The sequence below is a fragment of the Pseudomonas sp. Irchel s3b6 genome, assembly GCF_900187415.1.
Lineage (GTDB): Bacteria > Pseudomonadota > Gammaproteobacteria > Pseudomonadales > Pseudomonadaceae > Aquipseudomonas.
Genome location: NZ_FYDM01000001.1, coordinates 1 through 56,367 on the forward strand (window position 1 = coordinate 1; position 56,367 = coordinate 56,367).

A 56,367-nucleotide genomic window follows, 5' to 3' on the forward strand; every position below is an offset into this window, starting at 1 on the left:
CGCAGCTTCAGCTCAAGAGCTTGGTGCGGGTGAAGAAATACCGGGCCTACAAGGGTGAGGCAGGCAAGGCGGCGCCTAATCTTTTGAAGCGTGAGTTCGAAGCTCCGTCACCCAATCAAAAGTGGGTAACCGACGTTACAGAGTTCAAAGTTGGAGGTCAGAAGCTTTATCTGTCTCCCGTTTTGGATCTGTATAACGGCGAAATCATTTCCTACGAGGTTGCCAGAAGGCCGCTGTTCGATATGGTCGGGAAGATGCTCGAAGGTGCATTCAAGCGGCTGCAGCCGCATGAAAAACCGATTTTGCACTCAGACCAGGGCTGGCAGTACCGAATGCCCATTTACCTGCGGGCTCTCAAAAAATGCTCCGTTACGCCGAGCATGTCGCGCAAGGGCAACTGCTACGACAATGCGGCCATGGAGAGTTTCTTCGGCACACTGAAGTCCGAATTTTTTTATCTGAATAAATTTAACGACCTTGATGAGCTTCACGAAGGCATCGACGAGTACATCCAGTATTACAATCACTCGCGTATCAGACTGAAGCTAAACGGCCTGAGTCCTGTTGAATACAGAACTCAGGCCGCTCAGGCATAGATAGAAAATCGTCCAACTTTGTGGGGTCAGTTCACTCTGCGTGGGAATGCCTCCCCGGACGCTCTGCGTCCGCTTCGAACAGGTGGCGCGCAGCGTCACCTGCATTCGTCTACAACACCTGCCAACCCCCGCCCAAGGCCTTGTACAGGGCAATGCTGGCCTGCACCCGCGCCAATCGCAGTTGCACGTTCAGGTCCTGGGCCGCGTACAGCGTACGCTGGGTGTCCAGCACGCTGAGCAGGTCTTCGGCGCCGGCCTGGTAGCGGCGCTGGGCGATGTTGAACGCGGTTTGCGCATGGGCCAGTTCTTCGGCTTGCCACTGCCGTTGTTCGTCGAGGCCACGGATGCCGGTGAGGGCTTTTTCGACGTCGGCAAAACCGTTGATGATCGCCCCGCGATAGGTTTCCAGCAGTCCCTGTTGGCGGGCGCTGGCGCGGTCGCGTTCGGCGCCGAGGCGGCCGTTGTTGAAGATCGGTGCGACCAGCCCGGCCGTCAGGTTGTAGAACGGGCTGCGCAGGGTGTCGCTAAAGGTGTCGGCGCCCGAACCGAGACTGGCGCTCAGGGTCACGCTGGGCAGCATCGCCGCACGGGCAACGATGACGTCGGCCTGGGCCGCAGCCAGTTGGGCTTCGGCGCGGGCAATGTCGGGGCGGCGGCTGATCAGGTCGCTGGGCAATCCGGCGTCGATGCTCGGCCAGTTCAACTGATCGAAACGTTGCTGGCTGCGCGGCAGGGCCTGCACCGGGCGGCCGAGCAAGGCGGCGAGGGTGATCCGCGCTTCTTCGGCCTGTTGGCGCACCAAGGGCAACTGTCGTTGTTGGGCGGCCACCAGGCTTTTCTGCTGGGCCAGTTCCAGGGCGGTGGCCGAGCCTGAGTCGTAGCGGGTTTGCACCAGTTGCAAGACGCTTTGGGCGTTGGCCAGATTCAGCTCGGCAATGCGGCTTTGCTCCTGCAATGACAGGCTTTGCGCATAGCTGTTGGCGACGCTGCCCAGCAGGGTCAGCTCAACGGTGGCTTGGTCGAACTCGCTGGCGCGCACACCTTGCAGGGCGCTGTCGTGGGCGGCGTGTTTGCCGCCCCAGAAATCGATTTCGTAGCTGGCGCTGAGGTTGGCGTCGAAGGAGTCCACGGCCTTGTTGCTGCTGTCGGCATCCAGTTGGCTGTAGCCGTCGCCACGCAACAGCTTTTGCCGATTGGCATTGAGCCCGGCCTTCACCTCCGGTAACAGCGGGCCGCCAGCGATCACGGCGGTGGCTTGTGCCTGACGCACCCGCGCCACCGCCGCGGCCAGGTCAAAGCTGCCGATCCGTGCCTGTTCGATCAAGCGGTCGAGTTCGGGGCTGCCAAAGCTCATCCACCATTGCCCTGAGGTGTGGCTGGCGCTCGCGGCGGTGGGCGAGTGCCAGGTGGGTGGCGGCGTGAGGCCGCTGTCCGGACGTTGCAGGGGAGTGCCACAGGCGCTGAGCAGCAGGCAGATGGAAAGCAGGGTCAAGGGCGACTTCATGGATCGATCATTCACTGGTAAGGGCCGTGACCGGGTCGAGCCGGGCAGCTTTACGGGCCGGCATGAAGCCGAAAATTACCCCGGTGACCAAGGCGCAACCGAAGGCGCCCAGCACCGCGAATACGGAGAACGCTACCGCCACGTCGCTGAGCAGCAACACTCCGCCCACCAACAGGGCCAGGGCGATCCCGGTGATGCCACCGACCACCGAGAGCATCACCGCTTCGGTCAGGAACTGGCGCAGGATGTCCCGCTGACGGGCCCCGGTGGCCATGCGGATGCCAATCTCGCGGGTACGTTCGCGCACGGTCATGAGCATGATGTTCATCACCCCGATGCCGCCCACCAGCAGCGAAATGGCGGCAATCGAGCCGAGCATCAGCGACAGGGTGTTTTGCGTGCGGGCTTCGGCCTGGATCATCGCCGCGTTATTGGTCAGCTCGTAGTCCTTCTTGCCGTTGTGCAGCTTGAGCATCAATTGGTCGATGGCTTGTTCGGCTTCCTTGACCTTGCGCGCGTCGGCGGCCGCTATGGCCACGTACTCCGGGTTGTAGGTGCCGAACAGCCGGACGCTGGCGGCGGAGTAGGGGATGGCGATACGGTCGTCGCTGTCCTGGTCGCCGGAGCTGGCGCCTTTTTCGGCGAGCACGCCCACCACCTGGAATGGCACGTTCTCGATCAGGATGTACTGGCCGATGGGGTCGATTCGATCCTTGAACAGCTTGTCACGGACCTTTTTGCCGATCACTGCCACGGCCGCCGCATTGCGCTCGTCGGCTTCGGTGAAGTAGCTGCCTTCCACCACCGGCCAGTTGAAGATCGCCGGGAAGTTAGTGTCGTTGCCGCCGACATAACTCAGGTGGTCCGCATTGCCAAAGCGCACGCCGGCTTCGGCGCCGTTGACCGGCATGATCCGCATGACTTGCGGCAGGCGGGCCAGGGCGGCCACATCGTCGAGGGTGATGATGCCGGGGGGCGTGCGCGGGTTCGGCGCCGAGCCACCGAGGTAAATGATGTTCGAGCCAAAGGCGCCCATTTGCGCCATGACCTGGCGTTTGCTGCCTTCGCCCACGGCCAGCATCACCACCACCGACGCGACGCCGATGATGATCCCGAGCAAGGTCAGGGCGGTGCGAAAGCGGTTGATCCACATCACCCGCCAGGCCGCCTGCACGGCGTCCAGTAACTCGCCTTTCCACGCCCCGGTGGCTTCGCTGCCTTCGCTCAGGCGCTGGCGCAGGTCCACCGCTTGCAGGGCGCCGGGGTTGACCGTGTGTTGTGCATGGGTGGAGTCGACGGCACTGTCGCTGATGATCAGCCCGTCACGGATTTCGATGACGCGCTTGGCCCGTGCGGCGACTTCACGGTCGTGGGTGATGAGAATCACCACGTGGCCCTGGCTCGCCAGTTCATCGAGCAGGGTCATGACCTCGGCGCCGCTGTGGCTGTCGAGGGCGCCGGTCGGTTCGTCGGCGAGGATGATGTGGCCGCCGTTCATCAGCGCCCGGGCAATCGACACCCGTTGTTGCTGGCCGCCGGAGAGCTGATGAGGGCGGTTGCCGGTGCGTTCGGCCAGCCCCAGCCGAGCCAGCAGGGCGGCGGCGCGGGCATGTCGCTCGGCCGCCGGGGTGCCGGCATAGATGGCCGGCATCTCGACGTTTTCCTGGGCCGAGCCCGAGGGAATCAGGTGGTAACCCTGGAACACAAAGCCGAAGGCTTCACGGCGCAGCCAGGCCAGTTCGTCGCTGTCCAGCCGGGCGACGTTTTCCCCGGCGAACAGGTATTCGCCCGTGCTGGGACGGTCGAGGCAGCCGAGGATGTTCATCAGCGTCGATTTGCCGGAACCGGAGGCGCCGACAATCGCCACGAACTCACCGGCGTGAATCGCCAGGTCGATGCCACGCAGCACGTGGACCTCGGGGGCGTCATCACCGCCGTAGGACTTGCGGATGTCTTTGAGGTCGATCAGCGGCGTCTGCATTCAACCCCCGTTGCCGTCGACCGGACCGATCAGCAGGTGATCGCCCTCATTCAAACCCTCGAGAATCTGCACCTGCAACCGGTCACTGATGCCGGTGCTCACCACGCGCGGCTGGATATCGCCGTTCTTTGCCACGACCCGAACGGTCTGGCTGCCGGGGCGGGGGCCGCTGTGCAGGGCCGAGATCGGGGCCGTGAGGACGTTCTTCGCCTCACTGGCGACGAAGAACACCTGGGTGGTCATTTCCGCCATCAACGCGTTGTCGGCGTTGTCGACGTCCAGTAGCACGGTGTACAGCACGACCCGGCCACTGCCGCTCTTGCCGCTGGACGGGCTGCCACTGCCACCGCCTTCTTTGCTTTGGTCCAGGGGTTTGGGCGGTACCGGCAGAATCTGTCGTACCGTGCTCTGCCAGCGCCGCGTGCCACCGGCGAGGGTGGTGAAATAGGCCTGCATGCCGGGTTTGACGTGGCCGATGTCGGCTTCCGAGACCTCGGCCCAGACGGTCATGGGAGACAGCTTGGCGATCCGCAGAATCAACGGGGTTTGCTGTTGGGCATTGAGGGTCTGGCCGGCGCGGGCGTCCAGCGCTACCACGGTCCCGGACATCGGCGCGTAAATGCGTGTGTAGCCAAGCTCAGCCTGATCACTGCGCAGACTGGCTTCGGCCTGGCGGATCTGTGCCTGGAACATCTGAATGCGGGCCTCGGTGGCGCGCAGTTCGGCGCGGGCGGTTTGTACGTCCTCTTCGCGGGTGGCGCCGCCAGCGGCGAGGTTCTGCTGGCGCTGGTATTTCTGTCGGGCCAGGTCGTGCTGTGCGCGTTGCTCCTGGAGCTGGGCTTTGAGGTTGTCGATGGAGAAGCGACCGGCATCGAGCCTGGCATTTTGCGTCGAGGGGTCGATCTCCACCAGCAACTGGCCCTGGTTGACCACGTCACCGACCTCGACGTGGATCTTCTGGATTTGCCCCGAGGCCTGGGCGCCTACGTCGACATAGCGTCGCGGTTGCAAGGTGCCCAGCGCGGTGACGCTGCTTTCGATGTCGCCCCGGCTGACGGGCACGGTCGCGAGCTTGTCCCGACCAGGCGGGATGATGTGCCAGGCGGCCACCGCGATGGCCGGGATCAGGCAAAGAGCTGCAAGCAGGGCGCGTCGGGTCTGTCGGGGGCGTTTCATGCAGGGTTCCGGCCAGTGGAAGTCGGCCCGTTGCTCGAGGTTGCGGCCTCATCCGGGCCGCGGCCGAGCGCTGCCAGAACACCGGCAGACACGGGAAGCTGTCCTGTATACGAGCCATCAAGGGGCAAATTTAAGCGTCGACACAAAGGGTTACAGCTGTAGACGAGGAATATTTCCCGCGCAAGTCATGGGGTACTTTAAATCTATATGAGAATTACTATAAATTACGCAACTGTGATTGCCATCATCGTGCCGCTATCGTTTTGAAGGCGCCGGTTGGGTTCAAGGTCAGTACCGTTGCGTAAACGGTCGGGAGTCATGTTGGAAAACTACTATCGAGAGCTGGTGTGTTTCCTTAACGCCAAGCTGGGCAACCGCCAGGTGGCCGAAGATGTGGTGCATGACGCCTATGTCCGGGTGCTGGAGCGCGCCAGCGATACGCCCATCGAGCAACCCCGCGCGTTCCTCTATCGCACCGCACTGAACCTGGTGATCGACGGCCACCGGCGTAACGTGGCGCGCCAGACCGAGCCACTGGAAGTGCTCGACAGCGAAGAGCGCTTCTATGCGCCCTCACCGCAACACCACTTCGATGACAGCCAGCGCCTGGACCTGTTGCAGCGTGCGCTGGCCGAGTTGCCGCCGTTGTGCCGCGAGAGCTTTATGCTGCGCAAGCTCGAGGGCCTGTCCCACCCGCAGATCGCCGAGCGCCTGGGGATCTCCCGCAGCCTGGTGGAGAAGCACATCGTCAATGCCATGAAGCATTGCCGTGTGCGCGTGCGCGAATGGGATGCCCATTGAGCGCTGGCCGGTAAATTTTTTTTCATGGTCCTCGTTCCTACTCAACAGACGATCTGCTGTCCTGCCTAGGGCCGGTCAGGTCATTGCGGCTTACATCTCCCCGCTGTTGAGGGGCTTATCCAGAGGACCCTGGAAATGACAAAGGCAATTGCATCGCCCATCGTTCACGACCTGATCGGCGTTGGCTTCGGCCCGTCGAACCTGGCATTGGCCATTGCGCTGCAGGAGCGCGGACAGGCCCACGGCGAGCTTGATGTGCTGTTTCTCGACAAGCAGGCCGACTACCGCTGGCACGGCAACACCCTGGTGACCCAGAGCGAATTGCAGATCTCCTTCCTCAAGGACCTGGTGACGCTGCGCAACCCGACCAGCCCTTACTCGTTCGTCAACTACCTCAAGGCCCATGGCCGTCTGGTGGACTTCATCAACCTGGGCACGTTCTACCCGTGCCGCATGGAGTACAACGATTACCTGCGCTGGGTGGCGGGACAATTTGCGCAGCAGAGCCGTTATGGAGAAGAAGTGCTGGCCATCGAGCCGGTGCTGCGGGACCAGCAGGTTGAAGCGCTGCGAGTGATCTCCCGTGATCGCGACGGCCAGGAGTGTGTGCGCGCCACCCGTTCGGTGGTGGTCAGCGCTGGCGGTACCCCGCGTATTCCCGAGGCGTTCAAGCCGTTCAAGGACGATGGCCGGGTGTTCCACCACTCCCGGTATCTGGAACGCATGGCCCGGCAACCTTGCGTCAACGGCCAACCGATGAATATTGCGATCATTGGCGGCGGGCAGAGTGCGGCAGAGGCCTTCATCGACCTGAACGACAGTTTCCCTTCGGTGCAGGTCGACATGATCCTGCGCGGCTCGGCCCTGAAGCCGGCGGATGACAGCCCGTTCGTCAACGAAGTGTTCTCGCCCCAGTTCACCGACCTGGTGTTCCAGCAGGCGAGCAGTGAGCGCGAGCGGCTGGTCAACGAGTATCACAACACCAATTATTCGGTGGTCGATATCGACCTGATCGAGCGCATCTACGGCATCTTCTATCGCCAGAAGGTCTCCGGGATTGCGCGTCACGCATTCCGTACCCTGACCACCGTGGAGCAAGCCCGGGCCACCGAGCGCGGCATCGAGCTGGCGCTGCGCAACACGGCCACGGGTGAGCTGACCGTTCGGCACTACGACGCGGTGGTGCTGGCCACCGGTTACGAGCGTCAGATGCACCGCCAATTGTTGGCACCGCTGGAGGCGTACCTGGGCGACTTCGAGGTCGATCGCAACTACCGGGTCATCACCGACGAGCGCTGCAAGGCCGGTATCTACATGCAGGGCTTCTGCCAGGCCAGCCACGGTCTGAGCGACACCTTGTTGTCGGTGTTGCCGATCCGCGCCGATGAGATTGCCGGCTCCCTGTACGCCCATGGCAAGCCGCAGGGCAACAGCCATTCGGTACGGGACCTGATGTTGGCGGCGGCCAGTTGAGGGGCGTATTGCAGAACTGTTAGTCGGTCTTCGCGGGTGAGCCCGCAGTTGTAGGAGCAGCCGGTCGACGCTCGAGTGCTCGCGATGAACCCGAGAGCGTCGCGTTTATTCTGAAAGCACGCATTATCGTTAACGTCCATCGCGAGCGTGCTCGCTCCTACAGATTCACGTGCGTCTGCAAGAGCAGGGAGGCGCCCAGTCCTTGGCCGCTGTTACAACCATCCCGAGCGCTTGAAGCTGGCCCATAATCCGACACAGCCGACGGTGATGAACGCCAGCACCCCGAAGTAGCCGTAGTGCAGTTTCAGCTCCGGCATGTTCTCGAAGTTCATCCCATAGATCCCGGCCACGGCGGTCGGGAAGGCGAGGATCGCAGCCCAGGCGGCGAACTTGCGTTGCACCACGCTTTGCCGCGCGGCCTCCAGCAGTACACCGATTTCGATGGTCTGGCTGGCGATGTCGCGCAGGGTGGTGAGGTCTTCCATCTGCCGTGTGACGTGGATCTGCACGTCACGAAAGTACGGCCGCATGTTCTTGTCGATGAACGGGAAACTCAGCTTCTGCAGTTCTTCGCTGATCTCCACCATCGGTGCCGCGTAACGACGCAAGCGCAACACGTCACGGCGCAGGCCATGCAGGTTCAGGATGTCGACTTCGCTCATGGCGCTGCACAGGACATTGCGCTCCAGGTCGTCGATCTCGCCGTGAATCGCTTCGCCCACGGGCTGGTAGTTCTCGATCACAAAGTCGAGCAGGGCATAGAGCACGAAATCCTCGCCGTGCTCCAGCAGCAATGGGCGCGCCTCGCAGCGCTGGCGTACGTGGGCGTAGGAGGCCGACTGACCATTGCGGCAGGTAATGATGTAGCCCTTGCCGGCAAAAATGTGGGTCTCGATAAACTCCAGTTTGCCGTTCTCGCGCACCGGCGAGTAGGTGACGATGAACAGTGCATCGCCGAAGGTTTCCAGCTTCGGTCGGCTGTGTTTTTCCAGGGCGTCTTCAATGGCCAGTTCATGCAGGTTGAACTGGCGCTGCAGGTTGGCCAGCTCCTGGGCGTTCGGCTCTTCGAGGCCGATCCAGACAAAGTGGCCAGGTTTGGCGGCCCAGGCGGCGCCTTCATCGAGGGTGATATTGGTGACTCTCTTACCGGCGCTGTAGACCGCAGCCGCAACGACTCTACCCATGGTTCCGTTTCACTTCTTCTTGAGCAATGGCAGTGACAAGCAGATGCAGCTTAGCTTGCCCTGAAGCTTGAGAGTCAGTGAAATCGAAGAGGTTCCTGGGTTGTTGCAGGTGTGTGCCTGCTCAGGCGGCTTGCAGTTGTCGGTCCAGCGAGTCGATGCACTCGCGCATTTGCTCGCGGCACTGGTCCATCAGCGCGGGCATGTCGTCGAGCGTCAGCCCGGCCGTGGGAATCGGCGGCAGCGAACGGATCAGGATCCGGCCACTGTTCCAGCGATCCAGGCGCATGTGGTTGATGTAGTTGCTGACGCACACCTGCACGATGGGGACGCCGGCCGCGATGGCCATCTGGAACGCGCCTTTCTTGAATGGCAGCAGTTCCTTGCCCAGGTTGCGCGTGCCTTCCGGGAACACCCAGATCGAAGTGTCCTTGTGCTGCAAGGTGTCGGTGGTGGTGAGCATCGCCTTGCGCGCCTTGTGGGCATTGCCACGGTCGATCAGCACGTTGCCGGCCAGCCAGAACAGTTGCCCGAACAGGGGCACCCATTTAAGGCTCTTCTTGCCGATGCACACGGTGCGGTGCGGCACGACGTTGCCCAGTACGAACAGATCGTAGTTGGACTGGTGGTTGGCGATCACCACGCAGCTTTGCTTTTTGTGGGTCAGCGATTCGACGTCGGTCTTGACCCGTAGACGCAGGATGCACATGGCAGGCCAGGCGTAGAGGCGGGCACACAGGCGGCTGTTGTCCGGATTGAACGGTCGGCACAGGCCCAGGATCACACCCAGCCCACCGGCGATCATAAAATGCAGGCCCATCAACAACATACGAATCAGATACAGCATCTACAGGCCCACCGGAGCAAAAGGTGGCGCAGTGTACGGATGTGCACTGTTTTCGGCAATTGCCGCTCTATAAGTAGGAGATAGGCGATGTTTAAGCGCATGTTTCCGACATCTGTTATCAGAGGCGGGCTAGAGCGCTTGCCGGCTTTCGTGCCCCTTGAGCAAGAAAAAGCCCGACGCGACGGTCGGGCTTTTCAGCATTGCACCTTCAGCACTTAACCCAGGTGTTGCTGATCCTGGATGATGGCGCTGTCCAGTGCCTCGAGCAGGGCCTTACGCACTTTGAGCTTGGTGTTCTTGTGGGCGGTCATGTTGATCTTCTTCAACTGACGCGCGGCAGCCAGCGCTGCGCCTTGCAGTTCTTCGGCGGCGACCACCTTGTCGAGGAAACCGGCATCCACCGCGCCTTGCGGATCGAACATCTCGCCGTTGATCACCGAACGGTGGAACGCCGACTTACGCAGACGGTCACGGGCCAGTTCGATACCGGCGTGGTGCATGGTCATGCCGATCTGTACTTCGTTCAGGCCAATGCTGAACGGGCCGTCGACACCAATACGGTAGTCGGCCGACAGCAGAATGAACGCACCCTTGGCCACCGCATGCCCAGGGCACGCGACGATGACCGGGAAGGGGTGGGACAGCAGGCGACGGGCCAGGGTGGAGCCGGCGGTCACCAGGTTCACCGCTTCCTTGGGGCCGGATGTCATCACCTTCAAGTCATAACCGCCCGACAGAATGCCCGGCTGACCGGTGATGATCACCACCGCGCGATCCGTCACCGCCTGGTCCAGTGCAGCATTAAAAGCGGCAATCACGTCCGGCGAGATGGCATTGACCTTGCCATTGCTCAAGGTCAGGGTCGCGATACCGTCTTCGAGGTGGTAGGAAATCAACTCACTCATGACGCTATTCCTTGTATTGAAGTGGGGCAGACGTTACCCATGGCCGCAGGCCAGGTAAAGCGCCGTGACTGACCGGCCAGTCAGCCAATCCGCCCCCGCCCAGCATCGCGGGCCACGCCCACCTCGCGTTGCCTTCTATATAGAAGCGTTCCCTTGGCCGAAGAATGGCAGCTTTGCCATACCCGCCAACCCGCCCGAATCGACAAATCGCTTAACCGCATGAAAATTCTGAAAAAAATGTTTGCCATCGGAAAAGCTTTCGACTACATTAGCGCGCCTCGACAGACAGAACTTGTTTGAAGAGATACGGTGAAGTGTCCGAGTGGCTTAAGGAGCACGCCTGGAAAGTGTGTATACAGGAAACTGTATCGAGAGTTCGAATCTCTCCTTCACCGCCACATTTAAACGTTAGAGCCCTGATTATTCGGGGCTTTTTCGTTTCTGCGGTTCTGAAAAAACACAGCCCATACTTTGGCCCATACCCTGGACGGCTCAGTGCTTTGCGACCAAAGGCTGATTTTTCGACAGTTTCTAAGCGGTGTACATCATTCGACGCGCTGTATTTCAGTGATGACCCCCGCATCGCGAAAGCCGAAGGCATAGCCCTCTGCACGACTGGCTGATTCCAACACCTGGTGCATGAGGCTGCCTTCGATGATCTTGAGAGTGGAGTATTAGGCGGATCACCGGTAGCGATCCGCGAGAATGCTTACTCTGGCATTGTCCAGGATTGTAGCTTGTAGCCCTCCTGGCTCAACTCGGCGCGCACCTCTTCCAGCAGGCTTTCCAGCTGCGCCGGGTCGGAATAGGTACTGGTTGGAATCTGTTTGCGACAAATACGAGTGTGGGCCCGGTCGATGATGGTCAGGCTCAGTTCGCCATTACCGTCTTGCGGAGCCCAGGCGACGCATTGAAAAGGTTCGAATGCGTGGCCGGCAATCAAAAGTGCTTCGTTGATGCGAAACGGAGTGCTCATGGGTCGTCTCTCCTTGTACCCAAACAGATGATGTGCCGTCGGTTGGGCTTACCGGTCGGCTGTTTATTAGTAGGGGGGGCGGGTCACAAGTAGTAATAAGTATGTTTAAACTTTATTTCATTCACGGAAATTAACCCGCGATTGTGAAAGTTGAATGGACGGTAGTAATTCATTAGGGAAGCTCTGAAAAAGACTTCCAGATTTGGTGAAATTGTTGGCGCTAATTGAAAACTCACACACCCTGCCGATTGAAATTTTACCCAGGGCGGATTGCTGATTTCGCAGCAGCAATTTTGGATAAACTTAGCAGCGTGCCGATCACATGAGTCGCGGAAGACCTGCTACATGCAGTCATGCAGCAGGGCATTTCCACAACAACAGTCAAAATTGCTGGTCTTCCTCCCTACCAACCTCGTCCTTGAGCTTACGTTCGCGTGATTTGATCTTCGTCTGTGCAATCAAACTGCTGTGTTGCAGGCGGTACGACTCGTTGCCAGTTCCCGATCAATCATACTTCGGCACAACCCACAATATCTCGACGCTGCCGTCATCCAGGAAGTTGAGCGTCACGTACCAGAAAGTGTCGCGCTCTGGCCTGCAGCAGTCTTTCATTGCTTTACATAACTGCCTGGCGCCGGCTCCAGAGGCGGGAATTTGTTATTTCCTATGTGCGGAACCGCTGGTTGGCGCTCGCCGGAGTGTCCCACCAGCCAGTTGAACCAATCATTCCACCAGCTACCGGGTTGCTGCTCAGCATTCTTGAACCAGGTCTCCGGGTTTTTCGTGACCCGATTATTGGTCCAGTAATGGCGCTTCTGCTTGGCCGGTGGATTGATGACGCCGGCAATATGCCCTGAAGCTCCTAATACAAAACGCTTGGCCCCGGAGAGCAGGTTGGTGCTGGCGTAGGCGCTTTTCCAGGGCACGATGTGATCGTCATGGGTGGCGAGGATGTAAGCGGGAGCGTCAATTGCACGCAAATCAAGCTTGACCCCACAGCACTCCAGCTCGCCTGATTTCAAATCGTTCTGCAGATAGGTGTGGCGCAGATACCAGCAGTACATCGGCCCCGGAAGGTTGGTGCTATCGTTGTTCCAGAACAGCAGATCAAGCGGGATCGGCTTCTGCCCCTTGAGGTATTTGTCGACGTTGTAGTTCCACCACAGCTCGTTGGGGCGCAGTAGGGAAAAGGTATTGCCCATGTCCTCACCACGAAACAGACCGATGGGACCATTCATGCCGCCGATAGTGCGCTCTCGATAGGCCACCAGTTCTTCGTCGACGAATATGTCGATGGGACCGGTATCCAGGTAGTCAAGGAACGTGGTGAACAGGCTCACGCTGGCGATCTCCCTGTCGCCGCGTGCAGCAAGTACTGCCAGCGCCGTGCTCAGCAGGGTGCCGCCGATGCAGAAGCCCACGCAATTGAGTCGCTGCTCGCCACTGATATCGCGGGTCACCTGCAAGGCGTCGATTACCCCGTGCTCAATCAGGTCATCCCAGGTGGTGCCAGCGTGTTCCTCGTCAAAGTTGCGCCAGGACATCAGGAATACGGGATGTCCCTGTTCCAGCAGGTGGCGGACCATCGAGTTGTCCGGGCGCAGATCAAGGATGTAGTACTTGTTGATCGACGGAGGTACGACGAATACCGGGTGTCGGTACTGGGATTCGCTTTGCGGGTAGTACTGAATTAGCTGGAATAGGTGATTCTCAAAGACGATTTCGCCGGGGGTGTTAGCCAGATCGACGCCAACCTTGAAGGCGCCGCTATCACACTGGCGCATTTTGCCTTCGTTCATGTCGCTGGCCAGATGCTGCATACCTGTGAGCAGGCTGGCACCTTGAGTCTCAACCACACGCTGGAGCGCATCAGGGTTACTGACCAGGAAATTGCTTGGCGCACTGGCGGCAATGGCTTGCTCCACCAGATAGCGCAGGCGTTGGCGCGGTTTTTTTTCGTCGATCGGCAGTTTGTCGAGCAGTTTCAGGAGAAAGCTGGAGTTGAGCAGGTAAAACGCAGCGAGGGAGCCGAACAGTGGCTCGCTCCAGTTGCCGCTGGAGAAGCGTCGATCATCGAAGCTGAAGGGTTGGCCGGTCAGCAGTTTTTGGCCGAGTTGGCACCATTGAACCTGGTAGTCCGTTTGTAGACTGTCCAGGGTTTCGCGAGGCAACTCGAACCAGGCGCCGTGCTCATGCCCGGAAAACCACGGATTAGTGCTGACCCATAGGCGTAATTGTTGCACTGCAAAGGAAGCGATGAACGGAGCCTGGCCTGACCAATAGGTTTTGAATGTATGCGCGTTGTTGTCCATAAAGTTCCTTGCCCATACAGATGAGCCGGGCAGAAAAAAAGCCGCGCTTTGCCGGACTCCGGCGTAGCGACGGCAGGAATGCGGGCAGCGTTGTCTGACGCCAATCTGATGCGTGGAACAAGGGTCCCAAGTCCGCGCATGGGCTACTCAGATGCCGTTGGTTAGCGCTCGATAGCCAGGCCGACGCCTTGTCCGCCACCGATGCACAAAGTGGCCAGTCCCTTCTTGCCGTCGCGACGGATCAGCTCGTGCACCAGCGACACCAAAATCCGTGCCCCTGACGCGCCGATCGGATGGCCAAGGGCGATCGCGCCGCCGTTGACGTTGACTTTTCTGGTGTCCCAACCCAACTCTTTGCCAACCGCCAGCGCCTGGGCGGCGAAGGCTTCGTTGGCTTCGATCAGGTCCAGGTCCTCGACGCTCCAGCCGGCCTTTTGCAGGGTCAGGCGTGTAGCCGGGACAGGGCCGATGCCCATGATCGACGGGTCTACACCGGCGCTGGCATAGGCTTTGATCCGTGCCAGAACCGGGAGGCCCAGCGCTTGTGCTTTTGCAGCGCTGGCCAGCAACAGTACGGCAGCACCATCGTTGAGGGTCGAAGCGTTGCCGGCGGTCACGCTGCCGTCTTTCTGGAATGCCGGTTTGAGTTTCGCCAAGGTTTGGGCAGTACTGTCGGCACGCGGCTGTTCGTCGGTGTCGAAGACCAGCGGTTCGCCCTTGCGCTGAGGAATCAGGATCGGGGTGATTTCGCTCTGGAAGCGTCCGCCCTCAATGGCTGCTGCGGCTTTCTGTTGCGAGGCGATAGCGAAGGTATCCTGTGCTTCACGAGAGATCTCGTACTTCTGCGCCAGATTCTCAGCGGTGATACCCATGTGGTAGTCGTTGAAGGCGTCCCACAGGCCATCCTGGATCATGCTGTCTTGCAGTTGCGCATGGCCCATACGCAAGCCGGTGCGTGCCTTGGGCAGAACATAGGGGGCCAGACTCATATTTTCCTGACCGCCAGCGATTACCAGTTCCGCGTCGCCGCAACGGATTGCCTGGACGGCAAGATGGACCGCCTTGAGACCAGAGCCGCAGACCTTGTTCAAGGTCAGGGCAGGGGTGGTGTGTGGCAAGCCAGCCTTGATCGCTGTCTGGCGTGCCGGGTTCTGCCCAGCGCCGGCAGTGAGTACCTGGCCGAGTATCACTTCATCAATTTGAGTAGCATCGATACCCGTCTGCTCCAGCAAGCGGCGAATCACTGCGGCACCCAGTTCGGTCGCGGGAATTGCAGACAAAGCACCCTGGAAACTGCCAATGGCGGTACGAGTTGCGGCAACGATTACGACTTCGTTCATGCGTGACCTCATGGAAAAGACAAAATTCGGCGAACAAACCAGGGCATTTATGCCTTGGTTGGGGGTTATTGCATGTTCATGCCGCCGTTTACCGAGAAGTCGGCACCGGTGCTGTAGGCGGACTCATCGGAGGCCAGCCAGGCCACGATTGAGGCAATCTCTTCGGGTTGGCCAAGGCGGCCGACCGGTGTTGCCGCGATCATGCCTTCGAGAATGTCCGGGCGTATTGCTGCGGTCATGGATGTCTGGATGTAACCTGGGGATACGGTATTGACGGTCACGCCCTTGCCGGAGACTTCCCGGGCCAGTGCCATGGTGAAACCATGGATGCCAGCCTTGGCGGCGGAGTAGTTGGTCTGGCCGAACTGGCCACGCTGACCGTTGATGGAGGAGATATTGATGATCCGCCCCCAGCCTTTGGACAACATGCCTTCAATGACCTGCTTGGTGGTGTTGAACAGGCCCGTCAGGTTGGTCCCGATCACGCTGTTCCAGTCTTCCGGGGTGAGCTTGCGAAAAGACGCGTCGCGGGTGATGCCGGCGTTGTTGACCAGCACATCGATCGGGCCGAATTGTTCACGAGCCATCTCGAAAGCCTTGCGGGTTGACTCCCAATCGGTGACGTCACCATAGATGAACTCGAACTCATAACCCGCCTCCAGTTGACTGGCACGCCAGTCGTTCTTGCGGCTTGAATCAGAGCTGCAGCCGACGATTACCTTGAATCCTTCCTTGTATAGACGTTGGCTGATTGCCGTACCGATACCGCCCATACCACCCGTTACCAAAGCAATGCGACTACGCGATTCCATACATCTACTCCATTTTTTTTGCGCTGCAGGAGAGAAGATTGTTCGACATCGACGGGCCGTGCGGAAGTGTTTGTAGGTGACGTTTTCGTGTCCATCGGTGCCACCCGGGCGTTTTGGCCCGCTGGCAAAAAATGAGGAGTACCTATACTGGGATCAATACCTGAAACTCCACAGGCAGTTAATATTTGTGCAACAAAATTGAAATATGTTCAGCGTAGGTCAATATTGGCTCCGGACAGGATGTTCGGTTCCACAGGTTATTGAGGGAGCTATGTATAGAATGAGTTCAGGTTATGCCGGCGTGCTGGCGAAGACGCTTTTGGCTCAAGGACTGGATTTTGCCAGTCTGTGCGAGGAGGCTGGACTTGATGTCACGCTCGTGAATAAACCGGGAGTATTCTGCGAGCGAAGCGTTATCTATCGTTTATGGGACCTGGCCGCTCAGGCCTCGGATGATCCGAACATCGGTTTGAAAGCCTACGGAAATTTCCATCCCAGCGTTTTTCAGATCGTGGGCTACACGATGATGTCCAGTTCGAATTTGAAAAGGGCGCTCGAACGTCTGGTTCGTTTCAGCCCGTTGATTAGTACTGGATTCAGCCTTTTCTTTATCCGGGAGCAGCAGAATTACCGTCTTGCCGCGCTCGATCATCAGCAACATGGCTCGGTCAGACCCCGGCAACATACGGATGCAGGGCTGGCTTCGCTGCTGGGTTTCTGCCGTTGGCTGGCGGGTGGCAAGTTGCCGCAACCGTTGAGTGTGGAGTTCGCTTATCCCGAACCTGAAGACACGTCGGAGCATCAGCGGCTTTTTGGCTGTCCACTGCGTTTTGGGGCTGCTTATGACAGCATCGTGTTCGATGGCCAGGAGCTTCTGAGTCCTTTGAGTATGGCCAACGAGGCGTTGGCCACGCTCCATGACAGTTTTGCCGAGGCTCAGCTGGACCTGTTGTCCGGCAACTCTATTGTTGCCAGGATTCGCGCGCTGATTACCGAGCGCCTGAGTCAGGGGCAAGGGCAATGTGATATGGAATCGATTGCTGCGGCACTGAGCATCAGCAAGCGAACGCTTCAACGAGGCCTTGAGAAGGATGGCGCGCAATTCAAGGATGTCCTGAACGATGTGCGCCGGCAGTTGGCCGACTTCTATTTGCGCCATTCTCATTTCAGCATGAAGCATGTGACGTATCTGCTCGGTTTTCATGATCACAGCAGCTTCCATAAGGCTTGCACCCGTTGGTTCGGTATGACCCCCGGTCAATATCGGGTCGACGAGTCGTTGTTTGCGGTCGAGGAAGCCGTGCCGATGCCTGTCCGAGTCATGAACCCCGCCGGTCTGCGCAGAGATCAAAAGATCGGAGGCTTCGCCAACTCTTACGCCGAACGGATACACCGGTAATTCCTTGTGAAGGCTCATTGAGGCGTTCATTGAGGCTTTGGACCTTTTGTCCTTTTGCTCGCTTTGCGTTTTGGGGCTTTAGCTACGATGACGGGGGCGGGCGCCGGTGTGATCTCCGACGGCAGCACTGCCACAAACGGGGATGGCTCCAGAGGGGGCGCCAGCTGAATGACATCTGTTTCACTGGGCGGTTGGGTCAGGCTAAAACTTGGCAAGGGGACTTCGAGTAGCGCGTGCAGTTCACGCCAGAATTCGCCTTCAGCTCCAGTAATTGTCAGCAGTTCGGGCATCAATTGCCCAACGGCTGCGAGGACCTGTTGGCGTGCCTTGGTGTCCGGGAGTAGCAAGGGCAGGCTGCGTAAGCTTTCTTGTGGGTGGGCAAAAACCAGCAGGTTCTGCAACCGGATGGCTTCGCGCAGGGCAGCAGGCTCATTGCTGTAGTCCTGGACCAGCAGATGCACCTGCTGGATCAGTTTTTCAATGCTTTCCTTGCCCGCCTTATCGCTGTCGCGGCCCAGCAAAAGCAGAATCCGCACCAACGCTTCCAGCGGGCCGCCATGGGGCAGTGCATCCTGCAGGCGTTCGATCAGGGCTTGGTCTTGCTGATCAGCATGTGCCTGGAGATTTCGCACAGGCTTGTTGCTGGTGAGGACACTCAGTGCGCCGTAAATGCCATAGAAACACAGCTCCTGGGTGGCATCGCGGATATCGCGATAAGCATTCAGGGCGTCTTGCGTCTGGTTGGAGAACAGCTCCTGCCAGGCCAGCAACGGGTTATCTTTGCGTGCAGGACGACGATCACTTCTCACTTGGGAGGCGGTCCCGGCCAACCACCATAGCGCCGGATTCAGGCTGCTCCATAGCACTTGCTGCTGATGGAAGGGATGCGTCCTGCGCATCAGTTCGGCAACGGGCTCGTTGACTATCTGACGTAGCCACGGGCGTATGAACCCGTCGTAAAACGTGCTGTTGATTTCAGACGCACGCTCCACCAGAGAGAATTCGCGATCGTCATCACGAGTCGGCTCGACGTCATCATGGATATCGGCGATTCGCCTTGATTCGAAACGCACTCGGTATTGCACGTCACCGCTGCCTGAGGCAGCCGGCAGATCGTCGATCAGCATTTCGTATAGCCCTGCCGGCAGCGCATTGATGGCTTCGACCGCACCGAGCAACCCACGGTGTTCACGTTGCGCCACCTTGCCGGAAACAAAAATGCCCAAATGGCCGATGCTAGCGTGCCGCAGGTAGACGATGGTACGTCCTGCGTCATGCAAAGCGAGATCGCTGGGATAGACATCGGTGATCCAGTTCAATGCCTGCTGTGGAGGGGTGATGTTGTCTCCGTAGGAGCAGAATACCACCACCGGTACTTCGATCCGTTTCAGGTCAATGCCGGAGCTCTTGCGGCCGAGACCGCCGGACAACTGGTTGCCGATGAAAAGGTCATCGACAATCATCTCGATTTCTTCGCCATTGAGCAGGGTCGGGCTGCCCCACCAGCGTTCGAAGTCGAGAAAGCGCGCAGCCTCGCTGTCGACCTGGCTGAACAGCTGGTAGTACTTGCCCCAATAGGTGTTGGCCGGGTCCAGGTTTTCGAAATTGCTGACCAGCCAGGTACCGTCGAAACGGTCATTGCCCAAGTCGCTGCCCAGGCGAGCCATCCAGCCGCCACCCAGCAGGCCACCGGTATAGCGCATCGGATTGCGTCCATTGACACCGGCCCAGTACGACAAGGGGGCACCATTGATAATGATCAACCCTGGCAGTTCCGGCCGTGTTGCCGCCAGTCCCATCAAGGCCCAGCCGGCCTGGCAGTTACCGATGATGATCGGCTTGCTGTTGGCCGGGTGAAGGGCACTGACGACTTCGATGAACCGGGCCTTGGCTTCGACGATATCGGCCAGGGTTTGCCCGGGCTGTGGCGAGTGACTGAAAGAGATGAAATAGGTGGGGTGGCCGGCTCTGAGGCTTTCACCTAATACCGAATCCTGTTTGAAGCCGCCGATTCCCGAGCCGTGGCCGCCGCGTGGGTCAATGATGATCACCGGCTGGCTATTGCTGTCGATTCTTTGCTCTGGTCCGGGGAGGATTCGCAACAGTGAATAGTTGACCGGGCGTGGGAGATCGGAGCCTGCGACCAGGGTTTCATGATCGAACTTGAGCAGCAGAGGATACCCGGCGCGTTCATGGGCCAGCGTATTGTCGCCACGCTGGCGCAGTGTGTCCCAGAACAGCAGGCTGCGTTGGCCGAGGTCGGTGAAGTATTCCTGCCAGTCAGTGGGCGTGGGTTGTTTGAGTTGACCCCGCTTAAGAGGCGCGAGGGTTTTTTCCTGGCGCTGGCGCAAAGCATCAAGGACGTTCAGGGTATTGAGGTGCTGCAGATGACTCAGGTGTTCGAACAGGCTGCGTTGAGAGGAGAGTCTGTCATATTGCGATGCAATAATATCTTCCTGGCCCATGGTGATCTCCTGGCTTCATGCATGAGAAGCAGCTCGCCTGCATCTCATCATTAAAAAGAGCTTGGCTGGCCGTTCGCCTTTCAGGAGTCTATAGCGAATAACGGTGGGAGGTGAAGGATTGTTGTGCGGCGCACAAAAAAACATTGCCAAACGAATTTGTGCACTGCAATATCAAGGCTAACGCGATGCTCGGCAGGATCGCTATCGCGTCCTCAGGCTCATGTCGGCCTTTCAGAATCAGGAGATTCAAGCATGACTTTTTTTAACTCGGAAAAATTGCAAGACGCTCAGAAAGCCAATCTAGACCTCCTGCAGCAAATCAGCGGCAAAATCTTCGCCAGCGTTGAACAGCTCACCCAATTGCAGATCAAGACTCTGCAGGCCTCCACCGAGGAGCAGTTCGACGGTTTCCGCAAACTGCTGGCAGTCCGTGATCCACAAGGGTTCGCTGAGCTCCAGGCTTCTTTCACCCAGCCAAATGTGCAAGCCGAACGCCTTGCTGAGTTCAATCGTCAAGTACACGCGCTGATTGTTGGCACCCAGTCGGAAATCGCCCAACTGACCACGCGTCAGGTCGAGGCGGGCACCAAGCAGGTGCAAGAGTTCGTTGAAGTGATCAGCAAGAATGCACCGGCTGGCTCCGAGCCTGTTGTGGCAGCGTTCAAGTCGTCGCTGGCCAATGCTGGCACCGTTTTTGAAAGCGCACAGAAAGCCGTAAAACAGGCTACTGACGTTGCCCAGAGCGGTTTCGAAGCAGCGACTGCAGCGACTGCCGCAGCCGGGAAAACCGCGCCAGAGACTGGCAAGGCAACAAGCGGTAACAAGTAAGTCACGTTAAAACGGTTACACCGATGGCGATGGGTTTATTCCCCATCGCCATTTTTTTTCGACCCGCCACCCGCGCCTGGCTTGCCTGACGGTGTGCCGCCGAACAGGCCAAAGAGGTTCTGAGTGTTCAGGTAGAGGGCTTTTGACTGGTCGACGTACTGGCGCATCAAATCCTGCATGACCGGTGCTTGTTGATGCATGAACTCACCCCAGGCTTCAGAGGACTGAGCGCCGGTCTGGGACTGGATGTCGATGACCGTCTGGATGCTTTTGTCCAGGTAGCTGCCGAGGACGCCCTGGTAAGGACCGTAGAACTGGATAATCCCCACGAGCATCTCAATGGAGAAGATCGGCTCACCACCACTTTCGGCTTCCAGAATGACCTGCAGCAAAATACTTCGGGTCAGATCCTCGCCAGTCTTGGCGTCGACCACCTCGAAGGGGATTTTATCGATGACCAATTGACGAATATCCGCAAGGGTCAAATGACTGCTGGTGTGCGTGTCATACAGACGGCGATTCGGGTACTTCTTGATCAGACGGGTGGTGTTCCGACTGTTATCTGTCATGCGGGGCTACTCACAGCAAGCCTGATTTACAGGCATCTTATCCTACTCTGACCACTGCCACTCCAATGCGTTGCCTCGCGCGGCACCCGCGGGGTGGTCAGCATAAGAACTTTCTTCATCTTTTGAGTGCTGAGTTTGCGAGGTTGGCCACTTCGAGGCAGGGTCGTTCAATCCCTCAAAACCCGCCTCCGGATAGCGCTTTCGCCATTTGAACACCACAGATTCTGAGATCTGGGCTGATTGCAAGCCTCGCGTTTGAATTCAGCGGAAAAGCAACGACTTTGCTTGGCCATCAGACACCTCGAACTAGTGAGTATTCCCGCCTAAATGGGTGTCCGGTCTCATCAGGCCACTACACTAACGCTTTGGAGACGAAAAAACTTGTCCTTCGGCTAACTACTTAATTCAGGCCTACCGGCCAGGTCACCTTCCGAACTCCAGCACTAAGGGCGAGTGCTGCCGCTATTCTTCAGCGTTTTAACAGGCCCCACGAGCTGAAAATTGCTAAGACGTTTGAGCAATATCCTCTTCCAGCTCACGTACCGCCTTACTGATCTTGATGGCAAACCGCCGCTCAACCTCAGTATCGCTTAAAAGCTTGGCGTCAGCGCCAAGCCAAATCTCAAGCACCTGGCGCTTCTTCACACTTGAAATGCCCCCGTTACCCGAAAGGATGAGTGTCATGCAGGCGCAGACCATGAAGCAGGCCAAGCTGGAAAAGATTCACGTGGAAATCGTCAAGCGGATGGCCGAGCAGATCAAGCTGAACGCCGAGGCCGGGAAGGTGACCTGTGAAACTTCCTGGTATCCAGTTGCTGTTGCCACGGGGTTGATCGGCACGGTGGCCGCTGTCACAGCGGTATTGGTCAAGCTTCTTTAATGCCTCCCGGCAGTGGAGTGCCATTACTCACGACAAAACCCCTGACGTGCTCGGCGCACGCCAGGGGTTTTGTGTTGTTCGGTGGCGGGTGAGCCGGGCCCGTTGCCTGGGGCCCTGTACGCTCTATCGATTGAATCGCTCGACCAGGGAGTACTGGGTGGACGCTGTCTGGGTCAGTTCCTTGCTCAGGTCCGCGGAGTGGCGGGCCTGTTCCGAGGTTTGGTCGGCCAGGTGGGCGATGGTGGTGATGTTGCGGCTGATCTCCTCGGCGACGGCGGTCTGCTCTTCGGTGGCGGCGGCGATCTGGGTGGTCATGTCGGTGATGTTGGCCACCGCCTCGCTGATGCCCACCAGGGCCTTGTCGGCCTCAAGCACCCAGGCCACGCCTTCCTCGGCCTGGCGGTGGCCGCTTTCCATGGTCTGTACGGCGTTGTGGGATGAGGTCTGGAGTTTGCTGATCAGGTCATGGATCTGGGTCGTGGACTGGGAGGTGCGCTGCGCCAGCTGGCGAACCTCGTCGGCCACCACCGCGAAGCCCCGGCCCATGTCGCCGGCGCGTGCGGCTTCGATGGCGGCATTGAGGGCCAGCAGGTTGGTCTGATCGGCGATGCCTTTGATGACGTCGACGACGGTGCCGATTTCATTGCTGTCCCTGGCCAGTTGCGCGACGGTTTGCCCGGTCTCCCCGACGACGGTGGAAAGACGCTCGATGGCCGCGCGGGTGTCCCGGGCCACGTCGCGTCCGCGTGCGGTCAGCAGGTTGGCTTCCTGGGTGGCGTCCGCCGTGCGCTGGACATGGCTGGCGACTTCCTGGGTGGTCGCGGCCATCTGGTTGACGGCGGCGGACACTTGCTCGGTTTCGACGCGTTGGCGATCGAGGCCTCTTGAGCTGTCGGCAGCCAGCACGTCGGATTGTCCGGCCAGCCCGCTCAGTTGCTCGGCGGTGTCCTGCAAGCGCGTGAGGCATGTTTTCAGGCGCGCCGCCTGGCTGACGAAGGCGGCTTCCAGGCGGCCCTGAGGTCCGCGTTCATCGCTGTACATCTGCGCGACCAGTGCATCGGAGGTGGAAGGCTCGGCCATTTGCAGCAGGCGCAGGGTGCCTTGTTTCTGCCAGCGCGAGGTGAGCAAGCCGAGCGGTACGGCGACGCCGGCGGTCACGGCAATCGCCACGGGCGCGCTGAGGAACAACCCGCTCACGGTACCCGCCAGCCCCATGGTCAGGTACGGCAGGCAGTCCAGCAGGGCCGGTAGCCAGGTGTCCTGGCGGGGGATGGCCGGTTTGTCCTGGGTGATGCGTTTATAGAGGGACTCGGCCCGGCGGATCTGATCGGCTGTCGGCTTGACCCTGACCGATTCAAAGCCCACCACCCGGCTGCCTTCGAATATTGGCGTGACGTAAGCGTTGACCCAGTAGTGATCGCCGTTTCGGGAGCGGTTCTTGACGATCCCCATCCACGGACGCCCTTGCTTGAGTGCGCCCCACATATGGGCAAACACGGCCGGGGGCACGTCGGGGTGGCGGACGATGTTTTGTGGCGCGCCAATCAGATCCGCTCTGTCAAAACCACTGATGTCGACGAAGGCGTCATTACAGTAGGTAATGACACCGCGAGCGTCGGTCGTGGAGATGAGCTTCTGTTGCGGGGCCAGCGCAATTTCGCGTTGGGTGACGGGCTGGTTGTTTCTCATTCCTGATGCTCCCTGGGTCCGGTAGAAGGCCATCGGCATGCATCGGGAAAATATGAGCGAATGTTTCAAAAAATCATTAGATAACAATGAGTTGTATTTACTGTTTGTCCGTGACCTGGCTCCTGGCAGGAATATTTCCCATGCTATTGAATGGCATGGATAACGGTTTTGGAAGGGGGGGGCGTTCTATCCCTTAGTACCCGCCACCCCCACCGCCGCTGGAGGGCTCCCGTGCTTTTTGCTGTGCATGACTCCATTCGGCGCAGGTCATGAATCCCGTGTGATCGACCTTGCCGTAACTGTCAAAACTGACGCTATAGGTGTGTTTGTGTTCTGCCTGGGTCAGCAGGTAGTCATAGCAGCTGCCAAGCTCGACGGTGCGTTCGCTGATGGACAGGGGCTTGCCGCCGATCTGCTGGACCTGATCCTTGCTCATACCGTTTTCGACGTTGGCGAACAGTGGTTGGTCCTGATAGATCTGAGCGTAGGAGGTGCATCCCGCCACTGTCGAAAATCCGACGAGCAGTGCGAGTAGGAGTATGTTCATGGTCGGGCTCCCGGAGTGAGTGCCGCGAAGAGACACCTGGGTGCATCAGTTCAAGTAAAGTCGAGTTCGGTGGGGTTCGCCAAATCGTCTCGGGGCTCCGAGGGGCGGGAAGGGCAGGCAACAAAAAGCCCGCGCAATGGCGGGCTGTCTGTTTGGGGGGCTGGTTCCATCAGCGGGGCAGAGTGTGCTCCGTGGACCCTGCTCAAGCAACGGTCAGGCGACGAAATGCCAAGGTAGACGGCAAGGTCGATGAGTGGCGCCCGGGCGGTATTCACCCACGCCTGGCGGGTACGGCCTCAAGCTTTCGCAGAGGCTGGATGTCTAACCGATGTGGAGCTACATTTCTCCTTTTGACGACAAGGAATCATCATGCGGATATGGGCAGTGGCGCTTGCAGGCGCGGTGTTGGCCGGATGTTCATTGCCGGCGTCCCTGGTGCCGGGCGAGCCCAATGTCAGCAAGGTGTCGGCCAAGCCACCCAAGGAATACGCCGCTTGTGTGCTGCCGCTCTGGCAGCGGGAGATTCCGAAGACCACCCAGGTCTCGATCTCCAACGGATTCAGGATCAACGCCCCCAGTATCATCACCGCCGATGAAATCCTGGACATCGTCAAGTACAAGGACGGTAGCCGGGTATCGCTCTATCAAGGGCCGCCATGGGCCAAGACCGATGCGCTGCGAAAGGCGGTGCGCGACTGCCTGTAGCTCGCAGGCCTTGCCCGGCGGCAAGGTGAAGGACGTTTGCTGCCGGTCAAGGGTTCTCTTGCGTTTCACAGACGAAGTAATTGCTCTTACGGTTCTTGGCGGTGAGGTCTTTTGTCAGCTTTTTGGCTGCCGCGACACACTGAGCATAGCCATCGGGCTGGGCCCAATGCTCAAGGGGGATCACCTGGCAATCTGTGCGCGATGCGTCCGTGCACAGGTACAGCAGTAAAAACACCGTCATACAGACCCCTGCACGCTCGATATCGCAATCGGTGGCGCAATTCGTGCCTCAAGTCTCCAGTATGTACGTCTCCATGACTTCGGCCAGTTCGCGGCCGATTTCCAGCCCATCAAGGACAGTTCATGATTATCACCACGACCCACTCCATCGAAGGCCGGCAGATTGCGGCGTACCTGGACATCGTCAGCGCGGAGTCCGTGCAGGGCATCAACGTCGTACGGGATATATTCGCCGGGATGCGCGACTTTTTCGGTGGGCGTTCGCAGACGCTGGAACGCGCGTTGAAGGATGCGCGGGCCCAGGCAACGGAAGAACTCAAGGAGCGCGCGCGGAGCGTGCAGGCCGATGCCGTAGTCGGGGTGCACTACGAGATCAGCATTCCTTCCGGCAAGGGCAGTATGTTGATGGTCTTTGTGACGGGGACGGCGGTCAGTCTCAAGTAGACGGGCTGACCGTTCGTCGGGTGTTAAGCTTTTGAAACAGTAGTCTAGTAATGACCGGCTAGTCTCAGAATGCTTGAGGGTCAGTGCTTTTTTAGGCAATCCGTTGCTTGCCGGTATTGACCTGTCTGGAGGAGCAGGGAAATGAGCAATCCTTACATCGAAGATGATGGCGCGGAGTATCCGGTCAATAATTGCGTGCGCTGCGGGCAGACGGATTACGTTTCGGGTTTTGCTGAAACACCGGCAGGATCGGGCAATGCCCGCTCGACAGTGACCAGGAACACGGCAAAGCCGTTTATGCCCAAGGTGGCGGCCCCTGTGCGCAAGCCAGTCGCTAAAGTGTAAGCAGGCCCAGCCAAAGAACGGTTTTCCGTGGGTGGAGGTCGTTGTGTCAAGCGTGTGCCACACTTTGTATCAGGTTTGTCGGACGAGGTTTTTTTTCACGTTTCTTTCACAAGCGCATCCGTAGGCTCAGGTCATCCGTTAAAAGCAATCTTCTCAGCCCGTTCCCCAGCGGGCTTTTTTTTGCCTGCGATAAAACTCTTGGCGTAAATGCTGTCAAACTTGGGCGCTCAGGAAGGAGGGCCGGGTTCCGGAGTGAACAACCCTCTTTCCAGGCATCCCGTTTTTTACTGTTCAGTACACTGTTTGAGGTTTATGTCATGCGTTTAACTCTGCCTGCTCTGGTTATGGGGCTTTTGGTCGCTCAAGGTGCAATGGCCAGTGACGGCACCGCAGCACTGGGTGGCGGTCTTGGCGGCGCGCTGGGTAACGCAGTGGGTCACAAACTGGGCGGTAGCACCGGTGCTGCGATCGGCGCAGGTGTTGCGGGCGCGGCCGGTGGTGCTGCTGGCGCAAGCAAAGGCAGCCGTACCGAAGCCGCCATTGGCGGTGGTATCGGTGCTGCCGGTGGTTCGGTGATCGGCAACAAGCTGGGCGGCAAGTCCGGCTCCACCATCGGTGCAGGCATCGGCGGTGCGGCGGGTAGCGCAGTGGGTAGCAAAATGGCCAAGTAAGGATCACTGATCCTGGCGGCTCGATGTACGAAAACCCGGGCGAATGCCGGGTTTTTTTATGACGTCCTACAAGGCATCCCGCACGCCATGGCAGTGATCACCGCTCGTGACTTGCTGGACCACGATCTGAAGGGCGGGGGCGGTAAACAGTTGCTGGATGTAAATCAGGCTCGCTATGCTGCTGAACCCTTTAATCGATGGTGACAAGGGGAATCATGACCATGGCCGTACCTGAGCCGTTCCCGGAATGTTGTGTTGATAACGGATCAGATGCGATGAATGCACCGCTGGATGTGGGCCCGATCAAGGCCGTGATATTCGATATGGATGGTCTGTTGCTCGACACCGAGGGCATTTACACCGAGGTCACGCAGATCATTGCGCAACGCTACGGCCGCACGTTCGACTGGAGCGTCAAGCAAAACATCATCGGCCGTGGCGCGGCGGACCTGGCGCGCTATGTGGTGCAGGCGCTGGAGCTGCCGATCAGCGCCGAAGAGTTTCTAGTGATCCGCGAGCCCTTGATGCGTGAGCGTTTTCCACGTGCGCCAGCGATGCCGGGGGCACGGGAGTTGGTGGAGCACCTGAAGGCGAACAACATTCCAATCGCCGTGGGCACCAGTTCTTCGAGCCAGTCCTTCGCGCAGAAAACCACGCAGCACCGTGACTGGTTTGCGCTGTTCGACACCATCGTGACCGCTGACGATCCCGAGGTGGGCGCGGCCAAGCCGGCGCCGGATATTTTCCTGACGGCAGCCCGACGCCTGGGCGTGGCGCCTGAAGACTGCCTGGTCTTCGAGGACTCACCCTTTGGTGTCACCGCAGCGAAAGCCGCAGGGATGACGGCGGTCGCAGTACCCGACGCGGCCATGGCGGACGAAAAATATGCCCATGCCGATCGCATCCTGCGTTCGTTGAAGGCCTTTGAGCCGCAGGCGTATGGCCTGCCGGTACAAGAGCCAGCGTGACGGGCAAAGCCTCGACAGCAAAACGCCGGGTGACCTGATAAAGGTGACCCGGCGTTTTTCTTTTGGGGGAGCTAGGAGCGTGGGTCAGGCGCCAAACCCACCGTCGATGGTCAGGCTGGCGCCGGTGATGTATCCGGCTTCGGGGCCAACAAGGTAGGCGACAAAACTGGCGATCTCGGCGGCGGTGCCGTAGCGCCCGACGGCCATCAGCGGGATCAGGCTATCGGCAAACTCACCATGGGCCGGGTTCATGTCGGTGTCGACCGGGCCGGGCTGCACATTGTTGATGGTGATCCCCCGTGGGCCCAGGTCGCGGGCCAGGCCTTTGGTCAGGCCGACCAGTGCGGCCTTGCTCATGGCGTAGGGGCCGCCACCGGCGAAGGGCATGCGGTCGGCGTTGGTGCTGCCGATATTGATGATGCGACCCCCTTCGGTCATGTGCCTGGCGGCTTCCTGGGTGGCGATGAACACGCTGCGCACGTTGATGGCCAGGGTCTGGTCGAAGTCTTCGAGCTTGAACTCTTGCAGTGGGGCAATCGCCAGCACACCGGCGTTATTGACCAGGATGTCCAGTCGGCCAAAGGTTTCGGCCGTGGTGTTGACAGCATGGCGGATGGCGTCGGCATCGGCACTGTCGGCCTTGATGGCCAGTGCTTTGCCGCCGCTGGCGGTGATGCTGTCCTGCAGTTCCTGGGCCTTGGCGCTGGAGCTGACGTAGGTGAAGGCGACGGCGGCGCCTTCAGCGGCCAGGCGCTTGACGATAGCGGCACCGATGCCGCGGGAGCCGCCCTGGATCAGAGCAACTTTACCGCTGAGGTGTTGAGTGGTCATGTCGATCTCCAATGTCCCGGGGCGAGTTGCCTCGGTTGATGGCGCCCAGTATCGAGGGTCGATTACCTGCTGTGTAGGCGGTAATTGCGATAGTCTGTGTAAACCAAAAGTTTATAGTGGCGCCCATGGAAACCTTTAGCAGCATTGAGTGCTTCGTGCGCAGCGCCGAGGTCGGCAGCTTTGCCGAGGCCGCGCGGCGCTTGAGCCTGACCCCGGCGGCGGTCGGCAAGAGTGTCGCCAAGCTGGAAGCGCGCCTGGGCGTCCGGCTGTTTCAGCGCAGCACCCGCAGCCTGACACTGACGGAGGCCGGTCAGTTGTTTCTCGGCGAGGTCAGCGCGAGTCTACAGACGATCCAGAATGCGGTGGCCAATCTGGCCAGTGCCGAAGGGCAGCCGGTCGGGACCCTTAAAGTCAGCATGGGCACGGTCTTCGGGCGCCTGTACATCGTGCCGTTGCTGGGTGAGTTCTTGCGGCGTTTCCCGGCGATCAACCCGGATTGGCATTTCGATAATCGCCAGGTCGATTTGATTGGGCAGGGGTTCGACGCCGCGATAGGCGGTGGCTTTGAGCTGCCCCAAGGGGTGGTGGCGCGCAAGCTGACCCCGGCCCATCGCGTGCTGGTGGCCTCTAGGGAGTACCTGGCGCGCCATCCCGAGGTGATCGAACCAGACGATCTCAAGCACCACGACGGCATCCTGATTCGCTCGCCGCAAACCGGTCGCGTGCGCTCCTGGCAACTGACCCATCAAGGCCAGCAGCACAGCCCGTTGGTGCTCAAGGCGCGGATGACCATGAGTGACTCGGAAGCGGCCTGCGCCACGGCGACACAGGGCTTGGGCATCGCCCTGGTGAGCATGCCGTTCGCGGTGGGGTATCTGGAGGCGGGAACCTTGCAGCGGGTGTTGCCGGACTGGTACGTCGATGACGGCAACATCTCGATCTATTACGCCGAACACAAGCTGCTGCCGGGCAAGACCCGTGCCTTTGTGGATTTCATTATCGAGCAATTTGCCGGGCAGCAGCTGGCGCAGCGCTTCAGTGCGGTGTGAACCGGGCTCGAAATCGAGGTGAGGCGTTCGCGAGCAGGCTCATACCCCCAGGGGGAGAGCCTGCTTCTGCAGGAGGAGAGGGGGGTCAGGCTTTTTTGATGATGTTGCCGGCGTGCAGGCCGCACTCTTTCTGGGTGGCTTCTTCCCACCACCAGCGGCCTTCGCGTTCGTGCTGGTTCGGCAGTACTGGGCGGGTGCAGGGCTCGCAGCCAATGCTGATGAAGCCGCGCTCATGCAGGCTGTTGTACGGCAGCTCCAGCATGCGGATGTAACCCCAGACTTCTTCGCTGGTCATTTGCGCCAGCGGGTTGAACTTGTACAGGGTGCGTTCCGGTGTCGAGAACGCGCTGTCGATTTCCAGCACCGCCACCTGACTGCGGGTGCCCGGGCTCTGGTCGCGACGCTGGCCCGTGGCCCAGGCGCGAACGGTGGACAGCTTGCGGCGCAGCGGTTCGATCTTGCGGATGCCGCAGCATTCGCCGTGACCGTCCTTGTAGAAACTGAACAGGCCTTTTTCCTTGACGAAAGGTTCCAGCCTGGTGTGGTCCGGCGAGACCAGTTCGATCTGGATGTTGTAGTGCTCGCGCACCTGGTCGATGAAGCGATAGGTTTCCGGGTGCAGGCGTCCGGTGTCGAGGCTGAAGACCTTGACGTTCTTGTTGAGCTTCCAGGCCATGTCCACCAGCACCACGTCTTCGGCGCCGCTGAAGGAGATCCACAGGTCGTCCCCGAACTCGGCAAAGGCCAGTTTGAGAATGTCCTGGGGCGATCGGGTGGCATAGGTCGCGGCGAGTTCAGCGACGTCGAACGATGGGCTCATCAAGGCGGTTTCCTACAGGTCGGTGGCGCTAAGCGCTCTCTATAATGGCGATGGTAGCAAAAACCCGGGTCAACGGGTGCGCTCGTCTGCGTTGCGCCCGTCGGTTCGACTCGCTAGAGTTCGGCAGTCCTTTTGCTCGCTCAACTCAATAATCAGTACAAATGGGAGTGTGTTGTGGAAATTGCCTGTCTCGACCTGGAAGGTGTGTTGGTCCCGGAAATCTGGATCGCGTTTGCCGAAAAAACCGGGATTGAATCCCTCAGGGCAACCACCCGGGATATTCCCGATTACGATGTCCTGATGAAGCAGCGGCTACGTATTCTCGACGAGCATGGCCTGAAGCTGTCCGACATCCAGGAAGTGATCGGCACCCTCAAGCCGCTGGACGGCGCCATCGAGTTCGTCAACTGGCTGCGTGAGCGCTTCCAGGTGGTGATTCTGTCCGACACCTTCTACGAGTTTTCCCAACCGCTGATGCGCCAGTTAGGTTTCCCGACCTTGTTGTGCCACCGCCTGGTGACCGATGAAACCGGTCGAGTGACCGGCTACCAACTGCGCCAGAAAGACCCCAAGCGTCAGTCGGTGCTGGCGTTCAAGAGCCTTTACTACCGGGTGATCGCGGCCGGCGACTCGTACAACGACACGACCATGCTGGGTGAGGCGGATGCCGGGATCCTGTTCCATGCCCCCGACAACGTGATTCGAGAATTCCCGCAGTTCCCGGCGGTGCACAGCTTTGCCGAGCTCAAGCAGGAGTTTCTCAAGGCGTCGAACCGCGAGTTGAGCGTGTAAACCCGCTTCTGTGGCGAGGGGGGCAAGTGCCCTCGTCACAAAAATTCCGGCCTACAGGCCCTGCAAGGTATCGAGCAACACCTTCACCTTAGTGATGGATTCCTGATACTCGGCCTGCCAGTCCGAGTCCGCGACGATACCGCCTCCGCCCCAGCAGCACACCTGACCGTCCTTGACCAACAGGCTGCGGATGGCGATCGAGCTGTCCATTTCCCCGCGAACGTCCAGATACAGCAACGAGCCGCAGTACAGGCCGCGACGGGTCGGTTCCAGCTCGTCGATGATCTGCATGGCGCGGATTTTCGGTGCGCCGGTGATCGAGCCGCCGGGGAAGCTGCCGGCGATCAGGTCCAGGGCGTCTTTGTGGTCGGCCAGTTCGCCGGTGACGCTGCTCACCAGGTGATGGACATTGGGGTAGCTTTCCAGGCTGAACAGTTCCGGGACGCGTACCGAGCCGATGCGGCAGGTACGACCGAGGTCGTTGCGCAGCAGGTCGACAATCATCAGGTTTTCCGCGCGATCCTTGGGGCTGGCCAGCAGCTCGGCAGCGTTGGCCGCGTCTTGTGTGGCGTCCTGCCCGCGTGGGCGGGTGCCTTTGATGGGGCGGGTTTCCACATGCCCGGCGCTGACTTTGACGAAGCGCTCGGGCGACAGGCTCAGCACGGCCCCGCCGTCGGGCAGGCTTTGAAAGCCTGAGAACGGCGTCGGACAGGCTGCCCGCAGGGCGCAATATGCCGCCCAGGCATCGCCTTGGCAGGGGGCGCGGAAACGCTGGGCAAAGTTGACCTGATAGCAGTCTCCGGCCTGGATGTAGTGCTGGATGCGCTCGAACGCTTGCCGATAGTCGTCGGCGCTCAGGTCGGGCTGCATGGCGCCGTCCAGGTTGAACGCGGCGTCGGTCGCTTCAGTGTCCTGGCTGAACAGCTCGATCAGGCGCTGGCGCTCGGTTTCGCTCTGGTCGGGATGACACACCAGCTGGCTGGTGCCGTGCAGGTGGTCGCTGATCAGGGCCCAGTCATACAGGCCGAAGCGTGCATCGGGTAACTGAAGGTCATCCAGGGCGCGGGAGGGCAGGGCTTCGAGGTGACGACCGAAATCGTAGCTCAGGTAACCGATCAGCCCGCCAGCGAATGGCAGTTCGAAGGGGGCCGGCAGGCTGGCTTCACCCAGTCGGGTCAGGGTGTCGCGCAGGCGTTGCAGGAACGCACTGCCGCTTTCGTCCGGTGCCACTGCCAGCGTTGCCAGTGGCCAGGCACTGAGCAGGTCATAACGGCCGCGCTCGGCACTTGGCCGACCGCTGTCGAGCAGCACACTGCCCGGGGCATGGCGGATCGCCGCAAAATAGTGGGCGGGGTTGGCGTGATAGGGCAGCGGGTATACGGAGCAGGTCGACATGGGCGGGGTAGATCAGCCATCGAGGCGGGGTGGCGATTGTAGTCCTCTGCAGGAAATGCCTCTAGAGGATAATCAAGATCGTTCCCACGGGACGCAGTACCTCACGCGAGCATGCCCGCGCAGAGTGTGGGGAACGATCACATCGCGAGCAAGCTCCCGGTCTCGGCTCAACCCTCGACCGGAGGAATATGCCCGAACATCTCCTGGACAAAGCGCACGCGTTCTTCCACGGTTTCGCTGATGCCCTTGGCCTTGAGTTCTTCCAGGCGTGCCTCGACCGCATGGGTGCGCAGTGTCAGCCCGCAGTCGTTGGCAATCTGAATGTTCAGCCCCGGTCGCGCGTTGAGCTCGAGAATCAGCGGGCCTTTCTCCTGGTCCAGCACCATGTCGACACCGATGTAGCCCAGGCCGCACAGTTCATGGCAGCCGGCGGCCAGCTTCATGAAACCGTCCCAGTAGGGCAGTTGCACGCCATCGACCGCGTTGGTGGTGTCCGGGTGCTTGGTGATGATGTTGTTCAGCCAGGTGCCGCGCAGCGTCAGGCCAGTGGCCAGGTCGACACCGACGCCGATGGCGCCCTGGTGCAGGTTGGCCTTGCCGCCGGACTGGCGAGTCGGCAAACGCAGCATGGCCATGACCGGGTAGCCCATCAGCACGATGATGCGAATGTCCGGCACGCCTTCATAGCTGATGCTTTTGAAGATCTGATCGGGAATCACCCGGTACTCGATCAGCGCGCGGTCGCGGTGACCGCCCAGGGAATACAGGCCGGTCAGGATGCTGGAAATCTGATGCTCGATTTCCTCATGGCTGATGATCTTCCCCGACACGGTGCGATAGCGCCCCTCGAAGCGATCGGCGATCACCAGGATGCCGTCACCGCCGGCACCTTGTGCCGGCTTGATCACGAAATCGCTGCGCTCGCCGATGATCTCGTCGAGCTTTTCGATTTCCTTTTCGGTGGAGATCACGCCGTACAGTTCGGGCACGTGAATGCCGGCCTGGATCGCCCGTTCCTTGGTGATGATCTTGTCATCGACGATCGGGTACAGGCTGCGCTTGTTGTACTTGAGCACGTAGTCGGCGTTACGCCGGTTGATGCCCATGATGCCCCGCGCTTCCAGGGCCTTCCAGGTCTTCCAGAAACCGAACATTACGAATCAGCCTTGAGGAAGGCTTTGAAGCGCACGAGCTCGGTCAGGCGATAGCCGCGATAACGACCCATGGCCAGCATGAAACCCACCAGGATCAGCAGGATCGCCGGGAACGTGAACACGAAGTACACCAGTTCCGGCACGCTCATGATCAGATGCGCCAAGGAGGCGGCGAACAGGGTACCGATCGCGACTTTCATGGCATGGCCACCACCGCGCTCTTCCCAGGTGATCGACAGGCGTTCGATGGTCATGGTCAGAATCACCATCGGGAACAAGGCCACCGACAGCCCGCGCTCCAGGCCCAGCTTGTGGCTGAACAGGCTGATGGCTGCAATCAGCACTACCACGAAGGTCAGCACCACCGACAAGCGCGGCAGCATTTGCAGCTTCAGGTGTTCAAGGTAGGAGCGCAGTGACAGGCCAAGGGCGGTGATCACCGTGAACAGCACGATGCCGAAGCCCAGCTGGGTTTCGCGGAAGGCCAGGGCAATCAGCACCGGGGTAAAGGTGCCAAGGGTCTGCAAGCCGATCAGGTTGCGCAGCACCAGGATCACCAGCACGCCGATCGGGATCATCACCATGATCATGAAGGTCTGCTGGGTTTCCAGGGGCAGGCCGTACAGCGAGTACTCGAGGAAGTTGGCGTCGGTGTTTTCGTCGGTCAGCTTGGCCAGGCGAATGGCGTTCATTTCGCTGTTGTTCAGGCTGAAGGTGACGGTGGCTTTCTTGCCGCCATCGACGGTTATCAGGTTGTCATCGCCGGTCCACCACAGCAGGCGGTCGGTCGGCAGGCCCTGTTCGCCGGTTTCCGGGTTGAAGTACAGCCAGTCGGTGCCGTTGAAGCTACGCAGCCACAGTTCCGGTGTTTGCGGCTGGTCGGCCACCAGGCGAATGGTGTGGACCTTTTCCACCGGGACGTGGGCGATGGACAGCAGCAGCTCGACGATCTTCGCCTTGTGCGCCGCTGACGGGTCGCCGGCCCAGAGCATCTTGGCGTTGTCGTCGTTGCTGTTGTTGACCCGCTTGATTGCTTCGCTGATGAAGGTCTCGACGTCGGCCGAGTGCTGGCGAATCGGCGCGAGCAGGGCTTCGGCGGCGACTTTTTCCGGGCCTTCGATGGCGATGCTGTCGCGGAAGGTCGGGCCTTTGATCTTGGGCTTTTCAGCGGTGTAGCGCTTGGTCAGCACCAGCCGGTAATAAAGGGTCTGGTTGCCCTTGGCGCGGCGAGCCGACCAGGTGACCTTGCGGTTGCCGTCGACACGGTTGACCGCCACGCCGTAGTTGTTGGAGATGAAGCTTTCATTGAGGCTGACGTAGTCGCGGCTCAGGGGCGGCACGAACATCTGGATCTTGACCGGGTCCTTGGCGCTGGCGACGAACTCGACCTTGGCGTCGATGTTCCACAGGTCGTCGGTGGCGTCTTCGGTCACCGGGATGCCCAGCACGAAAATCTGATAGGCCGTAACTGAAATGCCCAGCACCACCAGGATGGCGATCAGCATTTTCAGATGAAGGGTAAGAGCGCGCATGGGTATTACTCTGCGGTGTGAACGTCGGTGGCGCAGGCGGGTTTGCCAGCAGCGTATTTAAGGCTAGGGTCGACCAGTGCATCAAAGCGTTTCAGTGCTTCGGAGCCGATCAAGAGCGGGTATTGGAATGCACTTCGGTCGGTCAAGTTCACTTCTATGCTGCGCAAAGCCGATCCCATGCAGATATCCAGCTCGATCACCGGGCGCGCCGTGTACTTTTTTCCCTCCTCGGGATCGTAGTCGCCAGCGCGGCGCTTGATCTTGCTGACCCGCGCCAGCGGGCGTTCGATCGGGTGCGAGTGGGCGGCGTCGATGGCCAGGTAGAAGCGTACCCAGGATTCGCCGTTGCGTTTGAAGCGCTTGATGTCGCGGGCACTGAGGGAGGCGGTCTTGGCCCCGGTGTCGAGTTTGGCCGCGACTTCCAGGTCGATGCCTGATAACTGCGCGTACTCGTTCAGGCCGTACACAGTCTTTTCTCCGGCGTGGCCGAGGCCCGGTAGGCAGAACAGACAGAACAAAATAGGGAGGTGCTTGAGTCTCATAAATCCTGGCGCGTTGCTGTCCATTCTTCAGTTCAAGGTGACTGGCATTACTGCGCAAGCGCCCTCGGGTGTCTGTCATAAGAAGATGACAGGCAAATGCGGGCGGCATTCTAGCACGGTGTTTTTCTGGTGCCAGCGCCGGGGACGTCCTTTACTTTAGTTTTACCAACGGCCTTTATTAGACGATTGTCGACAATCGCCCGAATTACTTTGACGAGTGGCGGGATATTGGTTAGTTTTTGTCGCACTGACTTACAAGGTGTCGACAATATGCTGGATCAACTCGATCCCCCGGTGATTGCCCCGGACGATTCGGAAACCCTTTCCGAGAACGTCTTCCGGCGTATCCAGGCGGCCATTGTCAAAGGCGAGATCGCACCGGGCAGCAAAATCTCCGAGCCTGAGCTGGCGCGTACCTATGGCATCAGCCGCGGACCGCTGCGTGAGGCGATCCACCGCCTGGAAGGCCAGCGCTTGCTGGTTCGCGTCCCCCATGTCGGCGCCAGGGTGGTATCGCTGAGCCATGCCGAACTTCTGGAACTCTACGAAATCCGCGAATCCCTCGAAGGCATGGCCTGTCGCCTGGCGGCCGAGCGCATGAGTCGCGAAGAAATCGACGAGCTGCGCCAGGTGCTGGAAACCCACGAGCGCGACGCTGCGTTTCAGGCAGGCGTCGGCTACTACCAGCAGGAAGGCGATTTCGACTTCCACTATCGAATCATTCAGGGCAGTGGCAACCGCACGCTGACGCAGATGCTGTGCGGCGAGCTGTATCAACTGGTGCGCATGTACCGCATCCAGTTTTCCGCCACCCCCAATCGGCCACGCCAGGCGTTTGCCGAGCACCACCGGATTCTCGATGCCATCGCCGACCGTGACGGCGAACTGGCCGAGTTGTTGATGCGTCGACACATCGGCGCTTCAAAACGCAACATCGCCCGTCACTATCAGGACGGCGCCCATCAGACAGTCACTCCACGAGGTGAGTCATGAGTTCCAACAAGAGCACACCAGGCCAGCGTTTCCGTGATGCGGTTGCCAGCGAGCAACCGTTGCAAGTGGTCGGCGCGATCAACGCCAACCACGCGCTGCTGGCCAAGCGCGCCGGTTTCAAGGCCATTTACCTGTCCGGTGGCGGCGTCGCCGCCGGTTCCCTCGGTGTACCGGACCTGGGCATTACCGGCCTGGACGACGTACTGACCGACGTGCGCCGTATCACCGACGTCTGCGACCTGCCGCTGTTGGTCGACGTGGACACCGGTTTCGGTTCCTCGGCCTTCAATGTGGCACGTACCGTGAAGTCGATGATCAAGTTCGGCGCTGCGGCAATTCACATCGAGGACCAGGTGGGTGCCAAGCGCTGCGGTCACCGCCCGAACAAGGAAATCGTGACCCTGCAGGAAATGGTCGACCGCATCAAGGCGGCTGTCGATGCGCGTACCGATGACAGCTTCGTGATCATGGCCCGTACCGACGCCCTGGCGGTGGAAGGCCTGGAGTCGGCGCTGGACCGCGCCGCCGCGTGCATCGAGGCCGGTGCCGACATGGTGTTCCCGGAAGCGATCACCGAGCTTGAGATGTACAAGCTGTTCGCCAGCCGCGTGAAAGCGCCGATCCTGGCCAACATCACCGAATTCGGTGCCACGCCGCTGTACACCACCGAACAGCTCAAGGCCGCCGACGTGTCCCTGGTGCTGTACCCGCTGTCGGCCTTCCGCGCCATGAACAAGGCCGCGGAAAACGTTTACACCGCGATCCGCCGCGACGGTACGCAACAGAATGTCATCGACACCATGCAGACGCGCATGGAGCTTTACGATCGCATCGACTACCACACCTTCGAGCAGAAGCTCGATGCGTTGTTTTCCCAGAAGAAGAGCTGAGTCAAGCCCTGTAGGAGCGAGCTTGCTCGCGATGGACGTCAACGATAACGCGGGGCCCCTGATACACCGAGGTGTGCCGTCCACCATCGCGAGCAAGCTCGCTCCTGCAGGGTCGGGTAATCCCGACCAATGTATTTGCCGATTCCCTAACAAATTCAAGATTGGAGAGAGCAATGGCCGAAGCAAAAGTATTGAGTGGCGCCGGGCTACGTGGCCAGGTTGCCGGGCAAACCGCCTTGTCCACCGTGGGCCAGGAAGGTGCAGGCCTGACCTATCGTGGCTATGACGTGCGCGAACTGGCGGCTGAGGCACGCTTCGAAGAAGTGGCCTACCTGCTGCTGTACGGCGATCTGCCGACCGAAGCCCAGCTGGCGGCCTACGTCAGCAAGCTGAGCAAGCTGCGCGACCTGCCGCAAGCGCTGAAAGAAGTGCTCGAGCGGATTCCGGCCGACGCCCACCCGATGGACGTGATGCGCACCGGTTGCTCGTTCCTGGGTAACCTGGAACCCGAGCACAGCTTCAGCGAACAACACGACAAGACCGACCGCCTGCTGGCGGCGTTCCCGGCGATCATGTGCTACTGGTATCGCTTCAGCCACGATGGCAAGCGCATCAACTGCGTGACCGACGAAGCGTCCATCGGCGGCCATTTCCTGCACTTGCTGCATAACAAGAAGCCGAGCGAGTTGCACGTCAAGGTGATGAACGTGTCGCTGATCCTCTACGCGGAGCACGAGTTCAACGCCTCGACCTTCACCGCCCGCGTCTGCGCCTCGACCCTGTCCGACCTGTTTTCCTGCATCACCGCGGCCATCGGTTCGCTGCGCGGCCCGCTGCACGGCGGTGCCAACGAGGCTGCGATGGAAATGATCGAGCGTTTCTCGTCGCCGGAGGAGGCCATCAAGGGCACCCTCGGCATGCTGGAGCGCAAGGACAAGATCATGGGCTTCGGTCACGCGATCTACAAAGACAACGACCCGCGCAATGAAGTGATCAAGGGCTGGTCGAAAAAGCTGGCTGACGAAGTGGGCGACACGGTGTTGTTCCCGGTCTCCGAAGCCATCGACAAGACCATGTGGGAGCAGAAGAAGCTGTTCCCGAACGCTGACTTCTACCATGCCTCGGCGTACCACTTCATGGGCATCCCGACCAAGTTGTTCACGCCGATCTTCGTCTGCTCGCGCCTGACCGGCTGGGCGGCGCATGTGTTCGAACAGCGTGCCAACAACCGCATCATCCGTCCGAGCGCCGAGTACACCGGCGTTGAACAGCGCAAGTTCGTGCCAATCGAACAACGCTGAATGGTGGAGGCTTGACGCGGGGATCTGAGTTCAACGCAGATCCCTGTAGGAGCGAGCAAGCTCGCTCCTACAGGGATGGTGTGAACTTCAAGTCTGGCGCCAGGCCCCACCCTTTGAAACTACCGTGACCCGAGTCCTGACCGATGAACACAGAATTCCGTAAAACGCTGCCCGGCAGCCACCTGGATTACTACGACGTCCGCGCGGCGGTCGAGGCCATCCAGCCCGGCGCCTACGACACCCTGCCGTACACCTCCCGCGTGCTGGCGGAAAACCTGGTACGCCGTTGCGACCCGGCCACGCTCACCGAATCCCTGAAGCAATTCATCGAGCGCAAGCGCGACCTCGACTTCCCCTGGTTCCCGGCCCGCGTGGTGTGCCACGACATCCTCGGCCAGACCGCGCTGGTCGACCTCGCCGGTCTGCGCGATGCCATTGCCCTGCAAGGTGGCGACCCGGCCCAAGTGAACCCTGTGGTACCGACTCAGTTGATCGTCGACCACTCCCTGGCCGTCGAGCGCGGTGGCTTCGACCCGGAGGCGTTCGAGAAGAACCGCGCCATCGAAGACCGTCGCAACGAAGACCGTTTCCACTTCATCAACTGGACCAAGAAGGCGTTCAAGAACGTCGACGTGATCCCGCCGGGCAACGGCATCATGCACCAGATCAACCTGGAGAAAATGTCTCCGGTGATCCAGGTGCGTGACGGCGTGGCATTCCCTGACACCTGCGTCGGCACCGACAGCCACACCCCGCACGTCGATGCCCTGGGTGTGATCGCCATCGGTGTCGGTGGCCTGGAAGCCGAGAGCGTGATGCTCGGTCGCGCATCGTGGATGCGTCTGCCGGAAAGCGTCGGTGTCGAACTGACCGGTAAGCTGCAGCCGGGCATCACCGCCACCGACATGGTGCTGGCGCTGACCGAGTTCCTGCGCAAGCAAAAAGTGGTTGGCGCATGGCTGGAGTTCTTCGGTGAAGGCGCCTCCGCGCTGACCCTCGGCGACCGCGCGACCATCTCCAACATGGCCCCGGAATACGGCGCTACGGCGGCGATGTTCTACATCGACCAGCAGACCATCGACTACCTCAAGCTCACCGGCCGTGAAGACGAGCAGGTGCAACTTGTCGAGCAATACGCCAAGCAGGTCGGCCTGTGGGCTGACAGCCTGAAGGGCGCGCAATACGAGCGCGGCCTGACTTTTGACTTGTCCTCGGTTGTGCGCAACATGGCCGGCCCGAGCAACCCGCACGCCCGTGTCGCGGTTTCGGATCTGGCGGCCAAAGGCATCTCCGGCCAATGGGACGATGTGCCGGGTCAAATGCCGGACGGCGCGGTGATCATTGCCGCCATCACCAGCTGCACCAACACCAGCAACCCGCGCAACGTGATCGCCGCCGGCCTGCTGGCGCGCAACGCCAACAAGCTCGGCCTGACCCGCAAGCCATGGGTCAAGTCGTCCCTGGCTCCAGGCTCGAAAACCGTGGCGCTGTACCTCGATGAGGCCGGTTTGACCGATGAGCTGGAGCAGCTCGGTTTCGGCGTCGTGGCCTTCGCCTGCACCACCTGCAACGGCATGTCCGGCGCACTGGACCCGGTGATCCAGCAAGAAATCATCGACCGCGATCTGTACGCCACTGCCGTGTTGTCCGGCAACCGTAACTTCGACGGCCGGATTCACCCTTACGCCAAGCAAGCGTTCCTTGCTTCGCCGCCACTGGTGGTCGCCTACGCCATCGCCGGGACCATCCGTTTCGACATCGAAAAAGACGTGCTGGGCGTGGTTGACGGCAAGGAAATCCGCCTGAAGGACATCTGGCCGAGCGACGAAGAAATCGACGCAGTGGTGAAAGCTTCGGTCAAGCCGGAGCAGTTCCGCCAGGTGTACATTCCGATGTTCGCCATCCACGAAGACACCGGCCCGAAAGTCGCGCCGCTGTACGACTGGCGCGAAATGAGCACCTACATCCGTCGTCCGCCGTATTGGGAAGGCGCGCTGGCCGGGGCACGTCCGCTCAAGGGCATGCGCCCTCTGGCAGTACTGCCGGACAACATCACCACCGATCACTTGTCGCCTTCCAACGCCATCATGCTCGACAGCGCCGCCGGCGAGTACCTGGCGAAAATGGGCCTGCCGGAAGAGGACTTCAACTCCTACGCCACCCACCGCGGTGACCACCTGACCGCGCAGCGCGCGACCTTCGCCAACCCGAAACTGTTCAACGAAATGGTTCAGGAAAACGGCAAGGTCAAGCAGGGCTCGCTGGCCCGTGTCGAGCCGGAAGGCCAGGTCATGCGCATGTGGGAAGCGATCGAGACCTACATGGATCGCAAGCAGCCGCTGATCATCATCGCTGGCGCCGACTATGGCCAGGGTTCGTCCCGTGACTGGGCAGCGAAAGGCGTGCGCCTGGCGGGTGTGGAAGCGATTGCCGCCGAAGGTTTCGAACGCATTCACCGCACCAACCTGGTGGGCATGGGCGTGTTGCCGCTGGAGTTCAAGCCGGGCACCGACCGCAAGACCCTGGGCATCGACGGCACTGAAACCTACGACGTCATCGGCGAGCGCACGCCGCGCGCCACCCTGACGCTGGTCATCACTCGCAAGAATGGTGAGCAGGTCCAGGTACCGGTGACCTGCCGTCTCGACACCGCTGAAGAAGTCTCGATCTACGAAGCCGGCGGCGTGTTGCAGCGCTTCGCACAGGACTTCCTCGAATCGGCTGTTGCCGTCTAACGCGACCTGCGGGGGCAGGGCGCCGACGCCCTGTCCCGGCACACAAGGAATACTATGGCTCACGTACCTCAGATAAAGATTCCCGCGACCTACATGCGTGGCGGTACCAGTAAAGGCGTGTTCTTCAGCCTGCAGGATTTGCCTGAATCGGCGCAGGTGCCGGGCGCGTCCCGCGATGCCTTGCTGCTGCGCGTGATTGGCAGCCCCGACCCTTACGAAAAACAGATCGACGGCATGGGCGCGGCGACCTCCAGCACCAGCAAGACGGTGATCGTGTCCAAGAGCCTCAAGGCCGATCACGACGTCGATTACCTGTTTGGTCAGGTGTCCATCGACAAGCCTTTTGTCGACTGGAGTGGCAACTGCGGCAACCTCTCGGCGGCCGTCGGTTCATTCGCCATCAGCAGCGGCCTGGTCGATGCCAGTCGCGTGCCGCACAACGGCGTGGCCGTGGTGCGAATCTGGCAGGCCAACATTGGCAAGACCATCATCGCCCATGTACCCGTCACCGACGGTGCGGTGCAGGAGACCGGTGATTTCGAGCTCGATGGCGTGACCTTTCCCGCCGCTGAAGTGCAACTGGAGTTCATCAGTCCAGCGGCCGAGGAAGAGGGCGCGGGCGGTTCGATGTTCCCGACCGGCAACCTGGTGGATGACCTGGAAGTGCCTGGCGTCGGTACCTTCAAGGCCACCATGATCAATGCCGGTATCCCGACCATCTTCGTCAATGCGCAGGATATCGGTTACACCGGCGCCGAGTTGCAGGGCGACATCAACAGCGACCCGAAAGCGCTGGCCATGTTCGAAACCATTCGTGCCTACGGCGCATTGCGCATGGGCCTGATCTCGAACCTGGACGAAGCGGCCAAGCGTCAACACACCCCCAAGGTGGCGTTCGTTGCGCCGGCTGCCGGCTACGTTTCTTCCAGTGGCAAGGCGGTCGCGGCACAGGACATCGACCTGTTGGTGCGTGCGCTGTCCATGGGCAAGTTGCACCACGCGATGATGGGCACCGCAGCCGTGGCCATCGGTACGGCCGCGGCCATCAACGGCACGCTGGTAAACCTGGCGGCCGGTGGTGTTGATCGCAATGCCGTGCGTTTCGGGCACCCGTCGGGCACCTTGCGCGTCGGCGCCGAAGCCCGTCAGGTTGACGGCGAATGGACCGTGACCAAGGCCATCATGAGCCGCAGCGCGCGGGTGTTGATGGAAGGGTTTGTACGGGTGCCGGGCGACTCTTTCTGAACCAGGCAACAAACCCCTGTGGGAGCGTAATGCTGTTCAGTTAAGCGAACGCCGACCTTTTGTAGGAGCGAGCGGGCTCGCGATGGACGTTAACGATAACGCGTGTTTTCTGATTAAACGCGCTGCTCTTGAGTTCATCGCGAGCCTGCTCGCTCCTACACTTGGATCACATTCCAAAATAAGAACGTAGTTGCCGACTGAGATTTATCTGAACCGAGGTCCCATCAACGAACCACTTGCCGAGTGAATCGAACATGAGCGCCAACGTTGACCTGAACACCCGCCCTGACTACGACAAGGTCCTGCAGGACATTGCCGACTATGTACTGGGTTTCCAGATCGAGTCCCAAGAGGCTTTGGACACGGCTCGCAATTGTCTGATGGACACCTTGGGCTGCGGCCTGTTGGCCCTGCGCTTTCCCGAATGCACCAAGCACCTGGGCCCTGTCGTCGAAGGCACCGTCGTGCCCTGTGGCGCGCGTGTTCCCGGTACGAGTTACCGCCTGGATCCAGTCAAGGCTGCCTGGGACATCGGCTGCATCGTACGCTGGCTCGACTACAACGACACCTGGCTGGCCGCTGAGTGGGGCCATCCCTCGGACAATCTGGGGGCGATTCTGGCGATCAGCGATCACCTGTCGCAAAAACGCGTCGCCAATGGCGAGGCGCCGTTGACCATGCGGGCGGTGCTGGACGCAATGATCATGGCCCATGAGATTCAAGGCGTGATTGCACTGGAGAACTCCTTCAATCGGGTCGGTCTCGATCATGTGCTGCTGGTCAAAGTCGCGTCTACCGCCGTGGCGGCCAAACTCATGGGCGCTAACCGCGAGCAACTGTTGTCAGCGTTGTCCCACGCCTTTGTCGATGGCCAGGCGTTGCGCACTTACCGTCATGCGCCGAATGCCGGCTCGCGCAAGTCCTGGGCGGCGGGCGATGCGTCCAGTCGAGGCGTGCGCCTGGCGGATATCGCACTGCGTGGCGAAATGGGCATCCCGGGTGTGCTGACCGCACCGCAGTGGGGTTTCTACGATGTGCTGTTCAGCCACACCAACAAGGACCTGGCGCTCAAGTCCGAAGACAAGCGGGCCTTGAGCTTCTCGCAGCCGTACGGCATCTACGTCATGGAAAACGTGCTGTTCAAGATCAGTTTTCCGGCCGAATTCCACGCGCAAACCGCCTGCGAGGCCGCGGTGACGTTGCATCCGCAGGTGCGCAATCGTCTGCATGAAATCGACAAGATCGTCATCACCACTCACGAGTCGGCGATCCGCATCATTTCCAAGGTTGGTCCGCTGGCCAATGCCGCTGACCGTGACCACTGCATCCAATACATGACCGCCGTCCCTCTGGCCTTCGGCAACCTGGTGGCGGAGCAGTACGAAGACGCCTTTCATGCAGCGCACCCGATCATCGATGTGTTGCGCGAGAAGATGGAGATTATCGAAGAGCCGCGCTACACCCGCGAGTACCTGGAGGCCGACAAGCGTTCCATCGCCAATGCACTACAGGTGTTCTTCAAGGACGGTTCAAGCACGGAGCAGGTGGTGGTCGAGTACCCGATCGGACATCGTCGCCGTCGTGCCGAGGGTATTCCGCTGCTGGAAGACAAATTCAAGGCCAACCTGGCCACCCGGTTCACCGCCCAGCGTTCGGCGCAGATTCTTGCCCTGTGCAAGGATCAGGCTGCACTCGAAGCGACACCGGTCAACCGTTTCATGGACTTGTTCGTGATTTAAATGCAGCGTCAAGCTTAAAGCTGCAAGTCAAGGCCGGAGCGCCATAGAGCTTGCCGCTTGAAGCTTGTGGCTTGCAGCAGCCCCTATTATTTGAAGCGCCGCTCCACGCCTCTTTCCACCAGGATCTTCGCGGAAATCTCTTCCACGGAGAAGTGGGTGGAGTTGATGTGCGGGATGTTCTCGCGACGGAACAGGTTTTCCACCTCGCGCACCTCGAACTCGCACTGGGCGTAGCTCGAATAGCGGCTGTTGGGCTTGCGCTCGTTGCGGATCGCGGTGAGGCGGTCCGGGTCGATGGTCAAGCCGAACAGCTTGTGCTGGTGGGCGCGCAGGGCATTGGGCAGTTGCAGGCGCTCCATGTCGTCTTCGGTCAGCGGGTAGTTGGCCGCGCGGATACCGAATTGCATGGCCATATACAGGCAGGTGGGGGTTTTGCCGCAGCGCGACACGCCCACCAGGATCAGGTCGGCTTTGTCGTAGTAGTGGGTACGGGCACCGTCGTCGTTGTCCAGGGCGAAGTTCACCGCCTCGATACGCTCCATGTAATTGGAGTTGTGGCCAATGGAATGGGACTTGCCGACCGAGTACGAGGAGTGCTCGCTCAATTCCTGCTCCAGCGGGGCGAGGAAGGTGGAAAAAATGTCGATCATGAAACCATTGGAGGTGGCGAGAATCTCACGTATGTCCTGATTGACGATTGTGTCGAAGATGATCGGGCGAAAGCCGTCCTTTTCGGCGGCTGCGTTGATTTGTTGTACCATGGCCCGCGCTTTGTCGGCGTTGTCGATGTACGGACGAATGACTTTGCTGAAGGTTATGTTTTCGAACTGCGCCAACAGGCTTTGACCCAGAGTTTCGGACGTAATGCCCGTGCCATCGGAGATAAAGAAAGCAGATCGTTTCATTTGCGCCTTGGGCCTTAAGCTGGTGACGAATCTTGGATATGATAGGCGCGATTTGTCGGCCTGGATTGGCTGGCATTCTCACTTATTTTCCAGGTCCAGGCCATATTGCTGGCAAATGCTCATGAAGAGCGGCCAGTGCCCTGAGCTTTTCCAACACAGTTAGTGGAGAGATCACCTTGGTAGAGTACGTAGTTTCCCTCGATAAGCTCGGCGTCCATGATGTGGAGCATGTGGGGGGCAAGAACGCATCCCTGGGCGAGATGATCAGTAACCTTGCAGGTGCCGGTGTATCGGTCCCGGGTGGCTTCGCCACGACAGCTCAGGCTTATCGTGATTTTCTCGAATTAAGTGGTTTGAACGACCAGATCCACGCCGCGCTCGATGCGCTGGACGTCGATGACGTCAACGCCCTGGCCAAGACCGGCGCGCAAATCCGTCAGTGGATCATGGAAGCCGAGTTCCCGGAGCGTCTCAACGCCGAGATTCGCACCGCGTTCGCCAGCCTGTCGGCCGGTAACCCGGACATGGCGGTCGCCGTGCGTTCTTCGGCCACCGCCGAAGACTTGCCGGACGCGTCCTTCGCCGGTCAGCAGGAAACCTTCCTGAACATCCGCGGTGTCGAGAACGTCATCCGCGCCGCCAAGGAAGTGTTCGCCTCCTTGTTCAACGACCGCGCCATTTCCTACCGCGTGCACCAGGGCTTCGACCACAAGCTGGTGGCCTTGTCTGCCGGTGTGCAGCGCATGGTGCGCTCGGAAACCGGCACTGCCGGCGTGATGTTCACCCTCGACACCGAATCGGGTTTCCGCGACGTGGTGTTCATCACCGGCGCCTACGGCCTGGGCGAAACCGTCGTACAAGGCGCGGTGAACCCGGACGAATTCTACGTTCACAAGCACACGCTGGCAGCCGGTCGCCCGGCCATTTTGCGCCGCAATCTGGGCAGCAAAGCCATCAAAATGATCTACGGCGAAGTGGCCACGGCCGGCAAGTCGGTCAAGACCATCGATGTCGACAAGGCCGATCGTGCACGTTTCTGCCTCAGCGACGCCGAAGTCAGCGAGCTGGCCAAGCAGGCGATGATCATCGAGCAGCACTACAAGTGCCCGATGGACATCGAATGGGCCAAGGACGGTGACGACGGTAAGCTGTACATCGTTCAGGCCCGCCCTGAAACCGTGAAGAGCCGCAGCCAGGCCAACGTCATGGAACGTTACTTGTTGAAGGAAACCGGCACCGTGCTGGTGGAAGGTCGCGCTATCGGCCAGCGTATCGGCGCCGGCAAGGTCCGCATCATCAAGGACGTTTCCGAGATGGACAAAGTCCAGCCGGGCGACGTGCTGGTGTCCGACATGACCGACCCGGACTGGGAACCGGTGATGAAGCGTGCCAGTGCCATCGTGACCAACCGCGGCGGCCGTACCTGCCATGCGGCGATCATTGCCCGTGAGCTGGGTATTCCGGCCGTAGTCGGTTGCGGTAACGCCACCCAGCTGTTGAAAGACGGTCAGGGCGTGACCGTTTCCTGCGCCGAAGGCGACACCGGTTTCATCTTCGAAGGCGAACTGGGCTTCGATGTGAAGAAAAACTCCGTCGACGCCATGCCGGACCTGCCGTTCAAGATCATGATGAACGTCGGCAACCCGGATCGCGCATTCGACTTCGCGCAGCTGCCGAACGCCGGCGTGGGCCTGGCTCGCCTGGAGTTCATCATCAACCGCATGATCGGCGTGCACCCCAAGGCGTTGCTGAACTACGACGGCCTGCCGTCAGAGATCAAGGACAGCGTCGACAAGCGCATCGCCGGCTACGATGATCCAGTCGGTTTCTACGTCGAGAAGCTGGTCGAGGGCATCAGCACCCTGGCCGCTGCGTTCTGGCCGAAGAAGGTCATCGTGCGTCTGTCGGACTTCAAGTCCAACGAATACGCCAACCTGATCGGCGGCAAGCTGTACGAGCCGGAAGAAGAGAACCCGATGCTGGGCTTCCGTGGCGCTTCGCGTTACATCAGCGAATCATTCCGCGACTGCTTCGAGCTCGAATGCCGTGCCCTCAAGCGCGTGCGCAACGAGATGGGCTTGACCAACGTCGAAATCATGGTGCCGTTCGTGCGGACCTTGGGCGAAGCCAGCCAGGTGGTTGACCTGTTGGCTGAAAACGGCCTGGCACGCGGCGACAACGGTCTGCGCGTCATCATGATGTGCGAACTGCCGTCCAACGCGATCCTGGCTGAAGAGTTTCTCGAGTTCTTCGACGGTTTCTCCATCGGTTCCAACGACCTGACCCAGCTGACCCTGGGCCTGGACCGTGACTCCGGCATCATCGCGCACCTGTTCGACGAGCGTAATCCTGCGGTCAAGAAGCTGTTGGCCAATGCGATTGCCGCCTGCAACAAGGCCGGCAAATACATCGGTATTTGCGGTCAGGGCCCTTCCGACCACCCTGATCTGGCCAAGTGGCTGATGGAGCAGGGCATCGAAAGCGTTTCGTTGAACCCCGATTCCGTTCTGGAAACCTGGTTCTTCCTGGCCGAAGGCCAAGCTTCGGCTTGATGGTGTGAACAGGTCGCTCACTGTAGGAGCGAGCTTGCTCGCGATGGTCGTTAACGATAACGCGCGTTTGCTGGATAAACGCGTTGTTCCGGCTTCCATCGCGAGCAAGCTCGCTCCTACATAAGCGGCCTGTTTTGAGATTCAAGTAGGGCGGGCTCCTCCGGATGCCGCCCTTTTTTGTGCAAGAACATTATGCAAAGCAGCAGCAACCTGTTTCCTGTCGCCTTGATCAGCGCCGAGCGTCGCGGCGATCTGAGCGAGGACGTCTATCGCCTGAAGCCGGGCAACAGCCCGGACGGCACCGTTGAGCTGGCCGTTACCCGCCTGGGCATGGCCGATGAACCCGCCGTGCGCGGTGTTCCGGTCATCTTGCTGCACGGCAGCTTTTCCAACCGGCGTTTCTGGTTTTCACCCAAGGGCCTTGGGTTGGGAGCCTATCTGGCGCGCGCCGGTTTTGATGTGTGGATCCCGGAAATGCGCGGCCACGGCTTGTCGCAGCGCAATCAGCAGTACCGCAAGAACCGGGTGGCCGACTATGCCCGTTACGACCTGCCGGCGATTGCCGCGTTCGTCCGCGAGCAGAGCGGGCAGGTGCCGCACTGGATCGGCCATTCTCTGGGGGGCATCACGCTGGCAGCCGCCTTGGGCGGTCAGTACCTGGGCGAGCCTGCGGTTGCCTCCGCGGCCTTTTTCGGTACCCAGGTCAGCCGTACCTACTGGCCGTTGAAAATACCGCCGGTGGAGTGGAGTGGGCGCTTCATTCTCAAGCGTTTCGCCCAACTGTCGGGTTCTCGTCTCAGGCGTGGGCCGGAGGACGAGCCGATTGGCCTGGCCCTGGAGGGCATGCGCTGGTACGGCCTGTTCGGGCGCTTTGGTGACGCTGATAAAGACTGGTGGGCAGGGTTGTCCGAGGTTCAGGTGCCGGTGCTGGCCGTCAGTGCCAGCAGCGATCATCAGGATCCGGACTGGGCTTGTCGCAAGTTGTTCGAGCAGATGGGCTCGCCGCACAAGCAGTTCATCTGCCTGGGGCGGGAGCAGGGCTTTGCGGACAATTTCGGGCATGTCGAGATGCTGGTCAGCAAGGCCGCGCAGGCCGAGGTCTGGCCGCTGGTACGGCGCTGGCTGACGGATCAGCAGGCGCCCTTGCTGGCACAAGGACCGGATCTGGCCGCGGCGATCTGAAGCAGGCGCTCTAACAAGGGCGTTTCGTTCTTATTCGCGAACGGCTAAGATATGACGAATTGAGCTGTTCTGGTCACAAACGGTTGCTGAGACAAGCTTATGTTCGTGCCACTTGAGCGTCTGATTAATCTCAATGAGGGGTATCGGCGCACATTTCAGGTTGATGGGCGTAGCCTGCTGTTGCTGGTCGTGGATAATCAGCCATTGTTGCTGGTGGACAGCTGCCCGCACAAAGGCGCGCCATTGAACACCGCAACGCTGGCGGGTAATGTCTTGCGCTGTCAGCGGCATGGTGTCGAGTTTCAGTTGCCCGATGGATTGCCCCTGCAGGCCTCATGCCCCGGCTTGAGCATGCTGAAGGTGGCGTACGAGGGAGATCGTATCGGCATCGATGTATAAACATCCCGTGCCGATGCTCGTTTCAAGTACGGTAACCTTGGGGTTTTCGACAGCCCACAATCGTGTTCTTTCTCTTGCAGGAGTTTCTCGATGGACCATTACCTCACTCCCGACCTGTGCGATGCCTACCCGGAACTGGTGCAGGTGCTGGAGCCGATGTTCAGCAACTTTGGCGGCCGTGATTCCTTCGGTGGTGAAATCGTCACCATCAAATGCTTCGAGGACAACTCGCGGGTCAAGGAGCAGGTTGAGCTCAAAGGCAACGGCAAGGTGCTGGTGGTCGATGGCGGTGGTTCACTGCGCCGTGCGTTGCTGGGCGACATGCTGGCCGAGAAAGCGGCGAAGAACGGTTGGGAAGGGCTGGTGATCTACGGCTGCATTCGCGACGTCGACGTCCTCGCACAAACCGATCTGGGCGTGCAGGCGCTGGCCAGCCACCCGATGAAGACCGACAGGCGCGGCGTTGGCGACCTCAACGTGGCGGTCACGTTCGCTGGGGTGACCTTTCATCCCGGGCACTACATTTATGCGGACAACAATGGCGTGATCATCTCGCCAAGTCCGTTGAAAATGCCAGAATAAGCGCCGAAAAAAACGCCAGGGGTGAGGATGTTCGAGGAAGATAACGCGCAATGGGGGCTGGTGCATGCCCTTGTACTCGATGGAAAAGGCGGTGCGCGTTCGATTGCCCGGACTGAACTGGATGACCTGCAGCTGCAACCCCATGAAAGCCTTTGGCTGCACTGGGATCGCAGTCACCCGCAAACCCGCACCTGGTTGCGCCAATCCAGTGGCCTGAGCGAGTTCAGCTGCGACTTGCTGCTCGAGGAAAACACCCGGCCGCGCCTGCTGGCGCTGCCGGACTCGGAGCTGTTGCTGTTCTTGCGCGGGGTCAACCTAAACCCCGGAGCCGTGCCGGAAGACATGGTCTCGGTACGGATTTTTGCCTCTGCCCAGCGTGTCATCTCCCTGCGTTTACGCCCCCTGCGAGCCACCGAGGAGTTACTGGCACGGCTGGAGGAGGGCAAGGGGCCGAAGACCGCTTCCGAACTGATCCTCTATCTGGCCCAGTACCTTACCAACAAGGTGCAGGATCTGGTGGGCGATCTCTCGGAAGTCGTCGATACCGAAGAAGAAAAACTGGATGCCGACGAACGGTATGCTCCCGAGCATGACTCGATCTTGCAGATTCGTCGGCGAGCGGCTGGGTTGAAGCGATTCCTGGCGCCCCAGCGAGATATTTTCGGCCAGCTGACGCGGATCAAGCTGCCGTGGTTCGTCGAGGACGACGGCGATTACTGGAACGAATTGAACAACAGCCTGACGCGCTACCTCGAGGAGCTGGAATTGACCCGCGAGCGCGTGGGCCTGGTGCTGGAGGCCGAAGACCGGCGTCTGAGCATCAAGATGAGCCGCACGATGTACCGCTTCGGCATCATCACCGGGATCTTTTTGCCGATGAGTTTTCTGACGGGGTTGCTGGGCATCAACGTCGGGGGTATTCCCTTCGCCGAAAGCGCCTATGGCTTTTTGATTGCCTGCCTGACCATGGTGTTGGTGGCGCTGGGTCAATGGTGGCTGTTTCGACGTTTGCGCTGGGTGTGAAGGAAGTTCATGTGACCCGAAGAATCTCGATCGCGTCTTTCACAGATATCACGAGAGGTGCGTATGCACGATCCGTTTGAACAGTCTTTGCGTGACATGCTCAAGGCTTCACCGTCCACTCGCGACGATGACGCATGCCTTGGCCGTGTGCTGAAAACCGCCAACCGCCAGGTCGGTGCCGGTGATCTGTTCAGCTTGCTGGGCCGCTGGCTGCCGGCGCTGATGATCGCCCTGAATAACGGATCGGCCCATGTCTCGCCGGTTTCCCGTCGTAAACCTACCGTTCGCACTGCTGATAAGGCTGATTGAATATGGAACTTGATCTCTGGACTCAGAGCCTCGTCACGGCAATGACTGCGTTGTGGACCAAGGTAGCGAACTTCATTCCGAACCTGTTTGGCGCACTGGTCGTGCTGCTGCTGGGGTTTGTCGTGGCCAAGCTGCTCGACACCCTGCTCTCGAAATTGCTCGCGAAACTGGGCCTGGATCGCCTGATGGGCGGTACCGGCTTGACCAAGCTGTTGTCCCGCGCAGGGCTTCAGGTACCGATCTCGACCCTGATCGGAAAGATTGTCTATTGGTTCGTTTTACTTATTTTTCTGGTTTCTGCAGCAGAATCCCTTGGCTTGGAGAGAGTTTCGGCTACGCTCGATATGCTGGCGCTTTATTTACCGAAAGTGTTCGGTGCCGCGCTGGTGTTGCTGGTGGGTGTATTGCTGGCGCAACTGGCCAACGGGCTGGTGCGCGGCGCCGCTGAAGGAGTGGGTCTGGATTATGCGTCGGGTCTGGGGCGGATCGCCCAAGGCCTGGTGATCATCATCAGTATTTCGGTTGCGATCAGCCAGTTGGAGGTCAAAACCGACCTGCTGAACCACGTGATTGTGATCGTTTTGATAACCGTTGGTCTGGCTGTTGCCTTGGCCATGGGGTTGGGAAGCCGGGAAATTGCCGGTCAGATTCTTGCGGGAATCTATGTGCGTGAGCTGTATCAGGTTGGGCAACAAGTGCGTGTTGGAGAGGTCGAAGGCCAGATCGAGGAGATCGGCACGGTTAAAACTACATTGCTGACCGACGAGGGTGAGCTAGTCTCTCTCTCCAATCGGATTCTCCTGGAGCAGCATGTTAGTAGCCGCTAACCCGGCAAACCCTGCTAATGTATCCCGCCGCAAAATGCCCGAGACCTTGGGCAGCGGTGGACATTGACCTGACTGTCGGCCCGACTTGTTTTGAATAAAGCCCAAACGCTATCCACGCGCTACGACCCCCGCGAGCTCTCTGATGAGGAGTTGGTCGCGCGCTCGCACACCGAGCTGTTTCACGTAACGCGCGCCTACGAAGAGCTGATGCGGCGTTACCAGAGAACATTATTTAACGTCTGTGCACGATATCTTGGGAACGATCGCGATGCAGATGATGTCTGTCAGGAGGTGATGCTCAAGGTGCTGTATGGTTTGAAGAACTTCGAGGGCAAATCGAAGTTCAAGACATGGCTATATAGCATCACGTACAACGAGTGCATCACGCAGTATCGTAAGGAACGGCGAAAGCGTCGCTTGATGGATGCTTTGAGTCTGGACCCCCTCGAGGAAGCGTCGGAAGAAAAGGCGCCGAAACCTGAGGAAAAGGGTGGACTTGATCGCTGGCTGGTGTATGTAAATCCGATCGACCGGGAAATTCTGGTGCTACGATTTGTCGCAGAGCTGGAGTTTCAGGAGATCGCAGATATCATGCACATGGGTTTGAGCGCGACGAAAATGCGGTACAAGCGTGCTCTTGATAAATTGCGTGAGAAATTTGCAGGCATTGCCGAAACATAGGTTCGGCGCAAATATCTCTTACGTGTAGGCAAGTTCTGATAGACTTGTCGCCGAGTTGTCCCCCGGTTTGCGGGACTGCTTTACAATCACCAGATGGGGATTTAACGGATGAAACTGAAAAACACCTTGGGCTTGGCCATTGGTACTCTTATTGCCGCTACTTCTTTCGGCGTTCTGGCACAAGGCCAAGGCGCAGTTGAAGGCGAGCTGTTCTACAAGAAGCAGTACAACGATAGCGTCAAGAACATCGAAGACGGCTACAACCCAGGCGCTCGCATTGGTTACTTCCTGACCGACGATGTGTCGATCGATCTGAACTACGATCAAACTCACCACACCCGTTCGAACGGCGATACTGGCAACCAGAAGATCAAAGGTGACACCGGTTCCCTGCTGGGTACCTACCACTTCGGTCAGGCTGGCGTTGATTCGCTGCGTCCATACGTTTCCGGCGGTTTCGGCCACCAGAGCCGTACCAGCGTAAAAGCTGACGGCCACAGCGGTCGCGATCAGTCGACCCTGGCTATCGTTGGTACCGGTGTTAAGTACTACTTCACCGACAATCTGTTCGCTCGTGCCGGCGTTGAAGCTGACTACGCAATGGACAACGGCAAGTGGGACTACTCCGCCCTGGTTGGTCTGGGTGTGAACTTCGGCGGCAACGCTGGCGCCGCTCCAGTCGTAGCTCCAGTTGTAGCTCCAGAACCAGAGCCAGAAGCTCCGGTTGCTGAAACCGTACGTGTTGAGCTGGACGTCAAGTTCGACTTCGACAAAGCTACTGTTAAACCAGGCAGCCTGACCGACGTCGCCAACCTGGCTGACTTCATGAAGCAGTACCCACAGACCACCACCGTGGTTGAAGGTCACACTGACTCCGTAGGTCCAGACGCTTACAACCAGAAGCTGTCCCAGCGTCGTGCTGACGCTGTTAAGCAAGTTCTGGTTCAAGACGGCGTTGAAGCTAGCCGTGTTAGCTCCGTTGGTTACGGCGAATCCCGCCCAGTTGCTGACAACGGCACTGCAGAAGGCCGCGCTGTTAACCGTCGTGTAGAAGCACAGGTTGAAGCTCAAGCTAAGTAATTAGCTTCGCAGCCTCGAAAAGCCCGGCTTAGGCCGGGCTTTTCTTTGCCTGCGATTTGCTGGATGTCGACGATTACCGCGCTGCGCTCGACGGCCAGTCTGAAGGCAGTTCGCGTTCTAGTGCCGCGCATGCTGCCACTGCGCCGATAACCAGGATAGCCGGGCTTTTCAGTTGGAAGCTGTAGGCGTCTTCCTGCATTTGTGTGAGATTGCTACGGCACTCTCGCTGGTGTGGCAGTGAAGCGTTTTCAATCATTGCCACCGGAGTGTCCGCACTCATGCCGCCTGCCAGCAATTGCTCGCGAATGTCGCCGAGCTTTGCCACGCCCATGTAGATCACCAGCGTTGTGCCGCCCTGGGCCAGCGCACGCCAGTTGAGCTCACTGTCGTCCTGTGTATGGGCTGTCACCAGCGTGACCCCGCGTGCGACCCCTCGCAGGGTCAGCGAAATATCGCATTGCGTGGCGCCGGCCAGGCCCGCCGTAATGCCGTTGACCAGTTCCACGTCCACCTCGTGCTCGCGCAGCCACTGGGCTTCCTCACCGCCGCGACCGAAAATGCAGGGATCACCACCCTTCAGGCGCACCACGCATTGGCCTTGTCGGGCGTAGCGCAGCATCAGGCGATGAATGAATGCCTGCGGGGTAGAGCGGCAGCCGCCGCGTTTGCCGACGGCAATGATTCGCGCCTTGGGGCAGTGCACCAGTACCGCTTCGTTGACCAGGTCATCGATCAGTACCACATCGGCTTCGCTCAGTGCCCGCACGGCTTTGAGGGTCAGCAATTCCGGGTCGCCGGGACCGGCGCCTACCAACCAGACTTTTGCGCTCATGTTCTGTTCCTCACGAGGTGATTGCGACGGGCTGCACAGTGGCCGCCAACAGACGCTTGATTTCCGGGACACACGAGCCGCATTGCGTGCCGCAACCCAGTTGTTGTTTCAGGCCCTGGAGATCCAGGCCGCGACGAATGCCGGCGCACACGGCGCCCTGGCTGACGTTTTTGCAGTTGCACAGGGTTTTATGCGTGCCCGATTCAGCGTTCGCGACACCGGGTGGAGTGCTTAACGGTGCCAGCAGCCAGCGTCGCAGGTGCTCGTCGATACGCCCCTCCAGCCAGAGGTTGTGCAGCCAATGCCGGGCCAGGGTTTCTCCGGCCAGGCGGATGGCGGTAATACGGCCTTGTTCGATGCGCACCCGTTTGCCAATGGAGCGGCTGGGGTCGTCGTACATCAGGACCGGGCCGTTGATCAGGCCCAGCCGTTGATCGAGCTTGTCCAGCCATTGCGGATCCGGTGCCTGGGCATGGGCGACACGTATCAGCAGCGCTGGGCGCTCACGCCCGGTGAGGCTCAGGCTGACGTAGGCAAAATCCTCACAGAGCGGTCGCAGGTCCTCGAAATGCTGCTGAACATCACCCTCAATCAGTGCGAACAGGCTCCATGGCAAGTGCACGGGTTCGATACGCACGCCGCTGTGCTTGAGTTCGGGTTGCTTGGACAGCGGGTCGAATGCCGATTGGGTGAGGCTGTTGACGCCGCCCTTGAGAAAGCGGTCGCCCCAATGCATGGGTAAAAAGGCCTGGCCGGGGCGTACGCTGTCATCGCCGACGACCGATACGATCACATTGCCGCGACGGCTCTTGAGGTTGACCAGATCGCCACTGTCGAGCCGATGCCGACGCAGTTCATCGGGGTGCAGGCTCAACAGGGCTTCGTTGACATGGCCGAACAGTTGCGCCGCCGTGCCGGTGCGGCTCATGCCATGCCATTGGTCGCGCAGGCGTCCGGTGATCAGGGTCAGCGGAAAACCTGCATCGGGTTGCTCTTTGGCAGCCTGGTAAGGCTCGGCGACAAACTGCGCACGACGGTTTGGGGTGGGGAACAGCCCGTCGACGTAAAGCCTCGGTGTACCGCTTGATGCTCCTTCCGGGAAGGGCCATTGCTGCGGGCCGAGGGTGTCGAGCAGGGCGTAACTGATCCCGGACAGGTCCAGGTCCCGCCCGCGGGTCAGTTGCTTGAACTCGTCAAACACCTGTTCAGGACGTTCGAAGGCGAACAGAGGGGGTTGCCCCGGGCGCAGGTGCTTCTCCAGGCGTTGTGCGAAGTCCACCGTGATTGCCCAGTCCGGACGCGCTTCACCGGGTGCGGCGATGG

53 protein-coding genes, 1 tRNA gene and 2 pseudogenes (1 of these 56 only partly in view) are annotated in these 56,367 nt (G+C 59.9%); 29 read left to right on the plus strand and 27 right to left on the minus strand.

Annotated elements, in window-relative coordinates; translation table 11 throughout:
• A partial coding sequence (locus tag CKW07_RS00005) for an IS3 family transposase (RefSeq protein WP_141234407.1) occupies positions 1-596 on the plus strand: 596 nt, incomplete at its 5' end.
• A 109-nt stretch (positions 597-705) separates the two neighbouring features.
• On the opposite strand, the gene CKW07_RS00010 is transcribed toward CKW07_RS00005, so the two are convergent.
• Genes CKW07_RS00010 through CKW07_RS00020 form a run of 3 tightly spaced genes read right to left on the minus strand, consistent with a single transcriptional unit; the run spans position 706 to position 5,257 of the window.
• On the minus strand, positions 706-2,100 hold the full coding sequence (locus CKW07_RS00010) for an efflux transporter outer membrane subunit (RefSeq protein ID WP_095143033.1): 1,395 nt from the start codon (positions 2,098-2,100) through the stop codon (positions 706-708).
• Between the two features lie 7 nt (positions 2,101-2,107).
• Positions 2,108-4,081: a MacB family efflux pump subunit gene (locus CKW07_RS00015; protein WP_095143034.1), complete on the minus strand. Its 1,974-nt coding sequence runs from the start codon at positions 4,079-4,081 to the stop codon at positions 2,108-2,110.
• Positions 4,082-5,257: an efflux RND transporter periplasmic adaptor subunit gene (locus CKW07_RS00020; protein ID WP_095143035.1), complete on the minus strand. Its 1,176-nt coding sequence runs from the start codon at positions 5,255-5,257 to the stop codon at positions 4,082-4,084.
• Between the two features lie 318 nt (positions 5,258-5,575).
• On the opposite strand from CKW07_RS00020, the gene CKW07_RS00025 reads away from it, so the two are divergent.
• Together CKW07_RS00025 and CKW07_RS00030 are read left to right on the plus strand one after the other, a co-directional pair.
• The gene (locus tag CKW07_RS00025) at positions 5,576-6,058 is read left to right on the plus strand and encodes a sigma-70 family RNA polymerase sigma factor (RefSeq protein WP_095143036.1); all 483 of its coding nucleotides are present in this window, start codon (positions 5,576-5,578) and stop codon (positions 6,056-6,058) included.
• Between the two features lie 135 nt (positions 6,059-6,193).
• Complete coding sequence (locus tag CKW07_RS00030; RefSeq protein ID WP_095143037.1) at positions 6,194-7,531, plus strand: lysine N(6)-hydroxylase/L-ornithine N(5)-oxygenase family protein; 1,338 nt, start codon at positions 6,194-6,196, stop codon at positions 7,529-7,531.
• A gap of 212 nt (positions 7,532-7,743) precedes the next feature.
• Here the strand turns inward: CKW07_RS00030 and CKW07_RS00035 are convergent, their stop codons facing one another.
• The 3 genes from CKW07_RS00035 to CKW07_RS00045 form a co-directional block, all read right to left on the minus strand.
• On the minus strand, positions 7,744-8,715 hold the full coding sequence (locus CKW07_RS00035) for a magnesium and cobalt transport protein CorA (protein WP_095082590.1): 972 nt from the start codon (positions 8,713-8,715) through the stop codon (positions 7,744-7,746).
• Between the two features lie 121 nt (positions 8,716-8,836).
• Positions 8,837-9,559 carry a 1-acyl-sn-glycerol-3-phosphate acyltransferase gene (locus CKW07_RS00040; RefSeq protein ID WP_095143038.1) on the minus strand — a complete coding sequence of 241 codons (723 nt, stop codon included), beginning with the start codon at positions 9,557-9,559 and terminating at the stop codon, positions 8,837-8,839.
• 215 nt (positions 9,560-9,774) lie between these two features.
• Positions 9,775-10,464: a crotonase/enoyl-CoA hydratase family protein gene (locus CKW07_RS00045; RefSeq protein ID WP_095143039.1), complete on the minus strand. Its 690-nt coding sequence runs from the start codon at positions 10,462-10,464 to the stop codon at positions 9,775-9,777.
• Positions 10,465-10,772: 308 nt separating this feature from the next.
• Between CKW07_RS00045 and CKW07_RS00050 the strand changes: the two genes are divergently transcribed.
• A tRNA-Ser gene (locus CKW07_RS00050) sits at positions 10,773-10,862 on the plus strand.
• A gap of 311 nt (positions 10,863-11,173) precedes the next feature.
• On the opposite strand, the gene CKW07_RS00055 is transcribed toward CKW07_RS00050, so the two are convergent.
• From CKW07_RS00055 to phbB, 5 genes and pseudogenes are all read right to left on the minus strand, one after another.
• Entirely contained in the window at positions 11,174-11,440 is a 267-nt protein-coding gene (locus tag CKW07_RS00055; RefSeq protein ID WP_095143040.1) for a hypothetical protein, read from the minus strand.
• A 381-nt stretch (positions 11,441-11,821) separates the two neighbouring features.
• Positions 11,822-11,938: pseudogene (locus tag CKW07_RS00060) on the minus strand (AAA family ATPase); the annotation flags it as partial.
• A 110-nt stretch (positions 11,939-12,048) separates the two neighbouring features.
• Positions 12,049-13,752 carry a class I poly(R)-hydroxyalkanoic acid synthase gene (gene phaC, locus CKW07_RS00065; RefSeq protein ID WP_095143041.1) on the minus strand — a complete coding sequence of 568 codons (1,704 nt, stop codon included), beginning with the start codon at positions 13,750-13,752 and terminating at the stop codon, positions 12,049-12,051.
• Positions 13,753-13,913: 161 nt separating this feature from the next.
• Positions 13,914-15,092 carry an acetyl-CoA C-acetyltransferase gene (locus tag CKW07_RS00070; RefSeq protein WP_095143042.1) on the minus strand — a complete coding sequence of 393 codons (1,179 nt, stop codon included), beginning with the start codon at positions 15,090-15,092 and terminating at the stop codon, positions 13,914-13,916.
• 65 nt (positions 15,093-15,157) lie between these two features.
• Positions 15,158-15,904 (minus strand): acetoacetyl-CoA reductase, encoded by a 747-nt coding sequence (gene phbB, locus CKW07_RS00075; protein ID WP_007988010.1) that lies wholly within the window; start codon positions 15,902-15,904, stop codon positions 15,158-15,160.
• A 271-nt stretch (positions 15,905-16,175) separates the two neighbouring features.
• Between phbB and CKW07_RS00080 the strand changes: the two genes are divergently transcribed.
• Positions 16,176-17,303 (plus strand): AraC family transcriptional regulator, encoded by a 1,128-nt coding sequence (locus CKW07_RS00080; RefSeq protein ID WP_095143043.1) that lies wholly within the window; start codon positions 16,176-16,178, stop codon positions 17,301-17,303.
• A gap of 26 nt (positions 17,304-17,329) precedes the next feature.
• Here the strand turns inward: CKW07_RS00080 and CKW07_RS00085 are convergent, their stop codons facing one another.
• Positions 17,330-19,768: a DUF3141 domain-containing protein gene (locus CKW07_RS00085; RefSeq protein WP_095143044.1), complete on the minus strand. Its 2,439-nt coding sequence runs from the start codon at positions 19,766-19,768 to the stop codon at positions 17,330-17,332.
• Positions 19,769-20,020: 252 nt separating this feature from the next.
• Here CKW07_RS00085 and phaP point away from each other — a divergent pair, with 252 nt between their 5' ends.
• Positions 20,021-20,596: a TIGR01841 family phasin gene (gene phaP / locus CKW07_RS00090; protein ID WP_095143045.1), complete on the plus strand. Its 576-nt coding sequence runs from the start codon at positions 20,021-20,023 to the stop codon at positions 20,594-20,596.
• Positions 20,597-20,631: 35 nt separating this feature from the next.
• Here the strand turns inward: phaP and phaR are convergent, their stop codons facing one another.
• The 3 genes and pseudogenes from phaR to CKW07_RS00105 form a co-directional block, all read right to left on the minus strand.
• Complete coding sequence (phaR, locus tag CKW07_RS00095) at positions 20,632-21,165, minus strand: polyhydroxyalkanoate synthesis repressor PhaR (RefSeq protein WP_095143046.1); 534 nt, start codon at positions 21,163-21,165, stop codon at positions 20,632-20,634.
• Positions 21,166-21,224: 59 nt separating this feature from the next.
• A pseudogene (locus tag CKW07_RS00100) lies at positions 21,225-21,399 on the minus strand (helix-turn-helix domain-containing protein); the annotation flags it as partial.
• Between the two features lie 270 nt (positions 21,400-21,669).
• Entirely contained in the window at positions 21,670-21,849 is a 180-nt protein-coding gene (locus CKW07_RS00105) for a hypothetical protein (RefSeq protein ID WP_256576993.1), read from the minus strand.
• A gap of 13 nt (positions 21,850-21,862) precedes the next feature.
• Between CKW07_RS00105 and CKW07_RS00110 the strand changes: the two genes are divergently transcribed.
• Complete coding sequence (locus CKW07_RS00110; protein ID WP_095143582.1) at positions 21,863-22,045, plus strand: hypothetical protein; 183 nt, start codon at positions 21,863-21,865, stop codon at positions 22,043-22,045.
• A 123-nt stretch (positions 22,046-22,168) separates the two neighbouring features.
• Here the strand turns inward: CKW07_RS00110 and CKW07_RS00115 are convergent, their stop codons facing one another.
• Positions 22,169-23,674: a methyl-accepting chemotaxis protein gene (locus tag CKW07_RS00115; RefSeq protein ID WP_371850634.1), complete on the minus strand. Its 1,506-nt coding sequence runs from the start codon at positions 23,672-23,674 to the stop codon at positions 22,169-22,171.
• Positions 23,675-23,927: 253 nt separating this feature from the next.
• Positions 23,928-24,281, minus strand: coding sequence for an osmotically-inducible lipoprotein OsmE (gene osmE, locus CKW07_RS00120; protein ID WP_095143048.1), 354 nt, complete (start codon positions 24,279-24,281; stop codon positions 23,928-23,930).
• A 369-nt stretch (positions 24,282-24,650) separates the two neighbouring features.
• Here osmE and CKW07_RS00125 point away from each other — a divergent pair, with 369 nt between their 5' ends.
• Positions 24,651-24,986, plus strand: a complete 336-nt coding sequence (locus CKW07_RS00125) for a hypothetical protein (protein ID WP_095143049.1) — start codon at positions 24,651-24,653, stop codon at positions 24,984-24,986.
• Between the two features lie 46 nt (positions 24,987-25,032).
• Here CKW07_RS00125 and CKW07_RS00130 read toward each other — a convergent pair whose 3' ends face one another.
• On the minus strand, positions 25,033-25,227 hold the full coding sequence (locus tag CKW07_RS00130; RefSeq protein ID WP_095143050.1) for a hypothetical protein: 195 nt from the start codon (positions 25,225-25,227) through the stop codon (positions 25,033-25,035).
• A gap of 122 nt (positions 25,228-25,349) precedes the next feature.
• On the opposite strand from CKW07_RS00130, the gene CKW07_RS00135 reads away from it, so the two are divergent.
• From CKW07_RS00135 to CKW07_RS00150, 4 genes are all read left to right on the plus strand, one after another.
• The gene (locus tag CKW07_RS00135; RefSeq protein ID WP_095143051.1) at positions 25,350-25,670 is read left to right on the plus strand and encodes a YbjQ family protein; all 321 of its coding nucleotides are present in this window, start codon (positions 25,350-25,352) and stop codon (positions 25,668-25,670) included.
• 141 nt (positions 25,671-25,811) lie between these two features.
• The gene (locus CKW07_RS00140; RefSeq protein ID WP_095143052.1) at positions 25,812-26,015 is read left to right on the plus strand and encodes a hypothetical protein; all 204 of its coding nucleotides are present in this window, start codon (positions 25,812-25,814) and stop codon (positions 26,013-26,015) included.
• 317 nt (positions 26,016-26,332) lie between these two features.
• Positions 26,333-26,686, plus strand: a complete 354-nt coding sequence (locus CKW07_RS00145; protein WP_095143053.1) for a glycine zipper 2TM domain-containing protein — start codon at positions 26,333-26,335, stop codon at positions 26,684-26,686.
• Between the two features lie 275 nt (positions 26,687-26,961).
• Positions 26,962-27,654 (plus strand): HAD-IA family hydrolase, encoded by a 693-nt coding sequence (locus tag CKW07_RS00150; RefSeq protein ID WP_095143054.1) that lies wholly within the window; start codon positions 26,962-26,964, stop codon positions 27,652-27,654.
• Between the two features lie 84 nt (positions 27,655-27,738).
• Here the strand turns inward: CKW07_RS00150 and CKW07_RS00155 are convergent, their stop codons facing one another.
• Positions 27,739-28,485 (minus strand): 3-oxoacyl-ACP reductase family protein, encoded by a 747-nt coding sequence (locus tag CKW07_RS00155; protein WP_095143055.1) that lies wholly within the window; start codon positions 28,483-28,485, stop codon positions 27,739-27,741.
• A 125-nt stretch (positions 28,486-28,610) separates the two neighbouring features.
• On the opposite strand from CKW07_RS00155, the gene CKW07_RS00160 reads away from it, so the two are divergent.
• Positions 28,611-29,534 carry a LysR family transcriptional regulator gene (locus CKW07_RS00160; protein WP_095143056.1) on the plus strand — a complete coding sequence of 308 codons (924 nt, stop codon included), beginning with the start codon at positions 28,611-28,613 and terminating at the stop codon, positions 29,532-29,534.
• An 85-nt stretch (positions 29,535-29,619) separates the two neighbouring features.
• Here the strand turns inward: CKW07_RS00160 and CKW07_RS00165 are convergent, their stop codons facing one another.
• Positions 29,620-30,354, minus strand: coding sequence for a phosphoadenylyl-sulfate reductase (locus CKW07_RS00165; RefSeq protein ID WP_095143057.1), 735 nt, complete (start codon positions 30,352-30,354; stop codon positions 29,620-29,622).
• A gap of 174 nt (positions 30,355-30,528) precedes the next feature.
• Here CKW07_RS00165 and thrH point away from each other — a divergent pair, with 174 nt between their 5' ends.
• Positions 30,529-31,146: a bifunctional phosphoserine phosphatase/homoserine phosphotransferase ThrH gene (gene thrH, locus CKW07_RS00170; protein ID WP_095143058.1), complete on the plus strand. Its 618-nt coding sequence runs from the start codon at positions 30,529-30,531 to the stop codon at positions 31,144-31,146.
• 51 nt (positions 31,147-31,197) lie between these two features.
• Here thrH and pabB read toward each other — a convergent pair whose 3' ends face one another.
• From pabB to CKW07_RS00190, 4 genes are all read right to left on the minus strand, one after another.
• On the minus strand, positions 31,198-32,541 hold the full coding sequence (gene pabB / locus CKW07_RS00175) for an aminodeoxychorismate synthase component I (protein ID WP_095143059.1): 1,344 nt from the start codon (positions 32,539-32,541) through the stop codon (positions 31,198-31,200).
• Positions 32,542-32,708: 167 nt separating this feature from the next.
• Positions 32,709-33,695, minus strand: coding sequence for an alpha-L-glutamate ligase-like protein (locus CKW07_RS00180; protein ID WP_095143060.1), 987 nt, complete (start codon positions 33,693-33,695; stop codon positions 32,709-32,711).
• Positions 33,695-35,227, minus strand: coding sequence for an inactive transglutaminase family protein (locus tag CKW07_RS00185; RefSeq protein WP_095143061.1), 1,533 nt, complete (start codon positions 35,225-35,227; stop codon positions 33,695-33,697). The genes CKW07_RS00180 and CKW07_RS00185 overlap by 1 nt, the downstream gene beginning before the upstream one ends.
• A 5-nt stretch (positions 35,228-35,232) precedes the next feature.
• Positions 35,233-35,769: an ATP-dependent zinc protease gene (locus tag CKW07_RS00190; RefSeq protein WP_095143583.1), complete on the minus strand. Its 537-nt coding sequence runs from the start codon at positions 35,767-35,769 to the stop codon at positions 35,233-35,235.
• Positions 35,770-36,042: 273 nt separating this feature from the next.
• Between CKW07_RS00190 and CKW07_RS00195 the strand changes: the two genes are divergently transcribed.
• The 6 genes from CKW07_RS00195 (at position 36,043) to prpD (ending at position 44,672) form a co-directional block, all read left to right on the plus strand.
• Positions 36,043-36,762, plus strand: a complete 720-nt coding sequence (locus CKW07_RS00195; RefSeq protein WP_172736608.1) for a GntR family transcriptional regulator — start codon at positions 36,043-36,045, stop codon at positions 36,760-36,762.
• The gene (gene prpB / locus CKW07_RS00200) at positions 36,759-37,652 is read left to right on the plus strand and encodes a methylisocitrate lyase (protein ID WP_095143062.1); all 894 of its coding nucleotides are present in this window, start codon (positions 36,759-36,761) and stop codon (positions 37,650-37,652) included. The genes CKW07_RS00195 and prpB overlap by 4 nt, the downstream gene beginning before the upstream one ends.
• Positions 37,653-37,825: 173 nt before the next feature.
• Positions 37,826-38,953 (plus strand): 2-methylcitrate synthase, encoded by a 1,128-nt coding sequence (gene prpC, locus CKW07_RS00205; RefSeq protein WP_095143063.1) that lies wholly within the window; start codon positions 37,826-37,828, stop codon positions 38,951-38,953.
• 143 nt (positions 38,954-39,096) lie between these two features.
• Positions 39,097-41,688: a Fe/S-dependent 2-methylisocitrate dehydratase AcnD gene (gene acnD / locus CKW07_RS00210; RefSeq protein ID WP_095143064.1), complete on the plus strand. Its 2,592-nt coding sequence runs from the start codon at positions 39,097-39,099 to the stop codon at positions 41,686-41,688.
• Positions 41,689-41,742: 54 nt separating this feature from the next.
• Complete coding sequence (gene prpF, locus CKW07_RS00215; RefSeq protein ID WP_095143065.1) at positions 41,743-42,933, plus strand: 2-methylaconitate cis-trans isomerase PrpF; 1,191 nt, start codon at positions 41,743-41,745, stop codon at positions 42,931-42,933.
• Between the two features lie 254 nt (positions 42,934-43,187).
• Positions 43,188-44,672, plus strand: a complete 1,485-nt coding sequence (prpD, locus tag CKW07_RS00220) for a 2-methylcitrate dehydratase (protein ID WP_095143066.1) — start codon at positions 43,188-43,190, stop codon at positions 44,670-44,672.
• Positions 44,673-44,758: 86 nt separating this feature from the next.
• Here prpD and CKW07_RS00225 read toward each other — a convergent pair whose 3' ends face one another.
• Positions 44,759-45,577 carry a pyruvate, water dikinase regulatory protein gene (locus tag CKW07_RS00225; protein ID WP_095143067.1) on the minus strand — a complete coding sequence of 273 codons (819 nt, stop codon included), beginning with the start codon at positions 45,575-45,577 and terminating at the stop codon, positions 44,759-44,761.
• 176 nt (positions 45,578-45,753) lie between these two features.
• Between CKW07_RS00225 and ppsA the strand changes: the two genes are divergently transcribed.
• From ppsA to CKW07_RS00270, 9 genes are all read left to right on the plus strand, one after another.
• Positions 45,754-48,129 (plus strand): phosphoenolpyruvate synthase, encoded by a 2,376-nt coding sequence (ppsA, locus tag CKW07_RS00230; RefSeq protein ID WP_095143068.1) that lies wholly within the window; start codon positions 45,754-45,756, stop codon positions 48,127-48,129.
• 192 nt (positions 48,130-48,321) lie between these two features.
• Entirely contained in the window at positions 48,322-49,311 is a 990-nt protein-coding gene (locus CKW07_RS00235; RefSeq protein ID WP_095143069.1) for an alpha/beta fold hydrolase, read from the plus strand.
• Between the two features lie 99 nt (positions 49,312-49,410).
• Positions 49,411-49,710, plus strand: coding sequence for a Rieske (2Fe-2S) protein (locus CKW07_RS00240; RefSeq protein WP_095143070.1), 300 nt, complete (start codon positions 49,411-49,413; stop codon positions 49,708-49,710).
• 90 nt (positions 49,711-49,800) lie between these two features.
• Positions 49,801-50,292 carry a ribonuclease E activity regulator RraA gene (rraA, locus tag CKW07_RS00245; protein WP_095143071.1) on the plus strand — a complete coding sequence of 164 codons (492 nt, stop codon included), beginning with the start codon at positions 49,801-49,803 and terminating at the stop codon, positions 50,290-50,292.
• Between the two features lie 27 nt (positions 50,293-50,319).
• Positions 50,320-51,315, plus strand: coding sequence for a zinc transporter ZntB (locus CKW07_RS00250; RefSeq protein ID WP_095143072.1), 996 nt, complete (start codon positions 50,320-50,322; stop codon positions 51,313-51,315).
• 63 nt (positions 51,316-51,378) lie between these two features.
• Positions 51,379-51,624 (plus strand): CrfX protein, encoded by a 246-nt coding sequence (locus tag CKW07_RS00255; RefSeq protein WP_095082672.1) that lies wholly within the window; start codon positions 51,379-51,381, stop codon positions 51,622-51,624.
• A gap of 2 nt (positions 51,625-51,626) precedes the next feature.
• Positions 51,627-52,451: a mechanosensitive ion channel domain-containing protein gene (locus tag CKW07_RS00260; RefSeq protein WP_008048604.1), complete on the plus strand. Its 825-nt coding sequence runs from the start codon at positions 51,627-51,629 to the stop codon at positions 52,449-52,451.
• Positions 52,452-52,541: 90 nt separating this feature from the next.
• On the plus strand, positions 52,542-53,132 hold the full coding sequence (gene sigX / locus CKW07_RS00265; protein WP_011333251.1) for an RNA polymerase sigma factor SigX: 591 nt from the start codon (positions 52,542-52,544) through the stop codon (positions 53,130-53,132).
• 108 nt (positions 53,133-53,240) lie between these two features.
• Positions 53,241-54,212: an OmpA family protein gene (locus CKW07_RS00270; protein WP_095143073.1), complete on the plus strand. Its 972-nt coding sequence runs from the start codon at positions 53,241-53,243 to the stop codon at positions 54,210-54,212.
• 73 nt (positions 54,213-54,285) lie between these two features.
• Here CKW07_RS00270 and cobA read toward each other — a convergent pair whose 3' ends face one another.
• Positions 54,286-55,044 carry a uroporphyrinogen-III C-methyltransferase gene (cobA, locus tag CKW07_RS00275; protein ID WP_095143074.1) on the minus strand — a complete coding sequence of 253 codons (759 nt, stop codon included), beginning with the start codon at positions 55,042-55,044 and terminating at the stop codon, positions 54,286-54,288.
• A gap of 10 nt (positions 55,045-55,054) precedes the next feature.
• On the minus strand, positions 55,055-56,367 hold the 3' portion of the coding sequence (locus CKW07_RS00280; RefSeq protein WP_095143075.1) for a nitrate reductase. The gene runs 1,405 nt beyond the window's last position; only the last 1,313 of its 2,718 coding nucleotides appear in the window; its start codon lies beyond the right edge, outside the window; its stop codon occupies positions 55,055-55,057.

Bases quoted from the DNA above. Each gene is read 5' to 3' on its own strand.
- phaR (WP_095143046.1), bottom strand. From the start codon at position 21,165: ATGACAGATAACAGTCGGAACACCACCCGTCTGATCAAGAAGTACCCG.
- CKW07_RS00055 (WP_095143040.1), bottom strand. From the start codon at position 11,440: ATGAGCACTCCGTTTCGCATCAACGAAGCACTTTTGATTGCCGGCCAC.
- CKW07_RS00045 (WP_095143039.1), bottom strand. From the start codon at position 10,464: ATGAGTGAGTTGATTTCCTACCACCTCGAAGACGGTATCGCGACCCTG.
- phaP (WP_095143045.1), top strand. From the start codon at position 20,021: ATGACTTTTTTTAACTCGGAAAAATTGCAAGACGCTCAGAAAGCCAAT.
- CKW07_RS00155 (WP_095143055.1), bottom strand. From the start codon at position 28,485: ATGACCACTCAACACCTCAGCGGTAAAGTTGCTCTGATCCAGGGCGGC.
- CKW07_RS00070 (WP_095143042.1), bottom strand. From the start codon at position 15,092: ATGAACGAAGTCGTAATCGTTGCCGCAACTCGTACCGCCATTGGCAGT.
- CKW07_RS00025 (WP_095143036.1), top strand. From the start codon at position 5,576: ATGTTGGAAAACTACTATCGAGAGCTGGTGTGTTTCCTTAACGCCAAG.
- CKW07_RS00085 (WP_095143044.1), bottom strand. From the start codon at position 19,768: ATGGGCCAGGAAGATATTATTGCATCGCAATATGACAGACTCTCCTCT.
- CKW07_RS00080 (WP_095143043.1), top strand. From the start codon at position 16,176: ATGTATAGAATGAGTTCAGGTTATGCCGGCGTGCTGGCGAAGACGCTT.
- CKW07_RS00260 (WP_008048604.1), top strand. From the start codon at position 51,627: ATGGAACTTGATCTCTGGACTCAGAGCCTCGTCACGGCAATGACTGCG.
- CKW07_RS00225 (WP_095143067.1), bottom strand. From the start codon at position 45,577: ATGAAACGATCTGCTTTCTTTATCTCCGATGGCACGGGCATTACGTCC.
- CKW07_RS00235 (WP_095143069.1), top strand. From the start codon at position 48,322: ATGCAAAGCAGCAGCAACCTGTTTCCTGTCGCCTTGATCAGCGCCGAG.
- CKW07_RS00135 (WP_095143051.1), top strand. From the start codon at position 25,350: ATGATTATCACCACGACCCACTCCATCGAAGGCCGGCAGATTGCGGCG.
- pabB (WP_095143059.1), bottom strand. From the start codon at position 32,541: ATGTCGACCTGCTCCGTATACCCGCTGCCCTATCACGCCAACCCCGCC.
- CKW07_RS00165 (WP_095143057.1), bottom strand. From the start codon at position 30,354: ATGAGCCCATCGTTCGACGTCGCTGAACTCGCCGCGACCTATGCCACC.
- CKW07_RS00255 (WP_095082672.1), top strand. From the start codon at position 51,379: ATGCACGATCCGTTTGAACAGTCTTTGCGTGACATGCTCAAGGCTTCA.
- rraA (WP_095143071.1), top strand. From the start codon at position 49,801: ATGGACCATTACCTCACTCCCGACCTGTGCGATGCCTACCCGGAACTG.
- CKW07_RS00110 (WP_095143582.1), top strand. From the start codon at position 21,863: ATGAAGCAGGCCAAGCTGGAAAAGATTCACGTGGAAATCGTCAAGCGG.
- CKW07_RS00150 (WP_095143054.1), top strand. From the start codon at position 26,962: ATGAATGCACCGCTGGATGTGGGCCCGATCAAGGCCGTGATATTCGAT.
- CKW07_RS00035 (WP_095082590.1), bottom strand. From the start codon at position 8,715: ATGGGTAGAGTCGTTGCGGCTGCGGTCTACAGCGCCGGTAAGAGAGTC.
- CKW07_RS00145 (WP_095143053.1), top strand. From the start codon at position 26,333: ATGCGTTTAACTCTGCCTGCTCTGGTTATGGGGCTTTTGGTCGCTCAA.
- CKW07_RS00125 (WP_095143049.1), top strand. From the start codon at position 24,651: ATGCGGATATGGGCAGTGGCGCTTGCAGGCGCGGTGTTGGCCGGATGT.
- CKW07_RS00105 (WP_256576993.1), bottom strand. From the start codon at position 21,849: ATGACACTCATCCTTTCGGGTAACGGGGGCATTTCAAGTGTGAAGAAG.
- CKW07_RS00030 (WP_095143037.1), top strand. From the start codon at position 6,194: ATGACAAAGGCAATTGCATCGCCCATCGTTCACGACCTGATCGGCGTT.
- CKW07_RS00250 (WP_095143072.1), top strand. From the start codon at position 50,320: ATGTTCGAGGAAGATAACGCGCAATGGGGGCTGGTGCATGCCCTTGTA.
- prpB (WP_095143062.1), top strand. From the start codon at position 36,759: ATGAGTTCCAACAAGAGCACACCAGGCCAGCGTTTCCGTGATGCGGTT.
- prpC (WP_095143063.1), top strand. From the start codon at position 37,826: ATGGCCGAAGCAAAAGTATTGAGTGGCGCCGGGCTACGTGGCCAGGTT.
- osmE (WP_095143048.1), bottom strand. From the start codon at position 24,281: ATGAACATACTCCTACTCGCACTGCTCGTCGGATTTTCGACAGTGGCG.
- CKW07_RS00185 (WP_095143061.1), bottom strand. From the start codon at position 35,227: ATGCGCGCTCTTACCCTTCATCTGAAAATGCTGATCGCCATCCTGGTG.
- CKW07_RS00130 (WP_095143050.1), bottom strand. From the start codon at position 25,227: ATGACGGTGTTTTTACTGCTGTACCTGTGCACGGACGCATCGCGCACA.
- acnD (WP_095143064.1), top strand. From the start codon at position 39,097: ATGAACACAGAATTCCGTAAAACGCTGCCCGGCAGCCACCTGGATTAC.
- CKW07_RS00010 (WP_095143033.1), bottom strand. From the start codon at position 2,100: ATGAAGTCGCCCTTGACCCTGCTTTCCATCTGCCTGCTGCTCAGCGCC.
- CKW07_RS00140 (WP_095143052.1), top strand. From the start codon at position 25,812: ATGAGCAATCCTTACATCGAAGATGATGGCGCGGAGTATCCGGTCAAT.
- cobA (WP_095143074.1), bottom strand. From the start codon at position 55,044: ATGAGCGCAAAAGTCTGGTTGGTAGGCGCCGGTCCCGGCGACCCGGAA.
- CKW07_RS00190 (WP_095143583.1), bottom strand. From the start codon at position 35,769: ATGAGACTCAAGCACCTCCCTATTTTGTTCTGTCTGTTCTGCCTACCG.
- CKW07_RS00020 (WP_095143035.1), bottom strand. From the start codon at position 5,257: ATGAAACGCCCCCGACAGACCCGACGCGCCCTGCTTGCAGCTCTTTGC.
- phaC (WP_095143041.1), bottom strand. From the start codon at position 13,752: ATGGACAACAACGCGCATACATTCAAAACCTATTGGTCAGGCCAGGCT.
- CKW07_RS00015 (WP_095143034.1), bottom strand. From the start codon at position 4,081: ATGCAGACGCCGCTGATCGACCTCAAAGACATCCGCAAGTCCTACGGC.
- phbB (WP_007988010.1), bottom strand. From the start codon at position 15,904: ATGGAATCGCGTAGTCGCATTGCTTTGGTAACGGGTGGTATGGGCGGT.
- CKW07_RS00240 (WP_095143070.1), top strand. From the start codon at position 49,411: ATGTTCGTGCCACTTGAGCGTCTGATTAATCTCAATGAGGGGTATCGG.
- CKW07_RS00270 (WP_095143073.1), top strand. From the start codon at position 53,241: ATGAAACTGAAAAACACCTTGGGCTTGGCCATTGGTACTCTTATTGCC.
- prpF (WP_095143065.1), top strand. From the start codon at position 41,743: ATGGCTCACGTACCTCAGATAAAGATTCCCGCGACCTACATGCGTGGC.
- prpD (WP_095143066.1), top strand. From the start codon at position 43,188: ATGAGCGCCAACGTTGACCTGAACACCCGCCCTGACTACGACAAGGTC.
- CKW07_RS00180 (WP_095143060.1), bottom strand. From the start codon at position 33,695: ATGTTCGGTTTCTGGAAGACCTGGAAGGCCCTGGAAGCGCGGGGCATC.
- CKW07_RS00160 (WP_095143056.1), top strand. From the start codon at position 28,611: ATGGAAACCTTTAGCAGCATTGAGTGCTTCGTGCGCAGCGCCGAGGTC.
- CKW07_RS00040 (WP_095143038.1), bottom strand. From the start codon at position 9,559: ATGCTGTATCTGATTCGTATGTTGTTGATGGGCCTGCATTTTATGATC.